General features: G+C 71.7%; 32 protein-coding genes and 3 pseudogenes. 16 read left to right on the forward strand and 19 right to left on the reverse strand.

All coding sequences use genetic code 11. The features are described from left to right. The 13 genes from H1A17_RS15485 to H1A17_RS15545 form a co-directional block, all read right to left on the reverse strand. A partial coding sequence (locus H1A17_RS15485) for a condensation domain-containing protein (protein WP_228543611.1) occupies positions 1–598 on the reverse strand: 598 nt, incomplete at its 3' end. Between the two features lie 194 nt (positions 599–792). Next, a complete protein-coding gene (locus tag H1A17_RS15490; protein ID WP_145919077.1) occupies positions 793–1,440 on the reverse strand; it encodes a SpcZ in 648 nt (215 codons plus the stop codon). Beyond that, entirely contained in the window at positions 1,437–4,694 is a 3,258-nt protein-coding gene (locus H1A17_RS15495; RefSeq protein WP_194822172.1) for a non-ribosomal peptide synthetase, read from the reverse strand. Before H1A17_RS15495 ends, H1A17_RS15490 begins: the two co-directional genes overlap by 4 nt. A gap of 1 nt (position 4,695) precedes the next feature. Further along, positions 4,696–10,170 carry a non-ribosomal peptide synthetase gene (locus tag H1A17_RS15500; RefSeq protein WP_194822173.1) on the reverse strand — a complete coding sequence of 1,825 codons (5,475 nt, stop codon included), beginning with the start codon at positions 10,168–10,170 and terminating at the stop codon, positions 4,696–4,698. A gap of 21 nt (positions 10,171–10,191) precedes the next feature. Next, positions 10,192–10,410 carry an MbtH family NRPS accessory protein gene (locus H1A17_RS15505; protein WP_145919080.1) on the reverse strand — a complete coding sequence of 73 codons (219 nt, stop codon included), beginning with the start codon at positions 10,408–10,410 and terminating at the stop codon, positions 10,192–10,194. 70 nt (positions 10,411–10,480) lie between these two features. After that, positions 10,481–11,779: an MFS transporter gene (locus tag H1A17_RS15510; RefSeq protein WP_194822174.1), complete on the reverse strand. Its 1,299-nt coding sequence runs from the start codon at positions 11,777–11,779 to the stop codon at positions 10,481–10,483. A 272-nt stretch (positions 11,780–12,051) separates the two neighbouring features. Next, positions 12,052–12,792, reverse strand: coding sequence for a class I SAM-dependent methyltransferase (locus tag H1A17_RS15515; RefSeq protein ID WP_145919082.1), 741 nt, complete (start codon positions 12,790–12,792; stop codon positions 12,052–12,054). A gap of 51 nt (positions 12,793–12,843) precedes the next feature. Beyond that, positions 12,844–13,902 carry a hypothetical protein gene (locus tag H1A17_RS15520; protein WP_145919083.1) on the reverse strand — a complete coding sequence of 353 codons (1,059 nt, stop codon included), beginning with the start codon at positions 13,900–13,902 and terminating at the stop codon, positions 12,844–12,846. A 125-nt stretch (positions 13,903–14,027) separates the two neighbouring features. After that, on the reverse strand, positions 14,028–14,270 hold the full coding sequence (locus H1A17_RS15525; RefSeq protein WP_145919084.1) for an acyl carrier protein: 243 nt from the start codon (positions 14,268–14,270) through the stop codon (positions 14,028–14,030). Between the two features lie 113 nt (positions 14,271–14,383). Then, positions 14,384–15,448, reverse strand: a complete 1,065-nt coding sequence (locus tag H1A17_RS15530) for a nitronate monooxygenase family protein (protein ID WP_194822175.1) — start codon at positions 15,446–15,448, stop codon at positions 14,384–14,386. Beyond that, the gene (locus tag H1A17_RS15535) at positions 15,435–16,292 is read right to left on the reverse strand and encodes an aminoacyl--tRNA ligase-related protein (RefSeq protein ID WP_194822176.1); all 858 of its coding nucleotides are present in this window, start codon (positions 16,290–16,292) and stop codon (positions 15,435–15,437) included. The genes H1A17_RS15530 and H1A17_RS15535 overlap by 14 nt, the downstream gene beginning before the upstream one ends. Before the next feature lie 50 nt (positions 16,293–16,342). Continuing rightward, positions 16,343–17,227: a diiron oxygenase gene (locus H1A17_RS15540; RefSeq protein ID WP_145919087.1), complete on the reverse strand. Its 885-nt coding sequence runs from the start codon at positions 17,225–17,227 to the stop codon at positions 16,343–16,345. Further along, on the reverse strand, positions 17,224–18,573 hold the full coding sequence (locus H1A17_RS15545; RefSeq protein WP_194822177.1) for a condensation domain-containing protein: 1,350 nt from the start codon (positions 18,571–18,573) through the stop codon (positions 17,224–17,226). Before H1A17_RS15545 ends, H1A17_RS15540 begins: the two co-directional genes overlap by 4 nt. Before the next feature lie 690 nt (positions 18,574–19,263). On the opposite strand from H1A17_RS15545, the gene H1A17_RS15550 reads away from it, so the two are divergent. The 3 genes from H1A17_RS15550 (at position 19,264) to H1A17_RS15560 (ending at position 23,676) form a co-directional block, all read left to right on the forward strand. After that, positions 19,264–21,189, forward strand: a complete 1,926-nt coding sequence (locus tag H1A17_RS15550; RefSeq protein ID WP_194822178.1) for an ABC transporter ATP-binding protein — start codon at positions 19,264–19,266, stop codon at positions 21,187–21,189. Then, positions 21,186–22,973 carry an ABC transporter ATP-binding protein gene (locus tag H1A17_RS15555; RefSeq protein WP_145919090.1) on the forward strand — a complete coding sequence of 596 codons (1,788 nt, stop codon included), beginning with the start codon at positions 21,186–21,188 and terminating at the stop codon, positions 22,971–22,973. Before H1A17_RS15550 ends, H1A17_RS15555 begins: the two co-directional genes overlap by 4 nt. Positions 22,974–23,214: 241 nt before the next feature. Then, complete coding sequence (locus H1A17_RS15560; protein ID WP_194822179.1) at positions 23,215–23,676, forward strand: hypothetical protein; 462 nt, start codon at positions 23,215–23,217, stop codon at positions 23,674–23,676. 146 nt (positions 23,677–23,822) lie between these two features. On the opposite strand, the gene H1A17_RS15565 is transcribed toward H1A17_RS15560, so the two are convergent. Continuing rightward, the gene (locus H1A17_RS15565) at positions 23,823–26,966 is read right to left on the reverse strand and encodes an AfsR/SARP family transcriptional regulator (RefSeq protein ID WP_145919091.1); all 3,144 of its coding nucleotides are present in this window, start codon (positions 26,964–26,966) and stop codon (positions 23,823–23,825) included. A 142-nt stretch (positions 26,967–27,108) separates the two neighbouring features. Between H1A17_RS15565 and H1A17_RS15570 the strand changes: the two genes are divergently transcribed. Beyond that, positions 27,109–28,077 carry a hypothetical protein gene (locus H1A17_RS15570; RefSeq protein ID WP_145919092.1) on the forward strand — a complete coding sequence of 323 codons (969 nt, stop codon included), beginning with the start codon at positions 27,109–27,111 and terminating at the stop codon, positions 28,075–28,077. A gap of 169 nt (positions 28,078–28,246) precedes the next feature. On the opposite strand, the gene H1A17_RS15575 is transcribed toward H1A17_RS15570, so the two are convergent. Continuing rightward, positions 28,247–32,467, reverse strand: a complete 4,221-nt coding sequence (locus H1A17_RS15575; RefSeq protein ID WP_194822180.1) for an FG-GAP-like repeat-containing protein — start codon at positions 32,465–32,467, stop codon at positions 28,247–28,249. 403 nt (positions 32,468–32,870) lie between these two features. Between H1A17_RS15575 and H1A17_RS15580 the strand changes: the two genes are divergently transcribed. The 4 genes and pseudogenes from H1A17_RS15580 (at position 32,871) to H1A17_RS15595 (ending at position 36,313) form a co-directional block, all read left to right on the forward strand. Continuing rightward, entirely contained in the window at positions 32,871–33,164 is a 294-nt protein-coding gene (locus tag H1A17_RS15580; RefSeq protein WP_145919094.1) for a hypothetical protein, read from the forward strand. Between the two features lie 260 nt (positions 33,165–33,424). Next, positions 33,425–34,324, forward strand: a pseudogene (locus H1A17_RS15585) (ATP-binding cassette domain-containing protein); the annotation flags it as partial. A 93-nt stretch (positions 34,325–34,417) separates the two neighbouring features. Further along, entirely contained in the window at positions 34,418–34,654 is a 237-nt protein-coding gene (locus H1A17_RS34450; RefSeq protein ID WP_228543612.1) for a hypothetical protein, read from the forward strand. A gap of 447 nt (positions 34,655–35,101) precedes the next feature. After that, a complete protein-coding gene (locus tag H1A17_RS15595) occupies positions 35,102–36,313 on the forward strand; it encodes a pectate lyase (protein WP_145919095.1) in 1,212 nt (403 codons plus the stop codon). 132 nt (positions 36,314–36,445) lie between these two features. On the opposite strand, the gene xylB is transcribed toward H1A17_RS15595, so the two are convergent. After that, complete coding sequence (gene xylB / locus H1A17_RS15600) at positions 36,446–37,843, reverse strand: xylulokinase (protein ID WP_145919096.1); 1,398 nt, start codon at positions 37,841–37,843, stop codon at positions 36,446–36,448. 120 nt (positions 37,844–37,963) lie between these two features. Next, entirely contained in the window at positions 37,964–38,944 is a 981-nt protein-coding gene (locus H1A17_RS15605) for a YafY family protein (protein ID WP_145919097.1), read from the reverse strand. Between H1A17_RS15605 and H1A17_RS15610 the strand changes: the two genes are divergently transcribed. From H1A17_RS15610 to H1A17_RS15625, 4 genes are all read left to right on the forward strand, one after another. Beyond that, positions 38,900–39,946 (forward strand): alpha/beta fold hydrolase, encoded by a 1,047-nt coding sequence (locus H1A17_RS15610; protein WP_228543613.1) that lies wholly within the window; start codon positions 38,900–38,902, stop codon positions 39,944–39,946. The genes H1A17_RS15605 and H1A17_RS15610 overlap by 45 nt on opposite strands. Positions 39,947–40,296: 350 nt before the next feature. Next, positions 40,297–41,472: a Cmx/CmrA family chloramphenicol efflux MFS transporter gene (locus H1A17_RS15615; RefSeq protein ID WP_194822181.1), complete on the forward strand. Its 1,176-nt coding sequence runs from the start codon at positions 40,297–40,299 to the stop codon at positions 41,470–41,472. A 119-nt stretch (positions 41,473–41,591) separates the two neighbouring features. After that, the gene (locus H1A17_RS15620) at positions 41,592–42,029 is read left to right on the forward strand and encodes a hypothetical protein (protein ID WP_145919099.1); all 438 of its coding nucleotides are present in this window, start codon (positions 41,592–41,594) and stop codon (positions 42,027–42,029) included. A 282-nt stretch (positions 42,030–42,311) separates the two neighbouring features. After that, positions 42,312–43,796, forward strand: coding sequence for a thrombospondin type 3 repeat-containing protein (locus tag H1A17_RS15625; RefSeq protein WP_194822182.1), 1,485 nt, complete (start codon positions 42,312–42,314; stop codon positions 43,794–43,796). Between the two features lie 62 nt (positions 43,797–43,858). On the opposite strand, the gene H1A17_RS34455 is transcribed toward H1A17_RS15625, so the two are convergent. Together H1A17_RS34455 and H1A17_RS15635 are read right to left on the reverse strand one after the other, a co-directional pair. After that, positions 43,859–46,435, reverse strand: coding sequence for a helix-turn-helix transcriptional regulator (locus tag H1A17_RS34455; RefSeq protein ID WP_228543614.1), 2,577 nt, complete (start codon positions 46,433–46,435; stop codon positions 43,859–43,861). Between the two features lie 757 nt (positions 46,436–47,192). Further along, positions 47,193–47,876, reverse strand: coding sequence for an alpha/beta fold hydrolase (locus H1A17_RS15635; RefSeq protein ID WP_240762771.1), 684 nt, complete (start codon positions 47,874–47,876; stop codon positions 47,193–47,195). A gap of 49 nt (positions 47,877–47,925) precedes the next feature. Here H1A17_RS15635 and H1A17_RS15640 point away from each other — a divergent pair, with 49 nt between their 5' ends. The 4 genes and pseudogenes from H1A17_RS15640 to H1A17_RS15655 all read left to right on the forward strand — a co-directional run. Beyond that, entirely contained in the window at positions 47,926–48,288 is a 363-nt protein-coding gene (locus H1A17_RS15640) for a helix-turn-helix transcriptional regulator (RefSeq protein ID WP_194822184.1), read from the forward strand. Beyond that, positions 48,276–48,785: pseudogene (locus tag H1A17_RS15645) on the forward strand (hypothetical protein); the annotation flags it as partial. The gene H1A17_RS15640 and the pseudogene H1A17_RS15645, both read left to right, overlap by 13 nt. Before the next feature lie 85 nt (positions 48,786–48,870). Continuing rightward, positions 48,871–48,997 (forward strand): annotated as a pseudogene (locus H1A17_RS15650) (IS5/IS1182 family transposase); the annotation flags it as partial. 88 nt (positions 48,998–49,085) lie between these two features. Beyond that, a partial coding sequence (locus H1A17_RS15655) for a transposase (protein ID WP_228543619.1) occupies positions 49,086–49,199 on the forward strand: 114 nt, incomplete at its 3' end.

Here is a 49,199-nt window from a genome sequence, read left to right on the forward strand (position 1 = left end):
AGTAGTTTTCTTGGTGTTTGAGGGTGTCGTCGGTGAGCCATTGGTGTTGCCAGGTGGCGTAGTCGGCGTACTGGACGGGCAGGGGTGGCAGCGGGTCGGGACGACCGTCGTGACGGGCGGCGTAGAGGACGCCGAGTTCCCGGGTGAGGATTCCCAGCGACCAGCCGTCGGACACGATGTGGTGCATCGTCAGCAGCAAGACGTGCCGGTCCGGGCCGAGGACCACCAGCCGGCCACGGAACAACGGACCGGCCGCCAGATCGAATCGGGCGGTGCTCTCCTCCCGCTGTAACCGGGCCAGCGCGGCCGGGGCATCGGCGTGCCCGGTCAGATCGTCGTAGCGCAGCGGGAACCCCACCCCGGGCGGGTCGATCTGCTGGAACGCCTCGTCACCGTCGCCGACGATCCGGGTACGCAACGCCTCGTGCCGGGCCACCAGGGCGTCCAGGGCCGCCCGCAACGCGTCCCCGTCGAGCCGGCCGTCGAGTTGGAGGGCCAGCGGCATGTGGTAGGCGTGACCGACCCTGCCGAGCCGCTCCAGGAACCACAACCGCCGCTGCGCGAACGACAGCGGCAGGAGACCGGACCGGTCCGGCAACCGCTCGATGTCGGCGGGTGTGCGGGGCGGCGGGACACGACCGGGAGTAGGGAGACGGGTCGGGCTGTCGTGCGGCACAGGTGCCCCCTCGGGTCCCCATCGGCTCGCCACGCCATCTGACATCGGCCAATGTGGATCCACACTAGATCAGTCGACCGGCCCAGACCAGGGACCGACGGGCAGGACCCGCCACCTCAGTCCGGCACCGCCCGCAGACTTTCGGTCAACGCCCCGACCAGCCGTCCGTACGCCGCCCGACGGACGTCCGGGGCCGCCGCCACGTCGGCCCGGTTCGCCACCGCCAGGGTGTACGCGCGCACCAGTGCGGCGGGATACGCCCGGGCGAACGCCTCCCCGTCCATCAGCGCCAGCGCACCGGCCAGGGCGTCGGCGTTGGCGACGGCGTTGGCATCGGCGAACGCCTCGACGCCCGCCCCGGCGCTCAGGTCGGCGTACTGCTCGGCGAACGCGACCACCTCGTGCGGGGGGTAGCCGTTCGCGGTCGCGTAGGCGTGGGCGTTGGCGTACGCGACCGTGCGGGCCTCGGCGTACGGGTAGGCGGCCCCGTACAGCTCACGCAGGGCGGGCCGCAGCGCGTCGCGCCACCGGTCCACCCCGGCCCGGTCCCCGGCCAGCGCCCGCCGCAGCAGGTCACCGACCACCCGGCCGGCGTCGCCCGGCGTCGAGACGAGCATCCGCGCGGCCGTGTCGTACACCACCCGCACCGGCACCCGACCGGCGAGCCGGTCGAGTTCGACGTCCACCCGCTGCCGCCAGTGCGTCGGGTCGTCGCCCTCGGCCAGCGCGGCGAGCACCGCCGCCAGCCAGGCCGGCGTGCTCACCCGTCCCACCGCGACGGCCGGTCCATTCCGGCGAGCAGATCGTCGACGTCGTCGTCGGTCAACGTGTCGAGGTACCCGCCGGTGTCGCCCCCTGCGGGCGTCGTGCCGGTGCGGGTGGCCCCGGCGGCGGTGACCGCCGCGGCCAGGCCGGCCACGGTCGGGTCGTCGAAGAGCGTCCGGACCGGCAGGTCCACCCCGTACGCCGTCCAGATCCGGGCCATCAGCTGGGTGGCCTTCACGGAGTGCCCGCCGAGGGCGAAGAAGTTGTCGGCGACCCCGACCGGGTCGGGTAGATCCAGCAGGTCCGCCACCAGCACCGACAGTTCCCGCTCCACCGGGGTACGCGGGGCGACCGGCGGCGCGCCGGCGACGGCACCCCGCTGCGGCGGGGGCAGGGCGCGCAGGTCCAGCTTGCCGCGAGAGGTGCGGGGCAACTGCGGCAGCGCCACGAAGACCGCCGGCACCATGTGCGCGGGCAGGAACCGCCGCGCGTACGCGGACAACCCGGCCGGTGCCTGCGCCGCGCCCGGTTCACCGACCACGTACCCGACCAGCCGCACGTCGTCGTGCTCCCCGTCGGAGACGGCCGTCACGACCACGTCGCGGACCTGCGGGTGACCGCGCAGCACCGCCTCGACCTCCGCCGTCTCGACCCGGAACCCCCGCACCTTCACCTGCCGGTCGGCCCGACCCAGCGGCACGATCCGTCCACTCGGCAACCACCGGCCCAGGTCACCGCTGCGGTAGAGCCGCCCGCCCGGGGTGAACGGGTCGGGCACGAACCGTTCGGCGGTCAGGCCGGGCGCCCCGACGTAGCCCCGGCCGACGCCCGCGCCGCCGATGCAGATCTCACCGACCACACCGGGCGGCACCGGGCGCAGCCACCGGTCCAGCACGTACACCCGGCTGCCGGCGACGGTGTGGCCGAGATCCGGCGGCGTCGACCCCGGCGGCACCTGCGCCCCGGTCGAGTAGACGGTCGTCTCGGTCGGGCCGTACAGGTTCCACAGCCGGCTGCCCGGCCCGGTCACCGCGTCGGCGAGGGCCCGGGGCAGCGCCTCCCCGCCGCTGAGACGCAGCCGCACCCCGGCCGGCACCCCGCCGGCCGCGACCAGCATCCGCCAGGTCGTCGGCGTCGCCTGGAGCATGGTGGCCCCGGTGGCGGTGAGCAGCCGCCGCAGCCGGTTGCCGTCGATGACGTCGTCGTCGCCGGCCACCACCACCTCTGCCCCGCACAGCAGCGGCAGCAGCAGGTCGAGCAGGGCGATGTCGAACGCGAACGGGCTCACCGACAGCACCCGGTCGGCCGGTCCCAGCGGGATCATCTCGCGGAACGCGTGCAGCAGGTGTGCCACCGCCCCCTGGGTGACGGTCACCGCCTTCGGCCGGCCGGTGGAGCCGGAGGTGAACAGCACGTACGCCGCCGCCGACGGTGGCACCACGCACGGCGGCGGCACCGGCGGGGCCCGCGTGGGCTCCGGTGCGGCCAGGTCGAGCAGGGTCACCGTCGGGGCCAGTTCGGCCAGCAGCGACGCGGCGACGACGCTGCGGTCGGTGACGACGACCCGTACCCCGGCGTCGGCGAGCATGCCGCGTAGCCGCGCCGGCGGGTGGGTCGGATCGAGCGGCAGGTAGGCCGCGCCGATCCGCCAGACGCCCAGCAGCGCCGGCAGCGGCCGGGCCCCCCGGGGTAGCACGATGCCGACGGTGTCCTGGGCCCGTACGCCGAGCCCCCACAGCCCGGTGGCCACCCGGGCGGTCAGCCCACGCAGCGCGGTCCCGGTGAGGCTCACGTCGTCGCCCCGGATCACCATCCGCTCGCCCGGGTCGATTCCGGCCACGAGCGCCGCGGCGGTGCTCCCCGGCGGCGGGACCGAGCCGGTCCGGGGAGCCGGCCACACCCCGGTGACGAGGTGCGCCGTCGCCGGGGACAGGACGTCCACGTCGGCGACGCGGGTCTGCGGTGCGGTCGCCAGTGCGGTCAGGATCGCGGCCAGGGCGTCGGCGAACCGTGCCGCGCTGTGCGGGGTGAACAGGTCGGTGAGGTACCGCAGGCGCACCGTCAGCTCGTCCGGGCCGGCGACGGCGGCCAGTTCCAGCTCGAACTTCCCGGTGCCGGTGGGCACCAGCTCGGGCCGCCAGCGCAGCGCCCCCCGCCCGAGCGGCGGCAGCGCCTCCTCGACCGTGCACATCACCTGCACCAGCGGCGCCCGGGACGGCTGCCGTTGCGGGCGGCACAGCTCGACGACCCGCGCGAACGGCAACTCCTGGTGGGCCTGCATGCGGGCGGTGGCGGCGTGCAACCGGTCGAGCAGTTCGGTGAGCGTCGGGTCACCGTGCAGCGCTGCCCGGACCGCGACGGTGTTGGCGAACAGGCCCAGCATCGGCTCGGTCTCGATGCGGGTACGCCCGGCCACCGGCACGCCGACGAGCACCTCGTCCACGCCGCTCACCCGGGACAGCAGGGCCGCGTACCCGGTCACGAGGACGGTGAACAGGGTGCTGCCGTGTGCCCCGGCCAGGCGGCGCAGCGCCGCGGCCAGCTCCGCGTCGACCGGGACCGCCACCTCCGCGGCGGCCGGCGACAGCCGCCCGGGGTACGGGTGGTCGACCGGCAACGGCACCTCCGAGGGGGCGCCGGCGAGTTCGGCCGACCAGAAGCGCTCCGCCTCGGCGTGGCCGCCCGCGTCGACGTTCTCCCGTTCCCACAGGGCGAAGTCGGCGTACTGCACCGGTGGTTCGACCACGGCCGGCGGACGGCCGGCGCACAGCGCCTCGTAGTCGGCGTACAGCTCGTCCAGGAGCAGCCGCAGTGACCAGCCGTCGACGACCGCGTGATGCGCCACCAGGGCCAGGACGTGCCGCTGCGGACCGAGGCGCAGCAGACGGGCCCGGGCCAGCGGGGCACGCTCCAGCGACATCGGCAGGCGGGCGTGGTCGCGCGCCGCGATCCGGGCCGCCGCCTCCCGGTCGGCCTCGGGCAGATGGTCGAGGGCCACCACCTCCAGGACGGGTGCGGGGGCGTCGTCGTGGATCACCTGGATCGGCCGCCCGCCGTTGGCACGGAAGGTGGTGCGCAGGATCTCGTGCCGCGCGACCGCCGCCGCCCAGGCCCCGCCGAGAGCGGCGGTGTCCAGCGGGCCGTCGAGCCACACCGCCGCGCCGACGTGGTAGGTCGGCTGGCCCGGGTCCAACTGGTCGAGCAGCCACATCCGCCGCTGCGCCGCCGAGGCCGGGAACTCGAAGACCGCCATCTCAACGCCCCTGCCCGTCCACGGCGACGACCCGCAGTTCCGCCGTGTACCGGCCGTCGGGCCCGGTCAGCCACAGCTGCTCCGGTGTCGGCAGCATCTCCACCACACCCACCCCGGCGTCGTCGCCGCCGTGGCGGCGGGCCCGGCGGACCGCACGGGACACCAGGTCCACCGAGGCCAGGCTGGTCAGGTCGGCGTGCACCGGCTTGCGTTCGCCCGCGCAGCGCAGGAACACGTGACGCGGCAGATGGTGGGCGGCGGCCCAGGCCCGCACCTGCCGGAACCGCAGCGCCTCGTCGCGGGTGTCGGCGAAGGCGAGGTCGGCGGCGATGAACGTCCACGCCTCCCGGCTGACCACCAGCGAGTCGACGGTGACCCTCGGCTGGTGTGCGGCCGGGGGCAGGATGCGGAACAGCTGGGACAGCCCGGCGCCGACCACGTCGCCGAGGACGTCCATCAGGTCGCCGTCGAACCGCCCGTCGCGTGACCGTACCCGCAGCCCGCCGGCCGTACCGACCAGGTCGCACTCGCCGACCCGCAGGCTGCGGCGCGGGTCGTGCCCGAACGAGTCGTGCGCGAACACCAGCCGCACGTCACCCGCGCCGGTCAGGGCGTTGCTCTGCCGGGTCGGCACGCCACCCTCCTGGCCGGTCTCGGCCGGATACACCACCCCGGTGCCCACGTCGTGGCCCATCGCGGCGCGCAGCGCGTCCGCCTGCGGGTGACAGGCCACCCAGGTGGCGTACCGCAGGGTGTTGACCCCTGGATGCAGCTCACCCAGGACCCATTCGTCGCCGGCGCGCATCAGGTCCGGGCTGTGCTGCCGTGCCGTCGGCCAGCCAGGCCGCCCCGCAGGGAAGGCGACGGCCACCGCCGGGGCCAGCTCCGCCGCCGTGAACCTGACCCGCCGCTGGCCCGCCGGCAGGGTCAGCACGTCGGCCCAGCGGCGGTGCAGCGCACCGGTGAGCAGGGCGGTCAGCCGCTGCGGCGGGTGGAACAGCGCCTCGCCGGCCAGCAGCCAGAAGTCGACCAGCGGGATCACGTCGGTGCCCAGTTCCGTCGCGCGACGCCGGTAGATCTCGGTGCACAGCCGCCGGTAGAGCGTCGCGCCGGCCGCCGTGAACCACCGTGCGGCCTCCAGCACCAGGGCCAGCGCCGCACGGATCGGGTCGAGGCCTGCCTCGCCGACGGCGACGGTGCCGGCCCGCAGGCACTCCTCGTAGACGGGGGTGCGCCCGGCGTACATCGTGCCGGCGCGGCGGGCTGCCGGGACACCGGCCAGCCGTTCGAACGTGGCCTCCAGGTGGGACATCGCGGCGGTCACCCCGTCCGGGTCACCGGCGGACGCGGCGAGCGCGTCGCGGGCGGCGCACAGGTCGTCCAGGGCACCGAGGGCGGGGGTGCGCACCTCGTCGTCGGTGACCCGTTCCAGCAGGGTGCGCAGGGTCCGCTCGGGGTGGGTGTCGTGTGGTGCCGGCTCCGGCTGCCAGGCGATCCGGTGGGTCGCGGCCAACGTGTCCAGCACCTCGTGCACCTCCCGCGTCGTGCGCAGCCCCGACCCGGGGTCGGCCAGCACGACGGCGGCGACCGAGTTCGCGTCGCGGATCCCGTCACAGGCACGCAGCACCGCCGCCTCGGTGTCGCCGACCGTGACCGGCGCGGCGAGCGGCACCCGCAGCGTCGTCCCGGTCAGGTCCAGGAAGGGCATGACCCGGGGTACGAGCCACGGGCGCAGCCGGACCGCGTACGGGGCGAGCACCGCCGCGACCGCCCAGCCCTCCAGGTAGACCGTCCTTCGGGCGAGGAGCGCCGGCGGGTCGGCGGGGTCGACCCGTACGCCCGCACCGGGCTCGATCCGGGCCCAGCCGACCGGCCCGAAGAAGCCGATGGTGTCGTTCTTCAGGCAGTAGCGCTGCAGGTAGCTGGTGACCAGCGCCTCGTGCTGGCGGTGCCTGGTGTTGCGGGTCCGGTGGTCGGGGCCCCGGCGCAGCAGCGCGTCGACGCCGGTGCGCAGCGCGTGCGGGTTCTGCCAGGCCACCGCCTCGCGGAAACGCGGGTGGGCCGCCACCGCGTGCAGCGCGGCCGTGAGCCGCCCCACCGCGTCCGGGTAGACGGCCGCGTACGCCGCCTCCGCGTCGGCGAGGCCGGCCGGGTCCCCGGCGGCGGCCACCACCCGGTCGGCGGCGGCGGCGAGTTCCGCGTCGCCCAGCGCGGCCATCAGGTCGGCCGGGAGACCGGCGCCCCGCAGGCAGACCGTCCGCCACAGGGACCACCCGTCGGTCAGCCGGGTGAGATGTCCGGGCCGGTCCCGCCCGGCGAGGTGCGCCACCCGCTCGCGGCGCACCAGCGCCGGCCCGCTCTGCTGCCCCCGGCCCTCCACGGGTGCGACCGCCGCGTCGAGCCATGCCGCCGTCGCGGCCAGCGTCGGCGCCCGGTAGAACAGGCCCACCCCCGGCTCCACGCCGAACGTCTCCCGGATGCGGAACATCAACCGGGTGGCCGTCAGCGAGTTGCCGCCGAGGGCGAAGAAGCTGCTCTCCCGGCCGATGCCCGCGGGTGGCCGCCCGCCGGGCAGCAGCCGGGACCACAGCCCGGCCAGCCGGTGCTCGGTCGGTGAGGCGGGGCCGGCCAGGTGCGGGGTCGCCCCGGTGAGGTCGGGCACCGGCAACGCCGCCCGGTCGACCTTTCCGTACGCGGTCGTCGGCAGCCGGTCCAGGACGGTGAACACGGCGGGCACCAGGTGCGCCGGCAGCCGGGCGGCGACGTGGTCACGCAGACCGGCCACGGTGGGGACCGCCGCGCCGGCCGGCGTGACGTAGCCGGCCAGGTGCCGCTGCGTCCCGTCGTCCAGGACACCCACCGCCGCCGCCCCGACCGCCGGATGGGTCCTGAGCACCGCCTCCACCTCGCCCGGTTCGACCCGGAACCCCCGGATCTTGACCTGGTCGTCGCGGCGGCCCAGGAACTCCAGCACCCCGTCCGCGCGCCAGCGGACGACGTCACCGGTCCGGTAGAGCCGCCCGCCCGGCACCTGCGGGTCCGGCACGAACGCCCGCGCGGTCGCCGCCGGATCACCGAGGTAGCCCCGGGCCAGCCCGTCCCCGCCGGTGTACAGCTCGCCGGCGACCCCGACCGGCACCGGCCGGCCGTCGGCGTCGAGCACGTGGACGGTGGTCTGCGGCACGGGACGGCCGATCGGCACCCGGTCACCCACCGGCGCGGTGCCGCTCATCCGGTGGCAACTGGTCAGCGTCGCGTTCTCGGTCGGCCCGTACGCGTTGACCAGCGGAAGCCCGTCACGTGCGGCGAGCACGGCACCGACCGTGCCCGGGTCGGCCACGTCCCCACCGGTGAGTAGCTGCCGCACTCCCGCCAGCGCCGTGACGTCGGTCTCGGCGAGCTGCCGGAACAGCCCGGCGGTGAGGAAGGCGACGGTGACGCCACCGTCGCGGATCAGCGCGGTCAGGGCGGTCAGGTCCACCGGGTCCGGCGGTGCGACCACCGCGGTGGCGCCGGTCAGCAGCGCACCCCAGATCTCCCAGGTGGACGCGTCGAACGCGGTCGGGGCGAACTGGAGCAGCCGCTCGCCGGGGCCGAGGGTGGCGAAGTCGGGGTCGGTCACCAGCCGTACCACGCCCCGGTGGGTGATGCCGACCCGCTTGGGTGCGCCGGTCGAGCCGGAGGTGTGCAGGACGCAGGCGAGCTGCAACGGATGGATCCGTGGCGGCGGACCGGCGGGCACCGGTTCCCCGGGCGGCGGGTCGACGTCCAGCACCCGGACCGGGCCCAGGTCGGGCAGGCCGGCGGCGGTCGCCGGGGTGGTCAGCAGCAGACGGGTGCCGCTGGCGGCGAGGAGGCCCGCGATCCGGGCCGGTGGTGCGGCCGGGTCCACCGGGAGGTAGGCCCCGCCGGCCTTGAGGACACCGAGCAGAGCCCGGATCAGTGGTTCGCCCCGGGGGAGCAGCACGGCGACCGGGCTCTCGCCGGTGACCCCGTGCCCGCGCAGCGTCCGGGCCAGCCGGTCGGCCGCGCGGTCCAGTTCCGCGTACCCGATCGTGCGGCCACCGACCGCCAGCGCGGTGGCGTCCGGGTCGTCGGCCACCCGGGCCGCGAAGACCTCGGGGATCGACGCCTGCCGGGGATAGGGCCGTCGGGTGGTGTTCCAGGCGGCGCGCAGCGGCGCTTCGGCGGCGGCACCGAGATCCAGGTCGGCCAGAGCGGCGTCCGGCCGCTCGGCCACCTCGCACACGGTGCGGTGCAACTGGGCGAGGATCCGCCGGGCCGAGACGTCCAGCAGCCGGGTGGCGTCCCACGTCACGCCCAGGCGCAGCTCCGGTTCGTCGAAGGCGTGCACCGTCAGGGGATGACCGGGCATCCGGTGCACCCGCGCGGAGCGTCGGGCCGGCTCCGGTCCGCCCTCGGCCAGGGCGGTGGCCAGGGTCTGCCGCTCGAACACCACGAGGCTGTCCAGCAGCGGCGTGTCGGGTGTCAGCCCCGCCTGACCGAGGATGTGGTGCAGCGGGGTGAGCTGGTGCTCGCGGAGCTGCCGGATCCGGTCGGCCACGTCGGCGAGCAGCTGTCGCACCGGCCACCGCCGGTCGAGCCGGACCCGCAGGGGCACCGTGGTGAGGAGCAGCCCGAGGATCTGCTCGGCATCCGGGACGCTGCCGTACCGGCAGGATCTGGTGACCGCGACGGTGACGTCGTCCACCCCGCCGTACGCGCCGCGCAGCAGCGCCCAGGCCGCGTGGACCAGCACGCCGACGCTGACGTCGGCATCCGCGGCGGCGGCGCGGACCCGGTCGGAGTCCGGCCGGGTCAGGACGATCTCGTGCGACGCCGGCACGCTGCGCGCGCTCGCGTCCCGGGCGGCGTCGATCCGGCCCGGGAGGGCCCGGGGGATCGGGGCGTCGGCGAGGTACCCCTTCCAGAACGCGTCGTCGGGGGCCGGGTCGCGTGCCTCCCACCAGCGCACGAAGTCCACGAACGGCGGCCGGTGCGGCGGGTGCGGCAGCCGGCCGGCGCGACGCGCGGCGTAGTCGGCGAGGATCTCGTCGAGCAGCATCCGGGTGGAACGGCCGTCGAGGACCGCGTGGTGGAACGTGACGACGACATGGTGGTCGCCCAGGACGGTGACCCGCAGCAGGGGTGCCCGGCCGACGTCGAAGGGCTCGTGCCGGTCGGTGGGGAGGAAACCGTCGACAGTCGTCTCCCGCCACCGCAGGTCGGGGGTCACGGCGGGGTGGACGACCTGGACCACACCGTGCTCACCGTCGACCTCGAAGGCCGTCCGCAGCACCGCGTGCCGGCCGGTCGCGGCCTGCCAGGCGGCGACGAACGCGTCCCGGTCCGGCGGACCGTCCCAGGCGAGGGTGACCTGCTGGACGTCGACCCCGGCGTCGGGCTGCCGGAGCGTCTGCAACACCATCCCGCGTTGCACGGCGAGGGCCGGATACCGCTGGAGACTGCCGTTCATGCGCCCTCGCCCGTCACGACGTCAGCCGGTGGTGGCGTGCTCGTCCATCCACCGCCGCAACGACAGCGGCCGCATGTCCGTCCACACCTCGTCGATGCGGGCGAGGCACTCGTCGCGTGACCCGGTGGTGCCCTCGCGACGCCAACCGGCGGGCAGTTCCCGGTCGTCCCACCAGATCGAGAACTGTTCCTCGTCGTTCACGACCACGGCGTACGTCCGGGTGTCGTCGTCAGCGCTCATCGGACCCCCTTCCGCCCGAAGGATTTCAACGCGTCGATGTGCTGTCAAGGAGTCCGCCGGTCCGGCGTCGTCAGCGCGAGACGGGGCGTAACGCGGTGCCGGCATCGGGATCGGGTCCCGCCGTCGCCGCGCCGGTGTGCCCATCGGTGCGGGGCGTGCGGGCCACCCAGCCGACGACCGGCCCGGCGGCGAGCGCACAGCCGACGAAGACCGCGGCGACGACCCACCAGCCCCAGCCGCCGGTGCCGACCGCGAGCAGGGTCAGGCCGACCGGGGCGAAGACGTCCGCCGCCGAGCTGATGGTCTGCGCCGTGCCGAGGTACGCGCCACGCTCGGCGGCGGGCGGCACCGTGGTCTGGAAGTACCACAGCGCCGCCGAGAACCACAGTTCCGTCGTCGTCACCAGCACCACGACCCCGATCAGCGCGACGACGGTCCACCCGCCGCCGGTCCGCCCGGCGACTGCGGCAACCGGGCAGGCGACCGCGGTGACCAGGGCGCCGCGGCGGATCAGGCGGGCCGCGCCGGGAAGCGAGTCCGCACCCCGCGACGCCGGCACCTGCAACGTGATCACCAGAACCGTGTTCAGGGCCAGCATCGCGCCGAGCAGCGGCTTGGGAGCGTCGGTGTGGGTGATCGTCCACAGCGGCAGGATCTCGATGAGGATCACCGCGTGGAACATCATGACGGCGAGGAGCACCGCCGACGTCACGTAGGGCACGTCCCTGAGGACCGCCCACCGGGAGGTGCCGGCCGTGCGTTCGTGCCGCACCACCGGCGCGGCCGGCAGCCGGGCCACCAGGACGGCGTTGAGCAGTGACAACGCCGAGTTGAACAGCACCATGGCGACCAGCGCGGCGGTCGAGTCGAACGCCAGCGCCAGCGCGCCGAGGCCGGTGCCGACGGTGAACCCGGCGTTGAGGTAGGAGCGTGCGTACGCCATCGTGCGCACCCGGTCCGCGGCCGGTAGGGCGGCGGCGGTGTAGATGGTGCGCCCGGCGTTGGCGAACGAGGCGGTGACAGCGGCCACCACCATCAGCACCACGAAACCGGCGAAGGACGTCACGAGCGGGTAGGCGGCGAACGTCACCGCCGCGCCCAGCGCACCGACCGTCCAGGACCGCTGCCCGCCGATCCGGTCGGCCAGCGTGCCCAGCGGCAGCGAGGTGACCACCCCGGCGAGCCCGGCGACCGAGAAGCCGATCCCGATCTGCACCGGGGTGAGCCCGAGCACCTCGGTGAAGAACACGATGCTGCCGCTGAGGAACGTGCCGCTGCCGACAGCCACCATGGCGGTCTGGTAGGCGATCGCCCGGGGCAGCCCGGGTGGCGGCAGGAGCCGGGACACGGCGAATCGGTGACCGTCCATGGTGTCGGTCAGGCTACCCGGGCTGCGGGGCGAACCCCACCGCCGTCGACTGCGCATCCTGACCGGCGCGCTGCCGAACCGGGCGTGGTCCCCGTCGGACAGGATCGTCGTGCGTCCCTGGACCCGCACAGAACTCTCCGCCCACCACCCGATGTTGCCGGTTGGGGGGCCACGACCGGTTCGGCGCGGGAGGCGCCCCGTCACAGCCGTAGGTCGCCGCGTCCTCCAGCAGTACCGAGCCGGCGGCGCGGGTCTCCCGGGCGGCGACGAGGTCAGATCAGGACAAGGAGGTCCATCCAACTGGTGGCAGGTTCGGTGGGGTCAGCCTCGGCGGCGGCGCGGAGTCGGGCGAGGCCGCGGGCGTAGACGTCGTCGGGGAGGGCGCGGAGCTTGGAGTCCGCAGCGCGGCGGAGCCCGTCGGCGTAGGCGGTCAGGGTGGGTGCGCTGCGTTGCGGCAGCGGGCGGAGCGAAACCTGGGCGAAGCCTGCCGTGGCGAAGGCCGCGCAGACCCGGTCGACGGTGGGGTAGTTGTCGACCAGACCCGCTGTCTCGGGGAAGAACCGCACCCGCAGGTCCCGGTCGCAGCGGCCGGGGAAGGAGTTGCGAATGAGCACCGGAGCGCCTGGTTTGAGTGCCCGGCGTAGCTCGCGGGCCGATGCCTCCAGATCGTCCAGATGGTGGATCACGGAGCCGAGCCATGCCGCGTCCGCGCAGCCGTCCGGGACCGGCAGCGACTCCGCCTTCCCGTCGAGCGCCCGGATCTCCTCGGACGCAGGAATCAGCGCCCGCATCGCTGCGGCCGGCTCGACGGCCAGCACCCGGACTCCGAACCAGGCGTGGAATGCGCTCGCGAACGCTCCGGTCCCCGCACCCACGTCGAGCACCGTCATGCCAGGTGCGAGACCGGCCGCTGCGGACACCGCGGTACGCCATGCATCCAGGCCCTCCCGTGGGACCTCCCGAGCCGCCTGATAGTCGGCGGCTGCCTGGCTGTCGTAGCGTGTTTCAGCCATGCTCGTCTGCTCTCCGTGCTCCACGTCCGACGTGCTGCCTACAGGTGTCGATCAATGCCCGGACAGTCTCTCGGTGATCTCCCCGAGTTCCGCGTCTGCCTCGCCGAAGACGGCGTAGAAAAGCCAACCGCGAGGAGGCACCAGTGTGCTGGCCGCCAGCGGAAGGATGCCGTCACGGCCACTGGTCGCGAGCCGTCCCGCATCATCGAGCAGGTGGACCAGTCGCTCGAAGTAGTCGTCGCCGCCGATCCGGACGAACGCCAGACGCAACCGCACGCCCAACTGCTGGGCGATCATCCCGGGCGAGAGGCGGGCGTTGACCTCCAGCACCGGGATCAGCTCCCCCGACGCGGTGGTCATCGAGTCGACGGACAATGGCCCGCGATAGCCCTCCGCCGCTGCGGCCCGGGCCACCGCCTCCACGCATGCGCGGTACTCCGCACGGTCGAGCCGCTGCATCAACTGCGGCGTCGGAGACGACGAACCCCGGTAGGAGTGACCGACGTTGAGGATCTGGCGAACGCCGTGCCACACCAGTTCCCCTTCCGGGTCGATCGTCAGATGCGCGGCGAAGTCGTCGGACCGTTCGTACAGCGGCTGGACCACCAACTCGATCATGTCCGCCGGTCGCCGACTCAGGCTGCGTTCGACCAACGCGAGTCTGGTGGGTGAGTCGAGGATGACATTGCCCTGCCCGGACACTCCATAGGGGTCTTTGACCACGCACGGCAAGACCGCCGCCTCGCGCAGTTCCTGCAGCGAGGTGACGACCCGTCCGGAGCCGGGTAGCCCCAGCCGCGTCGACCAGGTCTTGGAGTTGACCAGCCGGACGGCGTTCAGGTCGGGCAGCGCCGCGTCCAGTCCGAGGCTCCTGACCGCAGCGGCCGTCCCCGGCAGCACCGCATACGGTTCGGGCCTCGCGCCGGTGAATCCCGGCAGGCCGACGACAGCCAGGCGCTCCTCGACGGGGAGCGCCAGATCGCCGGGAACCGGCAGGTGCCGGGCACCGAAACCTGCGGCACGCATCACCTCGCCGAAGGCCGCGGGCGGCTGGTAGTGAGTAAGCAGCACGTCATCGGGGCGGCAGAGGACGGCCTGTAGCTCATCCATCCCCCGCAGCAATCGCTCGGCGTGTGGATCGCGGAGGGCTGGCAGCCGCGCCAACCCGGTCGGCCGCCACCGGTGCTCCGCGTCACAGCTGCCGAACCTGACGACCGGGGCCGCCGGGGCCACAGTCACGACGTGGTTCCGGCGTCGGGACGCAGGAAGCGGTGCTCGATGCGTTCCAGGGTGCGAAAATCGTCGACGCTCACCTCTTGCAGGTCGATGGGCCTCCCGGAGAGGTCTTCGAGCAGGTAGATGAACTCCAGGAAGTCCAGGGAGTCGATGAGCCGGGCCTCGATCAGGTCCTCCGTCGGGCTGGGCTCGCGGTCGAGTTCGGGGTTCTTGGTCTGGATCCATTCGGCGATCCGCTTCACGACTGCTCCATGTTGTCTGTCGAACGGTGGGATGACGGATCCGAGGAGCCAGACCTCGGTCAACAGCGGCGGCGGCCCACTCCCCGTCGGGGGTGACGGTCAGCGGCCACTGGTCATCGCGGCCTCCCGATCGGGACCGGGACGGCCGCTGCCGTCCCGTCTTCGCGTAGGGCGGCGAGGGCCGCGGTGAACTCCGCGCGGAAACCGGCGACGTAGGCCGCGGCCGGCCGTACCGTCCGGAGTGCGGCGCACCCGAGGCCCGCATACCGGGCCATCTGCTCGACGTGACCCTCGGCCTCCTCCGTGGGTGCGGCGGCGGAGCCTCGCGGGACCGGTCGGCGTTCACCCATCACGCTGGTCCAGGCGATCAGCGTCGCGGGCAGCGGCTGCGGCGCGTCGGTGACGGGGCTGCGCAGCACCCGGTGCGGACGTCCCGGCCAGCCGATCGAAAAGCGGTCGGTAACGACGGTGTCCTCGGCGCCGGCCTGCAGGAGTGCCGCCTTGTAGGAGGGGTGCGCGGCCGACTCGGCAGTGACCACGAACGCTGTGCCGCACAGCGCGCCGGACGCACCGGCGCGCAGGGCATCGAGCAGGTCGGCGCCGGTGGCTATCGCGCCGGCGACGAACGCCGCAGGCTCCTGGTCGTACTGGGCGAGCAGTTCGCGTATGCCCAGTATCCCGAGGTGGTGGCCGCCGGCCTCGATGCCCTGGAGCACCACGCCGTGCGCGCCCAGTCCGGCCGCGACCGACGCGTCGGCGGCGGTGCCCACCTGGATCAGCAGGCGGTGTCCGGCGGCCAGCACCCGTGCCGCCTCCGGCTCGGGGAGCAGGCCGTAGCTGTTCAGAAGAAGTGGCCGGTCCGCATTGGCGAGCAGCGCGCCCACCTGATCGGTGAGCAGCCGTCCGGCGACCTCGGGGATCACGTTCACCGCGAAGGTGCGCCTCGTGCGCGCGGCAGTGTCGACCACGAGTGCAGCGCTCTGCTCCGGGTTGCTCTTGTAGAGGGCGACGGTGCCGAGCGCGCCGCTGTCGCTGACCGCTGCCGCGAGCGCCGGTCCGGCGATGCCGCCCATGCCTGCCTGGATGAGTGGGAATTCGACTCCGAGGGCTCGCGCCCCCCGCTCCGCCGCCGCCGTCACCCTCGCAGCCGGAACATCGGGAAGGTCAGCCACGAACATCATGGACCTGCCGTAGCGCCTTCTGTGGCGTGCCGTGCGCCTGCAGCATCGCGTGTATCCAGCGTTCGACACCGAAAGCAGTGCAGCTGCTGTGTGCGACAACGCCGGCGCTGGTGATACCGAGCCGTTCGCCGAAGAAGTTGCGGTGCCTGTTCACCGACGCGATGGCGGTGCCGTCGGGAGCGACGAACTCATATTTGACGGGGTCGAGGGCCATCAGTTTGGCTCGGGAGCCGCTCTTGTCGTAGAACGGGTCGCTCGCGGGCTGGTACGACAGTTCGATGCCGAGTCGGCTGGCCAGAGTCTCCACGAGCTCCTTCGAGCGGGCCAGGTGTTCGCGGGCTCCCTCGGCGGTGCCGAAGTAGACGATCTCGCGCATATGGAAGCCCCAGAGGCGGCGCAGACCGTCGTAGTGGTCCTCGTTGCGGAAGCAGCGGCCGATCGAGGTCAGCCTCAGTCCTGGGCCGACATCCTGGCCTTGCAACGAGAGCAGCAGGCCGTAGCAGGTGGCCGACGGCAGCAGGTAGCCGGTGGGTCGAACCGGCTGCTCCGCCACCGGGGCCCCGGATGCCAGTGCCTCGACCGCACCGTCCGGAAAGCGGGCGGCGGTCACGCCGAGGTGCGGGAAGTTGCGGAAGTAGTCGAGCCGGGCCAGGCCCTCTGCGGGCAGAAGTGGCGGCCCGACCACTGCGGAGGCGCCGAGTTCGTCGGCCATGTCGGTGAACAGGGCGTCGAGTTCGAGCATGAGTGCGGCTCGCTGTGGTTCGAGGACGACCAGGCCGGGGCCGGGGTTCAGTAGGGTGAGATCTCCGGCCGGGGCGGCGGGTGGTGTGCGCAGTGCCATGGGTGACCTGCTCCTGTGGAGGTGGGCGGGACAGGGAGCGGCGGAGTCGCTCAGGCCGCGGCCTGGTCGAACAGGCCGATCCGACGGTAGAACGCGTCGGTACGGGCCGTGACTGCGTCGTGGGCGGCGCTGCGGGAAGGGTCGGCGAGGACACGGCTGCGGAAGGCGAACGGATTGGGAATTCCCGCGTTGCGGTAGGCGTCCACGCTGTAGAGTTGTTGTAGCGAACTCGCGATGTACCTCTCCACGTACTGACGGGCCACGGCGATCTCCTTGTTGTCGCCGTCCGCACGCAGTCGCACCCACAAGGCACGTACCAGTTGAGCACCGAAGGCGATGTGCCGGGACTCGTCCTGGTGGTGCACCCGGTTGATGGCGCGAATGGTCTCCGGGAGGGCGGCGTCGGCAGCCATCCTGCTGTTGAAGTGATCGACGATCTGTTCGAAGATCAGGATCCGGCTGAACACGATGAAGTTGTCCAGCAGAGCGGAGTGCTGCTCCTGGGGGAAAGCCATGGACCGGTTGGTGAACAGCTTTCCGCCGTAGCGTAGGCAGAACTCGGCGAAGAACCACATGTGCTCGTTTTCTTCGCCCAGGAAGTGATGGAAGAACGGGGTGGGGATCTCGAAACCGGGGGTGTGGATCCGCTGTACCACCTCCTGCATCAGCTCGCGGATCCCATGCACGTTGAGGCTGTAGAAGTTGATGCTCTCCCACTTCGACAGGGCGAGATACTGCTCGCGGTCCAACTCGGCGGCGGCTGCGGTGCCGTACACCGTCACCAGATCCTCGCTCATCCACAGCGCGCCCTCAGGGATGCTCTCGGGCCACTCGAAAGTCTGGTAGGGGTTGTAGTACTCGTCCTCGGCCGCTGCGGTGAGCCGAGTGACGGCGATGGCGACCTCGTCGTCCCAGATGGTGGCGTTAGTGGTCATCCGGCGATCTCTCCAAGCTTCTTCTCGGTACTGGTTGTCGCACGCGTCGAGCGGAAGCCCGCCAGGTCGAGAGTGCCTGTGGCGCTGTCGATCAGGAGAATCTCGAAGGCGCGCAGCAGGAGGTCGATGTCGTGGCGCGGTATCAGTTCGGTGTCGGCCATCAGATAGAGCAGGCAGGTGTCGGGCGCGTATCCGGTGTGCAGGAAGAAGGTGGCGTCCTGGCGCTCCCACGAACCCACGAAGGTGACCGTGGTGCGGCAGAGGAGCGCACGCAGTCCGTCCGGGCCCGCATCGGTGTGCGGTAGGTTCTCCCAACGGTCGTGCATACGTTTGTCGTTGAAGAAGCAACCGAGGTTGAGTGCGCCGTGGCTGCGTTTGCGCGCCTCGTCGAGAATCTCGTCCACGGCCGACGGGTCGTACTGGGCATGACGGTAGGCGTTCATTCCGGTCAGAAAGGTCCGGCGCACCGTCTGTTCAAAGGTGTCGTCGTCGACGTTCAATGCGAACAGCGCGTTCTCCACCATGGGGGCCACGAGCCGACGGCTGCGCTCGTCATGCCGGTTGACCGCGATGAGCTGCAGCGCCACGGTGTCGTGCCCGGTGTAGGCACCGAGTACGGCCGCCGTGGCGGCCAGCAGCACGGTGCCGGTGCTGACCTGGCAGCGTTCGGCAAGCACGGTCGTGGCGACCGCGACGGCGGGGGAGTTCATCCCCAGCCGGACGAAGCGCTCGGGTCTGCCCTCGCCGGTGACCGTACGAAACAGCGTCGGCGGCACGGTGTGCAGCGTTCGACGCCAGTACTCCGCCGCGGCCGCACCGCGGGCGGCACCAGGACCCTCCGTCTCAAAGCGTGCCTGGTCGAGCGGCTGCCACTGTGGTTCCGGCGGCCCGCTGCCGTCGAGCAGTTGCTGCAGATCGCGCTCCAGCTCGCGTACGCCCCAGAAATCGACAGCCAGGTGCGAGAACACCAAGACGGCGACGGCTGGACGTCCGTCCTGTAGGACGAGCGCGCAGCGGAAGGGCCATTCCTCGGCGTGGCGAAAGGTCAGGCCCACCAACTCTCGTGCCAGCTCGACGGCAACGTCATCGGCGGCGCCGGATGCTGCGTCCGCCACCGTGAGGGACAGCGCGCCCTCTGCCCAGACCTCCTGGACGGGCCCGTCGCCCTCTTCGTGAAATCGGGTACGCAGCACTTCGTGCCGCGAGACGAATGCGCTGAGCGCCGTCTCGACCTGTTCGGTGGAGATACCGGCCGGGATCTTCGCGATACGGCGGATGTTGAAGTAGTGGGCATCGTCACCGAGCCAACGAATGGCCTTCCAGATGGCGCGTTGACCCCACGTCATAGGGGCGGTTTCGGATCGTTTTCCTCGGAACGTCAACGAATGGGCACCAGGGTGCTGCATTGCCAGATTCCTCAGGTCGGGCATCGCCCGGGGCGACGCGGGTGGAGGTGCCAAGATGACGGAAGAGCGATGTTGCGGCGACGGCCGGTGGTCAGCGCCGCACGGAAATCGCGGAGAATCTGGCATACCGGTCAGGCGCTGACGAGAAAAGCGTTGGTAAGGGAGCGGGGTGCCTCGACACTGAGGCTGGGCTCGGAACGGCCCTGGGCTCGCGCACGAACTGTCTCCGGGTAGGGCGGAAACGTCGGCGAACAAGCCCGGTATCGCGGCGCACCACCTCCGATAACGCGAAGGGTGCGAAGCGGCCCGGACTGGACATTCGGAGCCGGATGAACACGGAGTGCAACGGTAACCACATCGATGCAGGTCTGTCTAGACCGATCCGTGTGACGGATCAGAGATCCAATCCGTTGTACAGAACCACTAGATGACCATCAATGAAATTCTTGACGTCACACGAGGTCTGAGCCAGACTCTGGACCGCGAGCTTCCCCGGCTACAGTGGCGTTCCCGGGTTCGCGGGAGTCCGCTGTTTCCCTCCTCCGATCGCAATCGGATCCCGGCGAGATGCCCTTTCACCTGTGCCGTTTGCTCGTCCTGCGTGCCCTGACGTACTCGGGGGAGTTCCTGATGCCTTCCACGACGCCCGACCCGGGCGCCGGACCGCTTCGACGACGCGCCGTTCGATGGCTCGCCACTGTGCGGCTGCTGCGCTACGCACACCCGGGACTGATCGCCGGCGCGGGTGGGCTCCACCTTGCGGTCGGCCTGCTCCCGATCGCCTTCATCCTCGCGACAAGTACCCTGATATCGAGAATCCCTGATGCCATGTCAGGTTTCGGTGGCCATGGTGGCATAGGTCGGATCGGTCTCGCGCTGATGCTGGCCGTTGCCGCTTTCGTGCTGCAACAGACTCTTGTCCCGTTCCAGTCGGTGCTGGCTGAACTGGTGATCCGTCAGGTCGACGGCGCGTGCATCGTCCGACTGATGGCGTGTGCGCTGCGTGATCTCCCGGCCGCGGACCTGGAGCGGCAGGAGGTGCTCGATGTGCTCTCGGACGCCCGTAACGGCTTCGAGCGGGTGGTCCCCACCCCGGGCGATGCCGCTGCCGGAACCCTGGCTCTGATCGCCCGCTACACCCAACTTGTCGGGGCTGCGGTCATGGTGTCCGTGGTATTGGGACCTGGCACCGGTGTGCTGGTGGCCGTAACGGCGATCGTGATCAGGTTCGGCCAACGCGGCTCGCTGAGCCGCTTCGGCGCGGTACGGGCGACCCTGGCCGGTCCGCGGCGGAGACTGTCCTACCTGCGGCGCACGGCGACCGGAACCGGGCTGGCCAAAGAGGCACGGGTGCTCGGCCTGGTCCCCTGGCTCCGGCAACGCCATGGCAAAGAGGCACGCGGCTACCTGGAGCCGCTGTGGGCGACCCGCCGCAGGCTGCTGTTCTGGCCTTTCGTCGCGCTGGCAGGGTTCGGCCTGCTCGGCGGCGGCGCGGCGCTGTCGGCCCTGGCCGAGGACGGCACGAACGGTTCGCTGACGCTGCTCCAACTGTCTGTTGCCCTTCAGGCCGTGCTGATTCCCATGCGCTTCGGCGTCTTCTTCCCCGAGAGTGACATGCAGACGCTCTACGGGTTGGCCGCCCACGACGCACTGACCCGCCTGGAGCAGGTCGCTGCGGATGGGGGCGGCCACGATCGGCAGTACGACCCCGGTCACGTACCTGATCCGGTCGAGGCCGTGCGCTTCGAGGGCGTCGGTTTCCGCTACCACGACGGTGCTCCCGCCGTGCTCGACGGGCTCGACCTCGAACTCGCACCGGGGACTTCGACGGCGATCGTCGGCCTCAACGGCGCAGGGAAGACGACGCTGGTGAAGCTCCTGACCAAATTGCACGAACCCACCAGTGGTCGGATCACCGCTGGCGGGACCGACATCGCCGGGATCTCGCCGTCGGCCTGGCACCGGCGCATCGCCGTGATCTTCCAGGACTTCACCCGCTTACACCTCACCGCGGCCGAGAACATCTGGCTGGGCCGACCGGACCTCCTCGGTGACCGCGACGCGCTCCACACTGCGGCCCGGCGCGCGGGCGCACAGGAGATCATCGACGGCCTCCCGCACGGCGTGGACACGGTCCTCAGCGCCGAGTACGAGGGTGGCACCGACCTGTCAGGCGGCCAGTGGCAGCGGATCGCTCTGGCCAGAGCCTTGCTGGCACTGGAGTGCGGGGCGTCCCTCCTGGTGCTCGATGAGCCCACCGCCCAACTCGACGTCCGTGCGGAAGCCGCGTTCTTCGAGCGTTTTCTGGACATGACCAAGGGCGTGACCAGCGTCATCGTCTCGCACCGCTTCTCCAGCGTGCGCCGAGCCGACCGCATCGTCGTGCTCGCCGACGGCAGGGTGGCCGAATCCGGCACGCACGAACAGTTGATGGAACTCAACGGAAGCTATGCCGAGCTCTTCAGGATTCAGGCGGAACGCTTCACGGCGGACGAAGCCGCCGACCCGTCGACGACTGAACGCCTCCTGCCGAGGATCGATGGAGCGGCCCGATGACCACGATCCTTGCGGTCCGACACCTTCTGTGGCTCGCCTTCCGCTGTGATCCAGGGCGTCTCGCGCGTGCCTCAGCGATGCTGGCCGCAGGATTCCTGTCCACCCCGTTGATCGCGCTATGCCTCAAGTCGCTCACCACCGCAGCGGTCAATCATGACTCGGGCACCGCCGCTCGGCTGGCGCTGACAACGGCAGCACTGCTGGTCTTCGAGCTGATGATGAATCACTTCGCCCACCTGTCCTACTTCGAACTGGGCGACCTCAGCGAGGTCGAACTCCAGAACGAGCTGATCACGCTCGCCCACGGTGTCGGCAACCTCGAACAACTGGACACTCCGGCCTACGCCGACACCCTCGCGTTGGTCCGCGAGGAACTTCCACGCACCCGCGCCTCCCTGGAGGCCGTTCTGCAGCTCGGGGGGTTGGTCCTGCAATTGGGCCTGACCGCGGTCCTGCTCGGCTCGCTCAACGCGTGGCTGCTTCTTCTTCCCCTCGCCGGAGCAATCCCCGTCCTGGCAGGCAATCGGGCTCAGCGTCTGGTGGATCGTGCGAAGGAGGACACCGCCGCGCTGACGCGTCTCGGCCGGCACCTGCTGGAGACCACCACCATGCTCGCGTCGGTCAAGGAGATCCGCCTGTCGGGTGCCGAGGCCATGCTGATCGAACGCCACCAGCGCGACTGGGCCACCACCACTACCGCGCTACGCAGGGCCCAGACCGGAGCCGCCCTGCTGCGTGCGGCGGGGCAGCTCACCTTCGCCGTCGCCTACGGCGGTGCGATCTATCTGGTGGTTCGGCAGGCGTTGCAGGGCGGCTCGGGGCTGGGCGACGTGATTCTGGTGATCGCTCTGGCCGCCCAGATTTCCTTCCAGGTGTCCAATGGACTCGGCCTGCTGACGATTGTCCAGGCGGCGGGTTGCACGATGGAGCGGATCCGGACACTCCGCACTGTCGCCGCCGCGTCGCCCGAATCTGCCGGACCCGGGTCGGGGAAACTGCCCGCCGTCCTCACTCGCCGCATCCGTCTCGACCATGTCAGCTTCCACTACCCGAACAGCGACCGGAAGGTCCTCGACGACGTCACCCTCGACATCCCGGCAGGCACCGCGCTTGCCGTGGTGGGCGAGAACGGGGCGGGTAAGAGCACCCTGGTCAAACTGCTGTGCGGGCTGTACCGGCCGACCTCGGGGAGGATTCTGGTGGATGACGTCGACCTCGCGTCCGCCGCCCCCGCCGGGTGGCAGCGCCGGGTGTCGATCCTCTTCCAGGACTTCGCCCGGCTGGAGCTGCGGCTGCGGGACAACACCGGCATCGGCGACCTCGACCGAATCGACGACGACCAGGCCCTGCACCAGGCGATCGACAGGGCCGAGGCGGCCCCCGTCCGGGCCCTGGTCCCCGACGGTCTGGACGGCCTGCTCGGCCGGGGGTACGGCGACGGCACCGAACTCTCAGGCGGCCAGTGGCAGAAGCTCGGGCTGGCCCGCACGCTGCTGCGCCGAGGCCCGCTTCTCGTCGCCCTGGACGAACCCGCCTCCGCCCTGGACGCGACCGCCGAGCAAGCGCTCTTCGAGCGCTTCGCCGACCTCGTCACGGAAGCCCGTGCGGACACCGGCGCGATCACCGTACTGGTTTCGCACCGCTTCTCCACCGTGCGGATGGCCGACCTGATCGTGGTCCTGGAACAGGGCAGCGTCTCGGAGGTCGGCACCCATGCGGACCTCGTCGCGAGTGGTGGCCTCTACGCGGAGCTGTACCACCTTCAAGCCCGTGCCTACGCCTGACCTCGGTCCTTCCGGGTGGTCGTTCGCGCGGGGATCGGAGGTGACGGTCCTTCATCGCGGTTGGTCCGGTCCGACACAAGCCGACGTACGAGCGATCATGGGACCGCGAGAACGTCGACGACCTGCGGCGGCTGGCCGACAGGGGCCGTGAGACGTCACGGTCGACGCGGCAGGCCGTCGTCGAGGCCGCTGGTCGGTCGGATCCGCCGTTGACTCTCCAGCGGCTTGAGACGTCAGGGTGGTGGTCGCCACCGCTCATCTGGCGCTCGTCGAGCGGCAGATGGGGCAGTCGCGTACCCGGCGTGCCGTGCTGCGGGCGGTGGTGCGGCAGGACAGCAACGCCGGGCAGGTGGGTCTCGTGCACCGACTGGCGTCGATGTCCGACGACGACCGTGAGCAACTCGTGGCGGAGTTCTGGGCCGAGGTCACCGAAGGCCTCGACGTGGGGGAGTCCGTCGACCACCTGCGCCCGTGGCGGCCCCGGCTGCCGGCGGACCCCACCGGTGAGCAGCTCGACGCGTGGATCGAGCTGGCCGACATGGTGCGCGACGCCGGGTTCCGGCGGGCGGTCCGCGAGTACTTCGGTGAGACCTTCGCCGACGCGGCGGACCACGGGGGATCGTCCTCACCGAGCTGGTGGCATGGGGCCGGCTGCCTCCCGGGATCCCCGGACGGCCCCTCCTGGTCGGGGGCGGGCTGTTGATGCTCGTGGTCGGCGGTGTGTGGGGTGCGGCCCTGCGGGTGGTACACCTGGCGGCGCGGCGCGCTGGGACCGGACGACAACCGCTGACCACCCGCACCGACCCGGCTCGGTGGTCGCCCGTCCGCACCCGGCACTGCTGACTCGTCTCACCGGTGGCCGGGCCCGCGCGTGGCGCCCGGCGGGGACTCCGACGCGAGAAGGGCGAGCAGCTTCTCGACGCGCTCCGTGCCCGGCTGGTGGCCGGTCCGGGCGTGTGACTGTGCCGCCAGCCGTGCGCTGCGCCAGGCGGCGGCCATGTCACCAGCCCGGTACTCGGCTGCGGCGCGGGCGGCGAGCGCCCGGCCTTCGAGCAGCAGATAGCCGCACTGCCGCGTGATGGACAGCGCCGCATGGCACCAGGAGGGTGCCGCAGGCTCGTCGACTTCGGCGAGGCTGACGGTGATGTCGGCCTCGATGTACCGGTCCGCGGTGGTGCGTGCCGTTCTCAGGGCATCCAACAGGGTGCCGGGTTTCCCCTCGACGATGCCCAGGATGTGGAGGGCGAGCGCTTCGACCCGGGGCTCGGCCGGCGAGCGCGCCATGTCGAGCGCCTGCCGGGCGAGGCTGGCGGCCTGCGGCTGGTCACCACGATCGCAGTGGACCCGGGCCAGCGCGCACAGGGTGGTGGCCCGGCCGCGGCTGCCCGTCTGCTCGTGGAGTTCCAGTGCCTCGGTCAGCGTCTGTAGTGCGTCGTCGGAGCGGCCGAGAAGGTGGTGGACGACGCCCAGGTTGCTCAGGATGAGGGCCCGGCTGGAGGTTGCCCCGCCCTGGTGTGCCAGGGTGAGCGCCGCGTGGTGATGGTCTGCGGCTTCGCGGAGTCGTCCGAGGTCGGCGCAGACCAGCCCGAGATTGTTGTGGTTGACGGCGACGCCTGCGGTCCGACCGTTGCGCCGGTTGAACTCCAGTGCCTGCTCCATGACCCGCAGGGCCTCAGCCGGCTGGCCGGTCATCCGGAAGACGGGGCCCAGGTTGCCCAGCGCGGCTGCCTCGCCGTCGTGCCATCCCGAACGGTTCGCGCAGTGCAACGCCAGCCGGTACTCGTCGATCGCCTCGGGGAACCGTTCCAGCCGCCAGTGCAGGGCGGCGAGACTCAGCCGGGCCGCCGCCTCGGCCTGCTCGTGCCGGTCGGCCCGGGCCGCGGAAAGACCGATCCCCGCGACCTCGGACCATTGCGTGGTGTGCATTCCCAGCCACAGGTATCCGCGTAGCGCGTCCGCCAGCGACCAGGCGACGGTGTGCAGTCCCTGGTGTGCCGCGTGGCGGGTCACGGCGACGAGGTTGTGCCGGTGCGCGTCGAGCCAGGCGAGAGCGTCGACGTGGGCGGCGAATCGCATCGGTGCACCGGCGGGCGCGGGAAGCTGCGTGGGCACGCGTAACACCTGGGGATACAGCCGGTCGGCTGCGGCGTACACGCTGAAGAGGTACCACGACAGCAGGTCGCCCAGTCTTTCCCGGTTGTCCTCGATCTCCGCCAGTTCGGTCACGTACCGGCCGAGCAGGTCGTGGGTGCCGAAATGACCCGGCGTCCGCTCCTGTGCCAGGTGCGCGTCGGCGATACGGGAGAGCATGTCCGCCGCCTCGTCGGCTCCGCACCGCAGCATCGCGGCGGCCGACTCCGCTGTCACGTCGCAGCCGGGCACCAGGCCGAACAGCCGGAAGAGCTGCTGGAGTCGCGGTGGCAGCGTCTGGTAGGAGGCGGCGAACGCCGAACGCACCGCCGTCTGTTCGTCGTCACGGACGGTCAGCATGGTCAGCGGGTCGCCCGCGCGGAGCCGCGCCAGGTACCCGCTGACCATCTCCTGTGGTCGGCCGTGCAGGTCTGCTGCGGCGATGCGCAGGGCCAGCGGCAGGTGTGCGCAGTCACGGGCCAGTTCCGTGAGAGCGTCCCGCTGCCCGGCGACCCGTTCCGCGCCGATGACGCGGGTCAACAGTTCGGTGGCCTCCTGCGGCGCGAACACGTCCAACGACAGCCGCTGCGCGTCGTGCCGGGCGGCCAGCCCGCCGAGGCGGTCACGGCTGGTCACGATCACCAGGCAGCCGGCGCCGCCGGGCAACAGCGGCCGGACGTGCCCGGTGTCGCGGGCGTTGTCGAGCAGGATCAGCACCCGCCGGTCGGCGAGTACGCTGCGGTAGAGATCCGTCGCCTCGTCGACGTCGTCCGGCACCTGGGTGGGCGGCACACCGAGTGCGCGGAGGCAGCGCGACAACGCGTCCAGCGGCGCTACCGCCGCTCCGGGGGAGTAGCCGCGCAGGTCCAGGAACAGCTGCCCGTCGTCGAAGAGGGGCCGTACCCGGTGCGCCCACCGGATCGCCAGCGCCGTCTTGCCCACCCCGGCCGTCCCGATGATCGCGACGACCGTCAGGGCGCCGCTTTCTTGGGCCTGGCTCAGCATCGTGTCCATCGCGGCGAGTGCGTTGCCACGGCCGGTGAAGGTGGCCAGGCCGGCGGGCAGTTGGGCGGGGCGCAGACCAGGTCCGGTCTCCCGGGTCGCTGGCGCGGGCCTGCCCGGCGGAAACTGTTGCCGCAACACCCGCACGTGGGCCTCCGCGAGCCGCGGTCCCGGCTCGATGCCCAACTCATCGGCGAGCAGGCGGCGGATCCGCTCGAACACCCGCAGCGCCTCGGCCTGGTGCCCCGACCCGGCCAGCGCCGCCATCAGCCGCACCGCGAGACCCTCGTGCCACGGGTTCGCGGTGACCAGCTCGCGCAACGGCGCCACCGCGGCGGCGTGCCGACCGAGCGCGAACTCGGCGTCGAACAGGTCCTCGGAGGCGGCGAGTCGCTTGTCGTGCAGGCTGGCGGCGGCTGCCGGTACGAACGCGGCGGACGCGCCCGCGAGCGCCGGGCCACGCCACAACGCCAACGCCTGCCGCAACAGGGTGGTGGCCCGCTCGTGCCGGCCGGAGTCGGCGTACCGACGCGCCGTTTCGGTCAGCCCGGAGAACACCGCCACATCCAGGTCGTCGCCGGCCAGCTCAAGTCGGTATCCCCCGGAGTCCGAATAGATTGTTTCGGGTATACCGGCCGCGCGGGTCAGTTGTCGTAACCGGGAGACGCAGACCTGGACCTGTGCCCGTGCGCGGGTGGGCAGAGCTCCGCCCCACAGCGCCTCGGCCAACTGTTCCGCCGACACCACCACGTTGGCGTTGAGCAACAGAAACGCCAGCACCGCGCGTTGCTGTGGTCGCCCCAGCGGCACTCGCTCGCCCCGCACCACGGCCTCAACCGGGCCGAGCAAGCGCCATGTCATCCAGCCCCCACATCGATGTATCGAACATGATTCTATGTGTCGCCGCCAGGGCGGCTATCGGATGGCTAGCCGATGGCAAGCGGGGCCGCGCAGCCTGATGGAGCCGGGCGGACGGCCCGGAATCCGAGATAAAGGAGCTTCAATGGGACGAAGAATCCGCGCGGTTCTCCTCGCGATGACGGCGCTCAGCATGGTCGTCGCATCGTCAGGGGTCGCGCAGGCCGGCGCGTCGCGGCAGCCGTCGCAGCCATCGCAGTCGTCACTGCGCGACGCACGGGCCGCCGCAGCGGCGTCGAACGGACTGGGCCCCGCCGCGAAGGGCGGGATCGGCACCGCCGCGGCGTGGTTCACCGGCACCGTCGCGGCCGGCGGCACCCAGGGCTGGACCTGGACCAACGCCCCGGCCGACGCCGCCTACGTGGTCGGCTACAACCCGGCCGGCGCCACCACCTCGGCCACCTGCCAGTTCGAGACGATCAGCAGCCGGTATGTCCAGCTGTCCACCGGGGAGCGGCAGTTCCAGTTCACCCTCAAGAACGTCGGTTCGATCGCCTGTGGTGCGACGGTACAACTGGCGGCGGTGACCAGCACGTCCCTGGTCTCGACCGGGGGCGTCAACCCGGGTGGCACCCAGACGTACCTCTGGAACGTCCCCTGGAACACCATCTGGGTGGCCGGTCTCAACCCGAACGGCGCCACGAGCTCGGCGGCCTGCCAGTTCCAGGTGACACGCATCTGGACCGTGCAGCCGGGCAGCTCGCTCCGGCAGATCTGGGTGGAGGTCAAGAACGTCGGGACCATCACCTGCCAGGCCGACGTCCGGCTCGGCTCCACCACCATCGGGTCGCAGTTCACCATCGGAACCGTGGGCGGCGGTGGCACCTGGTCCACGACCTGGAACAACGCGAATCCCGTCACCTCGGCCTACGTGATCGGCCCGTCGCCCCAGGGCAGCGCCCCCACCTACTGCCAGTTCGAGGTCACGCGCGTGGTCTACATCCAGCGCATCAACAGTGACGGCTCCTCGCAGCGTCAGCTCGCGATGTGGTTCAAGAACCTCAGCACGCTCTCGTGTGGCGGGCTCGCCTACCTGCAAACCATCGCGGCCTGATCCCGCACCCGTCCCCGCGGTCATCGCGCGACGACCACCGTCGTCGCGCGGTGGCCGCGCCCCCTTGTCGCCGCCACTCGTGCCCGGGCTCCGCGCGGACTGCTTCGCCGGGCACCGACCCAGGCCCGCCACCGCACGAACCTGGTCGGCGGCGGCTGCCCCGCCCGACCTAGCGGCGTAGCCAGGCCCGGACCGCGCTGTCGGCACCGACGATCAGGTAGTCGGCCCGACGGTCGCCGTTCAGGTCGGCCAGGCGGACCTGGTCACCGGAGGCACCGATGCCGGTGGCGATCTCCCCCGCGAGGGTCCACCCGCCGGCGGGATCGTTCAGCCAGGCCCGCAGCCGGCCCGCCTCGTCGACGGCCAGGTAGTCGGCGCGGCGGTCGCCGTTGACGTCGGCGAAGCGGACCTCGGCGTCCGTGGCCCCCACCCCGGTGGCGATCAGGCCCAGATCCCCCCAGGGCGCCCCGGAGCCGCCGCGGTTGTTGTGCCAGGCCCGCACCCGGCCCGCGGCATCGACCACCAGGTAGTCGGCCTTGCGGTCACCGTCCACGTCGGCGAAGCGCACCTGCGAACCGGCGACGCCCACCCCGGCCGCGATCTCGCCCACGGAGTTCCAGACCCACCGGCCGTTGCCGTCCTTCCCGCCGTTGAGCCAGGCCCGGACCCGGCTGGAGTCGTCCACCACCAGGTAGTCGACGCGGCCGTCACCGTCGATGTCGGCCAGCCGTACCCGGTCACCGGTCGACCCCACCCCGGGTGCCGCGATGCCCTGGTAGACCCAGCCCCAGTTCTGGTCGCCGTCCCGGCCGGCGTTCAGCCACGCCGCGATCCGGCCGGTCTCGTTCACCACCAGGTAGTCCTCGCGGGCGTCCCCGTCCAGGTCGGCGAACCGTACCTGGGCCCCGGGCACGCCGGCACCGGGAGCGACCGTTCCCTGCCAGGCCCACCGGTCGACGCCGCTGAACCGGTCGTTGAACCAGGCGGTGATCACGCCGTTCTCCCGGATCGTCAGGTAATCGGCCCGGCCGTCCCCGTTGATCTCGGCCACGGCGACCCCGGACCGGGCCACCCCGACACCGGAGGCGATCTCACCCTGGTACTTCCATCCGCCTACGCGGGTGGCGAAATCGTTGAGCCAGGCCTTGATCCGACCGTTGTCGTCGATGACGAGGTAGTCGTCGCGGCCGTCGGCGTTGAGGTCCCTGAGCACCAGCCCGTCCCGGGTGACTCCGGCGGCGGCGGCGACCTGTCCCTGACCGATCCAGGCCGACCCCGTGCCGCCCCGGTTGTTGAACCAGGCCGTGACCGTGCCCTGGTCGTCGACCACGAGGTAGTCGTCGCGGCCGTCGCCGTCCAGGTCGGCGAACCGCACCCGGTCCCGGGTGGCGCCGACGCCGGTGGCGACGACGCCCGCCCCGGTCCAGCGTGAACCGGTGCCGGGCTGGTAGTCGTTGATCCACGCGCTGACCCGCCCGGCGTCGTCGACCACCAGGTAGTCGGCCTTGTGGTCGCCGTTGAGGTCGGCGAAGCGCACCTGGTCGCGGGTCGCGCCCACTCCCGAGGCGACGACGCCGGCGTACTTCCAGCCCCATCCGTTCGGTCCCGGAGCGTTCAGCCAGCCCGAGACCTGGCCTCCGGCGTCGACCACGAGGTAGTCGTCGCGGCCGTCTCCGTCCAGGTCGGCCAGCCGGACGTGGTCCCGGCTCGCCCCGACGCCCGAGGCCACCACGCCGGCCCAGTCCCAGCCGTCGTCGCCACCGTCGCCCGGCGACGGCGTCTCGGCGGCACACGCCTTCGCGGTGCCGGACACGGTGGCCGGCGGGGCGATCCAGCGCTCGCGCAGCGCGTCGCCGATCGCCGCCCGCCACGCGGCGGCCATCTTGCCGAACCCGGCGGCGTTCGGGTGGAGGTTGTCGGTCATGTCGGCCGCGGTGACGGCGGACATGTCGACCGTCCGCACGTACCTGCCCTGCGCGCGCAGGTTCGCGACGATCCCCGGGATCTGCCGGTTGTAGTCCTGCACCCGCGCGTTGACGGCCGGATCCTTGGACAGGATCAGGGTCGCCACCAGCACGGTGGTCTCCGGGGCCAGCTCGACCACATCCTCGATCAGCCCGCGCAGGCGCTGCGGGGCACCCTCGGCGCCCTCGGAGCTGCGCATGTCGTTGGTGCCGATGTGCAGGGTCACCACGTTCGGGCGGTAGGACGGGATCGAACAGCTCGTCGCCAGCTTGTCGATCTGGTCGATCCGCCAGCCGGGGTGACCCTCGTGGTCGGGGTCGGCGAAGTCGCCCTGGCGCATGGAGCCGACGAAGTCGAGCGAGGTCGTCACCGACTCCAGGGAGTCGAACAGCTCGCGCCGGTACCCGTTGTTCCCCGCCGCGCCGACGCCGTAGGTGATGGAGTCGCCCAGCGGCATCAACCGCAGGTCGGTGCTGGGATCGGAGCGTGGCGGCAGCCGGGTGGGGCGCGGCAGCGGGTCACGGTCCGGCGGGGTCGTCGGCCCCGGGCCCGGGGCCGGGCTCCGCGGACCGATGCGCCAGCGTTGGGAGTGGCTGTCGTCGCAGACGGCGGCGATAGCCGGGGCCTCGGCCCGGTCCGAGGCCTCCAGGCACAGGTGGGTGGCCTCGTTGCGGAACGTCACCTCGGTCGGGAGGTCCGGGTCGTCCGGTTGCGAGTCGGCGACGTACTCCACCCGCCAGCGGTGCCCCTCACCGTCGTTGGTGGATCCCGGGTCGTCGCAGCGGTAGACCACCGCCTGCTTGGGCTGCGCGTCGTCGTCGCTGCGGTAGACGTCGAGGCAGTCCTCGGTGGCGTGCTCGGGCCGTAGCCGGATGAGGTTGTCCGCCGGGTCCACGGTCTCGAGCCGCCAGCGCTGGTTGCTGACGTCCCGGGGCGGATAGGTGATCACGGGGGAGTCGTCCCCGGACAGTCCCCGGAAGACGTCGAGGTAGCTGCCGGAGGTGACGGACTGGATCGTCTGGTTGGTGACCGTCGTCTCCCACTGGCTCTCGGGGATGCGGGCGGCGACCTCCCAGATCCGCTGCGGCCTCTTGTCCGGGTCGCAGTACTCGGTGACCATCGGCTGGCCGTCGAGCTCGGGCATGCTCAGGCAGGCGTCCGGGTACGAGACGTTGCGCCACATGGCCGGGCCGCCCTCCGCCGGTGGGTCCTCGATCGCCCACCGGGCCCCCGGGTCGTCGCAGTCCACCGGCAGCACCGGGTTCAGCGTCCGGTCCTCCAGCGGCTTCGCCATGCCCACGCACTGTTTCGTGCGGCGGTTGCGCAGGACGTTCCAGAAGTCCTCGGCGAGCAGGTGCTCGAACACCTGGTTCTCGTTGTTCTGCCGCCGGTAGGCGACGAAGGTGCCGTTGGCGGTCTGATCCAGGAACTCACCGTGATCGCTACGGATCAGCACCGGGTTGACGTGGATCGGCCGGACCGGTGCCGGCGGGGTGCGTACCGTGTTGTAGAAGACCGGGCGGTGGTCCGAACGCGGTGTGTCGGGCGACCAGGCGACGAGACGCAGGCCGGGAACGTTGCTGACCGCGTAGTCGTATTCGCTCCGGCTACCCGTGCGGGAGTCGTAGTGGGTCCACTGTCCGGTGCGGAAGAGATGCTCGTCCGGCTCGAGGTGCAGGGTCTCGTCCTCCGCCTGCGCGGTGGTGCGGTTGGTGATGTCGACGTTGTAGTCACCGGCCAGCACGAAAGACTGCCCGGGCCCCATTCGGGCCCGCGCCCGGGCCAGCAGGTCCTGCACGTCTTTGCCGCGCGCGTGGACGTTGAAGTACCAGACGTTGCCGAACCGGAGCCCCAGCAGCGGCCGGTAGCGGTAGGCGTTCGGGTCGCCCGTAACGGGGTCCGCCCGGAAAAGGGGGTTCTCGACGACGATCACGTCGTCGGCGGGCTGGTCGGTGACCGTGACGAGGTTGACCCGGCCACCCTCCCAGAGCATCTCGTTGGTGCTCTCGATCCACTGGGGGTCGGTCTGGAAGAAGTAGACGTGGTGGAGGGGGCCGCGTGAGGAGCCCTCAGGGGCCCACCGGGAGTGCTGTACGTACTGGACACCGCGGGGCACGCTCGGCCGTCGGATCGCTATGTCCTCGACTTCCCCGTTGAAGGGAACGGGGAGGCTCGGTCCGGCCTCCTGGATCATGACCACCGGGAAGCGGGCCGCCATGTCGGCGACCTGGTGGCGCCACCGGTTGCCGTTGTCGCTGCCCTGCATGTTGTAGCTGACGAAGGGCGACAGGCCGTTGGGGTCGACGGCGTGTGCCGGCGCCCCACCGCCGATCGCCACGGCGAGGCCGGCCAGCAGGGCGGCGACCACTCCGGCTGCCAGGCTGCGACGGGACGCCCGTTGCGGCCGGCCGGTTCGGGCCGTCACCGATGGATGCTGGGACGACGACATGGACGCCTCCGCCTGCCGGGCCGGTCACGGACGGCCACCCGCTCGGCGCTCCTGCGCCGTCAGCGGGGAAGGCGGACGGCGGGGCCGGCGCGGTTTCCCTGCCGCCGGAGAGCGTATCGCCCGTCGCGTGATCAAGCTGACCCGCAAGGCTCGGCTCAGCGGTTGGAACGGACCACGGCGACCGGGCCGTCCGCCGATCCCGTCGACGGGGCTGGCCGGGAGCCGGCGAGGCTATGCCGCAACGAACTTGAGTTCGATGAACCCGAACCTCAATTGATGAAGCGAGGCCGAGAGCTAAGCGTGGACCGTCATTGCTATTCCGGCCGGTGCGGCTTGTGGCCACAATGGACGGAGCGCTAACTACTCCGAAGGGACCCCGGTGAACCGCCGACTTCTGTCCGTACTGACGATCGTGGCTGTCAGCCTCACCGGCGCGGCCGTGGTGGCCGCACCGGCCCATGCCAGCGATGCGCCCGGCTTCGTCTGCAATTTGACGCAGAACACCTGGCTGCGGGCCGCACCGCACGGCTACGTCCTGCGTACCCTGACCGCCGGTCGCGGGTTCCGCGCGCACGCGGGCTGGGGCGAGGACAACGACAACTGGGTCTACGGCCATGGCGCCGAGGACCCGTCGCTGGATGGCTGGGTCCCGCTGGGCAACACCACCTGCTGAGCGGACGCGACTGAGCGGAACCTCTGGAGCCAGCCGGTTGGATGCCCACGCACCAGACAGGTCGGACACGCTAGTGGCGCTGACCGGGAAAGGCGGCCGGAGCGTCGGCCACCCCAGGCGCGCGGTGGACGGCGATCGGTTGTTCGGGCGTGAGGTTCCCCCGGTGGCTCGGAGGCTTTGATTCCCGGGTTTCACGGGATTCTCCGGCGAACCGGGGGAACCTTACCGGGATGTCGAAAAGCCGCAGGACTCGGATGAGCCTGCGGGGGTTCCTGCTCGACCAGTACGACCGGGTCATGGCCGTCGGGACCGGCATCCAACTCGCCCTTGCCCGCAGGGTCACCACGACCACCACCATCGGCGCGGTGATCGGCGGCGTGGCGACCGCCGTGGTCTACATCCTGCTCGGTGTGCTGCTCATCGACGGGCAGATCCCCTCTCGCCGCCGCCGCGACCCGTGTCACCGCCGTCCAGTCCGCCCAACGGTCCCTCGCGGTGGTCACCTTCCAGATCGACCGCGTCTACACCGAAATACGCCAGGCCCGGACCGACCGGCTCTGGCAAGTCCACCCTCGCCGCCATGCTCGCTACCCTGCGCACCCCCACCGGCGGCGCCATCCACTACACCGGCCGACCGGACGGCGACTGGGACACCGATGCGCTGCGGGCGCGGATCGGGGTGATGACGCAGGACTACCACAAGTGGCCGTTCACCGCCGCCACGAACATCGCCGTCGGCGACGTCACCACCCACGCCGAGCAGACCCGCATCGAGGCCGCCGCCTCCCGCGCGGTCGCCCACGACATGATCACCGAACTCTCCCACGGGTACGAGACACTGCTCGACCGCACCTTCGCCGGCGGGCAGGACCTCTCCGGCGGCCAGTGGCAACGCATCACCGCCGCCCGTGGGTTCCTGCGCGACGCCGACGTACTGATCATGGACGAGCCGTCGTCCGCCCTCGACCCCCGCGCCGAGGACGCCCTCTTCCGAGCCATCCGGGACCGGCAGGGACACGCCATCACCATCCTGATCACCCACCCATGGCCACCTGATGGACGCCGACGGACGGTACGCGGAGCTGTTCACCCTGCAAGCCGCCGGCTACGACACCACCGGGTCCGCCGCGACGGTGCCCCGCCGAACCGTCACGGCGTGACGGAGCACGCCATGACGAAGCCGAACCCCACGAAGCCGAACCCCACGAAGCCCTCGCCACCAACGCTGGTGATCATTCGGGGGAACTCCGGCAGTGGGAAGACCACGACCGCCCGCGAGGCTGCACACCGAACGCTACGCGGCCGTGCTGCACCAGCTCATCGACGATCATCCCGGCCCGGCCGCGGTGTTCTACCTGGACGTGTCCTTCGACGAGACCGTCCGCCGCCACCTCGGCCGTGAGGAGCCGATCCCCGTCACCCCCGACGAGATGCGCACCTGGTACCCACCGCGACCTGCTCGACATCCCCGGGGAAACCGTCATCGATGAGACCAGCACCCTCGCCCAGACGGTCACCGCCATCCCGCACGCCAGCGGCCTCACCACCGTCGCACCGCAGACGCCCTGCCCACGACGACGCCCACACTGCGCCCGCACAACCGACCACACGGTCATGGGGGGGTGGAGCCGGCGTGTTGGCTGGATCGGCCGGGCCGGGCGTGGCGGCCCAGCCTGGCCGAACCGCGATCCTTCGACGGCCGAGCACGTAGGGAGCATCCACGGAGGCGCCCGACCGGACTGGGCCCTGTCCCGAAGTCGGTCACCGCCGGTCATTGATGTCGGCGAGGTGGGTGGCGGCTTCGTGGCGGGCGGCCAGTCCTTACGGGACAACTCCGACGAAGGTGGTGTGACCCTTGCCTCACCATCGACCAGTCTCTATTGTTGTTGGAAAGCGCTTTCCCGTCCCAAGTGCTCATGCTCGAAGGGTGAAATCAGATGAGACGCAAAGTCGCCTCGCGGTGGCTGGCCGGCGGTGTCACCGTGGTCGCAGGTGCCGTCGTCGCCCTGGCGCTGCAGATTCCCAGCGCCTCGGCCGCCACGAACCTGAGCCTCGGCGCCGGCGCCGACGGCTCCAGCAAGGCCAGTGGCACCAGCTACGGCAACGTCATCGACGGCAACGCCAGCACCTACTGGTCGCCGAGCGGCTCGACCGGCACGGTCTCGGTCAAGTGGGACAGCGCCACCACCGTGTCCTCGGCCGTCATCGTGCAGGCCTCGGGCGGCGGCTCGATCAGCGGCTGGCAGCTCAAGAACTACGACACGGGCGCCGTCCTGGCCAGCGGCAGCAGCGCCCCGAGCACCATCAACTTCTCCTCGACGTCGCTGAAGAAGGTCTCCTTCGTCATCACCAGCGCGTCCGGCACCCCGCGGATCGCCGAGTTCGAGACGTACTCCAGCGGCGGGTCGAACCCGACCACCGGTCCGACCTCCGGCCCCACCAGCGGTCCGACGTCCAGCCCGACCAGCAACCCGGGCACGCCGACCGGCGCGTGGCCGTCGTCGACCGGCTCGGTCAGCATCTCCGGCACGGTCAACGTCTCCGGCACCTTCGACGGCGGGATGAAGACCTACTGCTGCATCGGTGACGGCGGGCAGAGCGAGTCGCAGGACCCGATGTTCAAGATCGCCAACGGCGGCACGCTGCAGAACGTCATCCTCGGCTCGCCCGCCGGTGACGGCGTGCACTGCGAAGGCACCTGCACCCTGCGCAACGTGTGGTGGAACGACATCGGTGAGGACGCCGCCACCTTCAAGCAGACCAACGGCGGCACCTCGTACGTCATCGGTGGCGGCGCGCGCAGCGGCAGCGACAAGACCTTCCAGCACAACGGCAACGGCACGGTCAACATCTCCGGCTTCTACCTGAAGGGGTCCGGCAAGCTGTACCGCGGCTGCGGCAACTGCACCACCTCGTACACCCGCCACGTGCGCATCGACAACGTCCTGGTCGACGACATCGACATGCTCGCCGGCATCAACAGCAACTGGAACGACACCGCGACGATCACCCGTGTGGTCGTGATCGGTTCGGCCACCATCTGCGGCAAGTACAAGGGTGTGCCCAAGGGTAGCGAACCCAGCTACCTCGGTGAGGGCTGGAACGACGCCAACTGCAAGGTCAACAGGAGCGACGTCACCTTCCGGTAGCCATCCCGGACGAGTGGGGCACCCGCCGCCGGGCGGGTGCCCCACTGCGTCGCATCGGGCGGGATGCAACGCCTCCGACGTCCGCGACCGAGCAGCAGGAACGGAAACAGGAGGCCCCGGACGCTGTCAGCGTCACGTCAGCAGCGGGAGTGCCTGCTGGCGGACGTCGACGTAGCGTTCGTACACCCCGGGGGTGCCGGCGGCGGTGATCTCCTCAGCCTCGACCGGCCACGGCGGCGGCTCGGCGTCGCCGGACAGCGCCCAGGCCGCCTGCCGCGCCGCGCCGAGCGCCACGTACTCGGCGGGGCGCGGCACGCTCACCGGTGCGCCGAACAACGCCGGCGCTATTGCCCGCACCGCGCGGGACCGGGCCGCGCCACCGATCAGCAACACCCGGGCGACCGGGACGTCCTGAGCGCGGAGCGCGTGGAGGGCGTCGGCGATGCCGCCGAGCATGCCCTCCACCGCGGCCCGCGCCAGGTTCGCCGCCGACGCGTTCGCCCGCGTCAGGCCGGCGAGCAGACCGCGTGCGTCGGGCAGATTGGGGGTGCGTTCCCCGTCCAGGTACGGCAGCAGCGTCAACCCGCCCGCGCCGGGTCGTGCCGAGAGCGCCAGGTCGTCCAACTCGGCCAGTGACCGACCGAGCAGGTCGGCGACCGCGACGAGCACCCGGGCCGCGTTGAGCGTGCACACCAGCGGCAGGAACCGGCCGGTCGCGTCGGCGTACCCGGCCACCAGGCCGCTCGCGTCGGCGGTCGGTCCGTCACTGAGCCCGTACACGCACCCCGAGGTGCCCAGCGAGACCAGCACGTCACCCGGCCGCAGACCGACGCCGAGCGCCCCGCCCATCGTGTCACCGGTGCCGGCCGAGAGCAGCGCGCCGGAGGCGGTCTCCCCGACCACCTCGGCCGGGCCGGCGACCCGGGGGAGTGCCACGTCCCGGCCGAAGGCCAGCCGCACCAGGTCCCGCCGGTACGCGCCGGCGGCCGGTGACCAGTAGCCGGTGCCGGACGCCTCGCCCCGGTCGGTCGTCGGCTCGCCGCCGTCCGCGCGCAGCCGGTGGGTGAGCCAGTCGTGCGGCAGCAGCACCGTGGCGGTGCGGTCGGCGAGTTCGGGCTCGGCGCGGGAGAACCAGCGCAGCTTGGTGACGGTGAAGCTGGCCACCGGCACCAGCCCGACGGCGTCGGCCCACGCCTTCGGGCCGCCGAACTCGGCGGTCAGGTCGACGGCGGCGCGCGCCGAGCGGGTGTCGTTCCAGAGGATGGCGGGGCGCAGCACCTCGCCGGCCTCGTCGAGGCAGACCATGCCCTGCTGCTGTCCGGCGACGCCGATCGCGGCCACACCGTCCAGCAGGCCGGCGCTGGCCTGCTGGTATGCGGCCCACCACAACCGTGGATCGACCTCGGTGCCGTCGGGGTGTGGGGCGCGGCCTTCGCGGAGCACCTCGCCGGTCTCGGCGTCGCAGACCACGACCTTGGTCGACTGGGTCGACGAATCGACCCCGGCGACGAGGGTTCTCGCGCCACGCATGGCGGTGCCTCCGTAGCTCGGTGGGACCCGACCCTACGTCCGGCGACCGTATTAGTTCAATGGCTTGACAAAATTCGCCGTCGCGACAGCGGTGCCCCGACCGTGCAGCGCCGACCCCGATCACCGTTCTGCCGTCAGGGTTTCCTGCCGCTCCGGGCCGTACCGTTCGACGAGCACGGTGCCGATCGCGGACAGGTGGTCCAGCACCCCCGCAGGGCCGGTCACCTCCAGGTAGTCGACCAGCCCGGCAAGCTCACCGGCGAGTTTGTGTTCGTCGTTGCCACGGATCACGACCTCGACGCGGCCGTCGGTCGTGGCACCTCCCACGTCGAGGCGGGCACCGAACCCCATCCGGAGCACGCCGATCCCGTGGGGCACGCACCTCGCGTACGCCTCGACGGGTGTCCGCCGGCGTTCGACCTCGTCGGCGATCTCGCGCCAGCTCCCGGCGAGGTCGAAGTCCTCAGGCCGGTGCACCGGATCGGCGGTCGGGTCGACGGACGACACGCGGTCGATCCGGAAGGTCCGCCGGCCGGCCTCGGTGCCGGCGACGAGATACCACGACGGGCCTTTGGCGACGATGCCCAGCGGGTGGACGGTTCGTCCGGTGACGTTGCCGTCGCGGTCGACGTAGCCGAGCCGGACCTGGACGCCCCGGATCACCGCGTCCTGGAGTTCGTCGACGAAGCGCGGCGGTCGGGGTTCGACCCGGCTCGACCCCCATCGTTGCGGGTCCATGACGAGCGCCGCCGCCGCTGCTTCGGCCTGCGCCCGGAACGGCTCCGGCAGGGCGTGGACGAGCTTGCGCAGCGCCGCTTTCACGGCCGGCGTGACGGTCGAGGCCGGGCCGGCGATCAGGAACAGGGCGCGGGCCTCGCCCGCGGTCAACCCGGACAGGTCGGTACGGGCACCACCCACGAGACGCCAGCCGCCGCCCCGGCCCTGCACGGAGTACACCGGCACGCCGGCCATGCCCAGGGCGTCGAGATCGCGGCGGGCGGTGCGTTCGGAGACCTCCAACTCCCGGGCGACCTCCGCTGCGGTCACCTGCCCGCGATGTTGCAGCAGCAGGACGAGGGCCATCAACCGGTCGGCGCGCACCCGGACAACACTGGCACGGAAACCGGTCAGGAGATGACCGGTATCGGTCCGCAGGATGCCGACATGACATTCGACTTTCCCGAGCCCACCCACATTGCGGTCAACGGCGTGCACCTCGAAGTCTTCGAAGCCGGCCGGCAGAACGCGGGCAACCCCGTCGTGCTCTGCCACGGCTGGCCGGAACTCGCCTACTCCTGGCGCTACCAGGTGCCGGCCCTGGTTGAGGCGGGCTACCACGTCATCGTCCCGAACCAGCGCGGCTACGGCACCTCGTCCCGTCCCGCCGACGTGACGGAATACGACATCGCACACCTGTCGGGTGACCTCGTCGCCCTCCTCGATCACTACGGCTACGCCGACGCCACCTTCGTCGGCCATGACTGGGGCGCATTCGTCGTCTGGGGCCTGACCCTGCTGCATCCCGACCGGGTCAACGGCGTGGTGGCGCTGAGCGTGCCCTACCAGGAGCGCGGAGAGACGCCCTGGATCGAGGCCATGGAGGCCGGGCTCGGCGGCGACTTCTACTTCGTGCACTTCAACCGGCAGCCCGGCGTCGCGGACGCCGTGTTCGAGGAGGACACGTTCCGGTTCCTGCGGAACCTGTACCGCAAGAACCTGCCCCCCGCAGCGCCGCAGCCGGGCAACACGCTGATCAACCTCGCCCGGGCGGAAACCCCACCCGGGGAGCCTGTCATGAGTGACAGCGACCTGGCCGTCTTCGTCTCCTCCTTCGCGTCGACAGGATTCACCGGCGGCATCAACTGGTACCGCAACCTGGACCGCAACTGGCACCTGCTGGCCGACGTGGACCCGGTCATCCGACAGCCCACCCTCATGATCTACGGCGACCGCGACCCGGTCGCGAAGGCGGAGAGGCTGACGGCATTCGTGCCGAACGTGGAGGTGGTCAGTCTGGACTGCGGTCACTGGATCCAGCAGGAGAAGCCGCAGGAGACGACCGAGGCGATTCTGAAGTGGCTGGGCCGGCGGGGGACCGCCTAGCACCTCCGCTGGACACGCGTTCCACGATCCGAGGGATCGCGTGTGCTCGCCGCTGGTCATGTCCCCCCGGCGTGGTGGGTTGGTGGGGTCGCCACCAACCCACCCGCGAGCGTCGTCGTTGCGCGCCCACCAGCGACGACGGGCCTTTGGTAGCCTAGCGAGGTGAGTGCTCCCCAAGCGGACTGGTCAGGGCTGCCGGCCTCCCGGTAGCCCCAGATGCCCCAGTCCCTCCACTGACGATCCGCACCGATCCGGTCGGCGGCGACGTCGTTTGAGTTCCTGCGCATCCGAAGCACCGGCAGTGCCACACGCCTGCCACTCGTCACGTTCCTGCTTCGGAAGGCACGCTCATGCCCGTCTTCCTCTACCTGCTCGCCGTCGCGGTGTTCGCCCAGGGAACCTCGGAGTTCGTCCTCGCCGGCATCCTTCCCGGCATCGCCAGCGGCCTGGAGGTATCGCTCGGCCGAGCCGGGTTTCTCACCTCCGGCTTCGCCCTGGGAATGGTCATCGGCGCGCCGGCGATGGCCGCCGCTGCCCGCCGGCTCTCACCCCGCTGGACCCTGACCGGGTTTCTGGCCCTGTTCATCGCCGCGCACGTCATCGGCGCGGTCACCGACAGCTTCGCCATCCTGCTGGCCTCACGGATCGGAGCCGCGTTGGCGAATGCCGGGTTCCTCGCCGTCGCACTCTCGACCGTGACGCGCATCGTCCCAGCCGAGCGGCACACCCGCGCGCTGGCAGTCATCCTCGGCGGCACCACCCTCGCGCTGATCGCCGGAGTGCCCGCCGGCGCCTTCGTCGGCGACGTACTGGGCTGGCGCGCCACGTTGTGGGCCATCGCGCTGCTGTGCCTGCCTGCGCTCGTCGCGGTTCTGGCGGCCACGCCGACCCACCCCCGGCAGAGCGCCGGAACGGGAGCCGGGAGCGCCATCGGCCGCGAGTTGGCGAGTCTGCGTCGGCGTCCGGCGCAGGTGAGCATCGTGCTGGCCGTGCTGGTCAACGCCGCGACGTTCGGCACCTTCACCTACCTGGCGGCGATCGCCACCGGGCCGGCCGGACTCACCGACCGCGCCGTACCGCTGCTGCTCGCTGTCTTCGGGATCGGCGCGTTCCTCGGTGTGAACGTGGCCGGGCGGTTCGGTGACCGGCACCGGCGACCCCTGATCACTGTCACCGGGCCGCTGCTCATGGCGGGCTGGGCGCTGCTGGCGTTCACCGTTGCCAGCCCCGTGGCGTTGTGGTTTCTCGCCCTGACCCAGGGCGCGTTGTCCTTCGCGTTGGGCAGCACGCTCATCGCCCGGATCGTCGCCACCACACGCGACGCGCCCACGATGGGTGGTTCCTTCGCGACCGTCGCGTTGAACATCGGTGCGGTCATCGGACCCATCGCTGGCGGTCTCACCATCGGAGCGCTCGGCGTGCGCGGCCCGATCGCCGTCAGCTGCGTGCTGGTGATTCTCGCCGTCGGCGTCTGGTCCACCTGTCGAGCTGCGCATCGGCAGGATCGAGGTTCACCGGGGCGGTGACACCGAATGGGCACGGGTGCACGCGGCGGGCGCCAAGGCGCAACGCTGTGGGGCCAGGGTCACCGGGCCCGCGATCCTCCTGAGGAAACGAGGATCCTGCCGCTCTGTAGCATGCGTTCATGTATGCGCTCTACGCCTGGGGAAACTTCATCAGCGAGGTCGGACTCGACCGGCGGCCGGCCTGGCTCGACCCGGCGGTGCTCCGCGGCGAACGACAGATCGTCGACGACAGCCTGATGATCGGCGACACCGACACGCTACTGGTCGACGGTCCCGGCACCCTCTTCGCGATCGATGACGACGACAAGAACCTCGTGCCCGGTAGTGAGCTCATCGGCCGCGACCTCAGCGGTGTCACGTGGCGGGTCTCCCGCATCCGCGCAGCCACCGACGGCACCCGCGAGGACGCCCTGCGCATCGTCGCGGCGGCCGAGGAGGATGGCGACTTCTACGAGGAAGACGAGCGGTACGAGTACAACTCGGTCCCGGTCGGCGAGATCGTCACCCTCTGGGAAGACGCTCACGGCCAGTGGACGCTGGCCCTGGTCGAGCTGTGAAACAGGGTGACCACGGACGGCACCGGCGTCAGCCGGACAGGCTGCCGTGCGCATCGTGACCAAGGCAGCCTGAGCAGGTAGGCAGGGGTGTCTCGGTGGTGCGGACAGGACGAGGCTCCCGGTAGGACAACAGTCGACACAACGTGAGCCTCGTTCCCCCGGCGACCAGACTCGGTGGTGGAACCCGGCGTCGCGCCCTGCCGGAACGGCGCGGTACGGCGGACGTTTGAGTACGCACTACTCAGGACATGCCTGCGACGGCTACCTAGGTTCGCCCTCATGATGTCCTCTCCCACTATCGCTTCCGCACATACCTGGTTCCGGCGCGCACTGACGACCATCGCCTGCGGTGCCCTTCTGCTCCCCACGACCCTCGCCTCGCCGGCCAGCGCCGACGACGATCGACGCCACGACCGGCTCTCCGACCTGCGGGTGTGCGACCTGTCCGCCTGCTACCTGGCGGTGGGGGTCGTGGACTCCGACGGTGACGGCGTCGCCGACGCCGACGAGACCGCCCTCGGCTACGACCCGCTCGACCCGGCGAGCACCCCGCCGCTGTCCCTCGTCCTGGACGCGACGATCGACGGGAAACTGCCGACCTACGAACTCGGGTACGGCACGTGGGCCGTGTTCCCGGAGGACTTCGTCAAGGGCCTCGAGAAGAAGTGGCTCAACCTGCAGGAACTGCCCGGGGGTATCGAGCCGAGCCTGCCGTCGGAGGTCTTCGGGATCCCCACCCGTAGGGGCAGCATCGCGCTCGCCGGGATCGACGACGGGCTGCTCAAGGGCCTCGGCATCGAAGCGCCGTGGAAGACCGGCCTGACCTTCGGCCTGACCCTCGACAGCGGCGGCAAGGAGATGGGGATCGACCTCGGCCGGTTCAACGGCAGCTGGTACGGCGCGTACGACGGTGTGACCGCCTGGTGGGCAGCCAGCCACGGCGGCGAGAAGAACACGAGCACCGACAACGGGACGAGGTACACGGAGTACGGCGACGGGTCCTCGTCGACTACCAAGGCCGGCACGCCGGGGTGCGAGGAACTGTGTACGTCGAGCAGCCGGACCGAGTACTACGACCCGGAGCTGAACAAGGCAGGGGAGTCGACCGACGAGGCGTACTACGACCTGAGCGGCAGGTACCACACCGAACGGACGCAGCGCGACCAGAACGGGAAGACCGTCAGGGAGACGGAAACCGTCCACACGAAGAACAAGGACGGCAGCACCACGATCACGAAGGACACCACCGAGTACGAGCGCGACAAGAACGGCAAGACCACCGGGACGACGAAGACCCGCACCGAGCGGACGGTCGACAAGAACGGCAAGGAGACCTCCTCGACCACCAAGACCCAGAAGTGCGACGCCAAGGGTGAGAACTGCACCGATGCGATGACCACCGGTGATGAGGGCACCGGCCTGGCCCTGCCCGGCACGGCCTGGCTCTCGCACAAGGAGGCGGCCGCCGCGCTCGACAAGCTGTTCACGATGAAGGGCTCGACGGTCACCCCGGTCCAGGACGCACCCTCCGTGATCGGCGTCCTGACCGACGACGACGTCAAGGCGGCCCTGCGCCACCGGGACCTGATCTCCCTGTTCGCGGGTGACGACATCAGCACCCACGTCGGGGCGACGGTCCTCGGGACCGGCTGGAACACCGCCGCGCCAGAGAGCCGCCCCGACCTGCCCAGTCCGCTCGACGGGGCGACCGGCGGCGGCGGGGCTCCCGGCAGCGGAGGCTGCTCCTCCGGCGGCGGTACCTGCTGAGAACGCTGTCCGACGGCGGTGCGGCTGTCGTCGCCGTGCCGTGCCGCCGTCGGACGGCGTGACTACCGGCGCGGGACCCCGTACCGGGCGAGGTCACCCCGGGAGTTGATCCCGAGCTTCGCATAGGCACGGGACAGGTGGTTCTCCACCGTCCGTACCGACAGGACCAGGCGCCCGGCGATCTCGGCGTTCGTCGCCCCGCCCGCGGCGAGCTCGACGACGAGGCGCTCACGGGAGGTCAGCGGGTCGGCGGGCACGGGTGACCGGCCCAACAGGGGGGTCGGCGGGTCACCCACCTGGTGCGCGAGCTCGTCGGCCCGTCGTCGGGCCGCCGCTGCGGTCCGGCCGGACGCGCACCGGGACGCCGCCGCCGCGGCCTCCGCCGCGTACAGGGGTGAACCGACCGCCTCGAAGGCCGCCGCGGCCTCCAGCAGGGTCGCGGGGCAGGCGCGTTCCAGCCCGGTGGCCAGGGCCAGCCGCGCCGCGCCGACCGGGGACCCGACAGCGAGTGACGCCAGCCGGGCGCGCACCCCGGTGCCGTCGTGCATCCGCAGGCGCTCGTGCAGGATCCAGGACTCGGCGGCCACCGCCCGTTCCCGCGCGGCCCTGGCCTGACCCTGCCGCAGCAGGTCACAGGCCAGGGCATGACGACCCTCGGCGTACGCGGCCCAGCCCAGCGCGATCGGCACGGTGTGGCGCAGGAACCCCAGGCCCGCCTGGGGTGAGCGCAGGTGTGTCACCCACGCCGGCTCCGGGGTCAGGCCGCGTGAGCCGTGGGCCACGGTCAGCACGGACAGGCTGACCCGGGTGCAGTCGGTCATCCCGGCGGCCACCGAGGTCACGAGGCTGCGCCGCGCCCAGAGTGTCGCCTCGTCCAGGTGCCCCGCCTGCAACCGGGCCGCGCCGACGCACACCGCGGCCCAGGCGCGCTCGAAGACCACGCCGTCGGCCAGCGCGCCGTGGTAGGCACGCTCGGCGGTGTGCGCGGCGTCGTCGAGCCGACCGTGCTCGCGCAGCGCGTGGCTCGCGTACACGAGCAGTTTGTCGCGGGTCCCGGCGGTCGCCTCCGGCCCGGCGGCCGTGACCTGGTCGAGCAGTTCCTCGACCACGGCGACCGCCTCGCCGGTCCGCCCGAGGTGGGCCAGGGCGTTGCTGCGGCTCGTCGCCAGCATGGTCCGGACCGGCAGCGGCAGCGTGGCGTCGTCCCCGATGACGGACGTGAGCGCCAGCGCCTCGTCCGGGAAACCGGCGTATGCCAGGGCGTCGGCCTCGGCGACCGCGAACAGGGCCCCGACCGGTGCGCCGGTGGGATAGCGGGCGGACTGCTGCCGCAGCACGTCCCGGGCGGCGGGCAGGTCGTGGCAGCCCCAGAGGATCACCTTGTGCAGGGTCACGGCGAGCAGGGCGGCGTCCCTGCCGGGTGGGGTGCGGCCCAGCGCGTCGCGCAGGACGACCACGGCCTCGTCGGCGCGCCCGGTCTCCCAGAGGTTGACCGCGAGGACGAGGGCGGCACCGACGGCGACCTCCGGGTGGGCGGTCCACACCTCGGGGACCCGGTCGAGGCACGCCCGGGCCAGCCGTACCGCGACGTCCGTCGCGCCGCCCGCGGCGGCGACCCGCGCTGCGGCCAGCAGCGGCCCCGGCTGCGCGGCCTCTCCGGCGTCCAGGCTCAGCACGGTGCACCGCACGTGGTCGTGTGGCGCGAGACTCCGGGCGACCGCGAGGTGCTCGCGGAGCACCGCCCGCCGACGGGCCGGCGACAGCCCGTCCCACAGCACCTCGGCGAACAACGGGTGCACGAACCGCACGGTCTCGGCCGCCCAGACCGCGATCCCGTGGGTGACCAGGTGCTCGGTTCCGCCGAGGTGCCCGGCCTGGGCGATCTCGTCGTCGTGCGCCCGGCCGGTGGCGGCCAGGAAGCGGGCGGCGGCGACGGCGTCGTCGGGCAGGCCCGCCAGGCGGGCCGGCAGGAGGCTGCGCAGCCCGGTGGGGACGGGCAGTGGCCCGACGGCGTGCCAGCCGACCGCCGAGCGGTGCAACGCGCCGCTGCGCCGCGCGCCGTCGAGCAGTTGGGTGACGAACAGGGCGTTCCCGCCGGTCCGCCGCCACACGTCGTCGACGACCCCGGCGTCGACCGGCCCGTCGAGCAGCGCGTCGACCAGTTCCTCCGTGCGCGTCCGGTCGAACGGCGCGATCGGCAGGAGCACGGTGTTCGACGACGCCGCGAGCTCGGCCACGGCGGGCGGCACCCGACCGTCGGCGGTCCGCACGGTGCCGACCAGTGTGCGACCGGCGTCGCGGGCGACCCGTACCGCGACGGCCAGGGAGACCTCGTCACAGCCGTCCAGGTCGTCGACCGCGAGCACGGCTCCGGCCGGGACCGCCTGGAGCACCTGGGCGACCATCTCCGGAAGTGACGTCGTCGCAGGGTCGACCAGGTGCGCCAGGGCCGCCAGCGGGACGTGCGACAGTCCCCGCGTGCCCCAGGCGCGGACGGCGGGAACAGCGGTGGACACGGCGTCGAGCAGTCGGGTCTTGCCCACGCCGGCCTCGCCGGTGACCAGGACCACGTCCGTCTGTGGATCGTGTACCGCAGCGAGGACGTCGCTGAACTCCCCGGCCCGGCCGATCATCGTCATGCCGGGATCATCTCCCCATCCCCTGGTGGTGCGTGAAGCGTGCGGCTGGTCCACTCGTGGTGGTAGTCGGCACTGTGCTGCCTGCATTGTGGCCTCGGTGAACCGGTACGCCAACAATGCGCCTCCATCGCAATTCCGACTGGCCGGCGGGGGTGACCACGGTGTCCGCCGCCGGGTCCATACGCGATCGTATGTTCTGGCCAGGTTCTATCGGAATTCTGGATAAAGGAAAGCGCCACGCCGAATTGGCGGGATTGGCCCGGCATGCTCGATCTGCGTCCGCCAGGGAATCCGACGTTGGCCGGGCATCAAACAACAACGATATTATCGATCACATTAGATTTCCGGACTGTCGAAGGGACGAATATGTCCACATTGGTTCGAGCGGCCATCGCGGCCGCCGCGCTCGCATTCGTCGTCGCCGGTGCCCAGGCGGCGCTGGCGTCGGCGCCGACCGGTGACGTGGTTGCCATGTGCGCCCACGCACCCCGGGGCTGCCACAGCTGACCCACCCTGCTGCGGCCGTCGCCCGACCTGCGGAATCGGGTGGTGCCTCGCCTGAGGTGCCACCCGATGTCCGTCGAGGCGGGCAGGGGCGGCCGGCGCGGGTGGTCCGCTCCGGGGTCACCGTGCCGGCACCGCACTGCGGCGGGAGTGTCAGTCGGGTGACGACGGCCCGGCCGAAGTGGCCGGGCCGGACCGCGCCCTGCGGTGCCGACCCGGAGGACTCGGCATCGCTCACGACCCCGCAGTACGGCTACCGGACCAGTACGGCGGTGCGGAGTCGTTCCGGGGCCTCCAGTTGCGGCAGATGACCGGCGTCCGGCAGCAGCGTGAACCGGGCGCCCGGGATGGCATCGGCGTAGGCGCGGCCGTAGGCGGCCGGCGCGATGCCGTCGGACGCGCCCCAGACCACGTGGGTCGGCACGTCGATGCCGGCGAGCCGATCGCGCAGGGCCGGGTCGATCATCCGCATTCCCGTGTACGTCCGCAGCGCCGACAGATCGGGCCCCGGACGATCCGGGTCCAGCGGGATCCGGGCGGGGTCGTGGAAGGACAGCGCGGCAAGTCGCTGCGGGGTCAGCCCGGACACGTCACTGAGCGGTTGCTCGGGCACGTCGAGCCCGACCGCGTTGACCAGCACCACCCGGCCGACCCGTGGGCTACGCAGCGCCGCCATCTCGGCTGCGGTCCATCCGCCGATCGAGTTCCCGATCACCGTGACGTCATGGATGTGCTCCTTTTCGAGCAGCCTGTCGTAGTGTCGGGCGAGCGCGGCGATGCTGTCCAGGCCGGCCTGTGGGGGCGTTCCCGCGAACCCCGGGTGCGTCGGCACGATCACCCGCGCATCGGGAACCGTGGTCCGCAGTAGCTCCCCGAAGGGCGCCATCGTGTGCGGCCCGGCGCCGCCGTGCAGCAGCAGAAAGCTGGTATCGGTCACCCACCCAGGATTCGGTGCCGGGGCTGCTGCCGGGAGAGGATGGTTCATCGTGGGACCCACACCAACACCCTCTTCGCCGACGTCGAAGGCGCGCCGTTCGGCCCTCGCGGACTTCCTGCGCACGCGCCGCGCGGCGCTGCGCCCAGTCGATGTCGGCCTGGATCCGGGTCCCGGCCGCCGCCGCACCCCGGGTCTGCGCCGCGAGGAGGTCGCGCAACTCTCGGGTGTGGGTTTGTCCTGGTACACGTGGCTTGAGCAGGGCCGCGTCGTCACTCCGTCCGGGCAGGTACTCCTCGCCCTCAGTCGCGCCCTCGCCCTCACCGCCGCGGAGCGCGACCACCTCTTCCACCTCGCCGCCCTGCCCCCACCACCCCCCGGCGAGCCCCGGTCGACGCCGACACCACCGCGTTGATCGACGCCCTGCTGCCGCACATCGCCTTTGTCCTGGATCCCCGCTTCGACGTGGTCGCCCACAACCGCGCCGCCGCGCTGATCATGGCCGGCCTGGTCGCCCCGGTCTCGAGCCGCCGCAATCTGCTGCTGTGGCTCTTCGACCCGGTCACCTGGCCCACCGCCCCACCCGCGTGGCACCGCAACGCCCGCGCGAACATGCTGGACTTCCGCAGCGAGTTCGACCGCCACTCAGGCGACCCCGCCTTCGTGACCCTGGTCGAAGAGCTCACCACGACCAACCCCGTGTTCCGCAGCTGGTGGGCCGACCACGACGTGCAGGTCCTGGAGCCCACTCGCAAGCTCATCCCACACCCGACCCTCGGCCCCCTGGCCTTCCTGTCCACCCAGACCCGCCCCTCCCACGCCCCGTGGCTCCGGCTGCGGATCCTGGTCCCCGCCGACGCCGGGACCCGGGCGGCCCTCGTTGCGGCATCGGCCGGGTCGGATCCGCTCTGACGGGGGTGCCGACCGCCTACCGTGCCGACCGACGTACAGCCGGCTGACGTTGCTTCAGTGGCGACGGGCCCGCCGCTGGCCCGGCGGCGTGAACGTGCGGGTCATTGCCGGGGCGGCCGGGGCGTCTCGTCTGGGCCTCAGCCGCGCAGCCCGGGTCGACCCACGACCTGACCGCCGCCCGCACCCTCGGCATCATCGACGCGCTGACCCAAGGCCTGAGAGAGTGTTTGGGATGTGTGCTGGTCGGGTGTGTCGCACAGTGAGTGCGATCGATGATCAGGGCTCGATCGGTAGACGGGCATGGATCGAGTGCGGCGGTACCCGTCTGATCTGACCGATGCCGAGTGGGACCTCGTTGAGCCGATGCTGCCCTCGCCGCAGTGGATGGGCAGGCCCGAGAAGCATCCGCGTCGG

Source organism: Micromonospora sp. S-DT3-3-22, from assembly GCF_015354745.1.
In the GTDB taxonomy this organism is placed as follows: domain Bacteria; phylum Actinomycetota; class Actinomycetes; order Mycobacteriales; family Micromonosporaceae; genus Micromonospora; species Micromonospora wenchangensis.

Coding starts and splice junctions, on each gene's coding strand:
- H1A17_RS15495 (WP_194822172.1), bottom strand. CDS start 4,694: ATGGCGGTCTTCGAGTTCCCGGCCTCGGCGGCGCAGCGGCGGATGTGG.
- H1A17_RS15500 (WP_194822173.1), bottom strand. CDS start 10,170: ATGAACGGCAGTCTCCAGCGGTATCCGGCCCTCGCCGTGCAACGCGGG.
- H1A17_RS15505 (WP_145919080.1), bottom strand. CDS start 10,410: ATGAGCGCTGACGACGACACCCGGACGTACGCCGTGGTCGTGAACGAC.
- H1A17_RS15510 (WP_194822174.1), bottom strand. CDS start 11,779: ATGGACGGTCACCGATTCGCCGTGTCCCGGCTCCTGCCGCCACCCGGG.
- H1A17_RS15515 (WP_145919082.1), bottom strand. CDS start 12,792: ATGGCTGAAACACGCTACGACAGCCAGGCAGCCGCCGACTATCAGGCG.
- H1A17_RS15520 (WP_145919083.1), bottom strand. CDS start 13,902: ATGGATGAGCTACAGGCCGTCCTCTGCCGCCCCGATGACGTGCTGCTT.
- H1A17_RS15530 (WP_194822175.1), bottom strand. CDS start 15,448: ATGTTCGTGGCTGACCTTCCCGATGTTCCGGCTGCGAGGGTGACGGCG.
- H1A17_RS15535 (WP_194822176.1), bottom strand. CDS start 16,292: ATGGCACTGCGCACACCACCCGCCGCCCCGGCCGGAGATCTCACCCTA.
- H1A17_RS15540 (WP_145919087.1), bottom strand. CDS start 17,227: ATGACCACTAACGCCACCATCTGGGACGACGAGGTCGCCATCGCCGTC.
- H1A17_RS15545 (WP_194822177.1), bottom strand. CDS start 18,573: ATGACGTGGGGTCAACGCGCCATCTGGAAGGCCATTCGTTGGCTCGGT.
- H1A17_RS15550 (WP_194822178.1), top strand. CDS start 19,264: ATGCCTTCCACGACGCCCGACCCGGGCGCCGGACCGCTTCGACGACGC.
- H1A17_RS15555 (WP_145919090.1), top strand. CDS start 21,186: ATGACCACGATCCTTGCGGTCCGACACCTTCTGTGGCTCGCCTTCCGC.
- H1A17_RS15565 (WP_145919091.1), bottom strand. CDS start 26,966: ATGACATGGCGCTTGCTCGGCCCGGTTGAGGCCGTGGTGCGGGGCGAG.
- H1A17_RS15570 (WP_145919092.1), top strand. CDS start 27,109: ATGGGACGAAGAATCCGCGCGGTTCTCCTCGCGATGACGGCGCTCAGC.
- H1A17_RS15595 (WP_145919095.1), top strand. CDS start 35,102: ATGAGACGCAAAGTCGCCTCGCGGTGGCTGGCCGGCGGTGTCACCGTG.
- xylB (WP_145919096.1), bottom strand. CDS start 37,843: ATGCGTGGCGCGAGAACCCTCGTCGCCGGGGTCGATTCGTCGACCCAG.
- H1A17_RS15610 (WP_228543613.1), top strand. CDS start 38,900: ATGTTGCAGCAGCAGGACGAGGGCCATCAACCGGTCGGCGCGCACCCG.
- H1A17_RS15615 (WP_194822181.1), top strand. CDS start 40,297: ATGCCCGTCTTCCTCTACCTGCTCGCCGTCGCGGTGTTCGCCCAGGGA.
- H1A17_RS15620 (WP_145919099.1), top strand. CDS start 41,592: ATGTATGCGCTCTACGCCTGGGGAAACTTCATCAGCGAGGTCGGACTC.
- H1A17_RS15625 (WP_194822182.1), top strand. CDS start 42,312: ATGTCCTCTCCCACTATCGCTTCCGCACATACCTGGTTCCGGCGCGCA.
- H1A17_RS34455 (WP_228543614.1), bottom strand. CDS start 46,435: ATGACGATGATCGGCCGGGCCGGGGAGTTCAGCGACGTCCTCGCTGCG.